The organism is Janthinobacterium sp. GW822-FHT07A03, from assembly GCF_058798815.1.
Genome location: NZ_JBXAKW010000007.1, coordinates 362938 through 419245, shown reverse-complemented (window position 1 = coordinate 419245; position 56308 = coordinate 362938). Strand labels below are relative to the sequence as shown.

The following is a 56308-nucleotide window of genomic DNA, read 5'->3' as shown; positions in this document are numbered from 1 at the left end:
GGTCGCGCGAGGTGTGCGCCAGCAAGCCGCGGAAATCGTGCACCCAGGCGGCCAGCGGCGCGGCCAGCTTGCCGCTGGCGCCGTCGGCCTGAAAGTGGCTGCCCCAGCGGGCCTGGGCGGCCGGCGCGTCGCGCAGGACGGCCCAGCGCGCCGTGGCCGCGTCGGCCAGGCTGGCGCGCATCGCGTCGCCGGCGCCGCGCGCTTGCTGCGCCGCGGCCTGCAGTTCGGCATCGCAGCGGGCATGGTCGCCACGGTCGACGGCGATCGAGGACAGCAGCCAGTGGGCGTCGGCGCAGCCGGCGCCATCGCCGTGCGCGTCGCAGGTGGCGCGCGCCGCCAGGGCGAGGCTTTCCGCGGAGTCGAGCGCGCCTTGCAGCCAGGCCAGCTCCGCCTGCACCAGTTGCAGGCGCGCGCGCGCCTGTTCCAGTGCGGCTGCTTCCAGGCCGGCCAGCGGCAGCAGCAGATGCGCCTCTTCGCTCAGTTGAATTGCCCTATTGCAATCCCGCTGGCGCAAATGCCAGGACAGCAACAGCAGCAGCGGTACGCGCCCGGCGCCGCGCAACGGCAGCAATGCGCTTTCCCACTGCGCTACGTCATGTTCGAGCGCGAACATTTCCATTCAAGCATTCTCCCCGCAAACAGTGGTGCCGGCCTGCGACCATACAGGCCATGCGTCCTCGCATTGTAAGCTGCATTCAGGGGAATTGTTCAGCGTGCAGGACAGAATCGTGCGTCCCGCACGGGCGCCACGGCAGAGCATTTACCCTGCCGTGCCACCGCCGGCTGGTGGCGCCTAGCGTGAAACCAGGCGGATGCTGGCGCTGCCGCTCACGGTGCTGGCGCTGCGCATATCGGCTGGCATGCGCAAGCCGGGCAGGAACTGGGCGTCGTCGATCACCACGCGCTCGCCCGCATTGCTGAAGACGAAGGTCGAACCCTGTTTGGTGACGAATTGGCCGGGGCCCGTGGGGTAGATTTCCACGCTGGGCTTTGCCTGCCATTCGCGGTCATCGATCAGGCGGCCAAAAAAATGGGTGTCCTGCTGGTGCACTTCCAGGCGTTGTCCATTCGACAGGCGGTATTGCTGTTCGATTTCGAAGGCTTGCTGTGCCGTGACGTGATAATAGGTGCCGGAGGTGACGCGCACGCTGTCCGTGGCTGGCGGTGCGGCGGCGGTTTGCGCCTGGGCCGTGCCGCCGGCAAGGGCGAAGAGAGCGGCGAGGAGGGGGAGTAAGCGTTTGGTATGCATGACATTCACCTTCGATCAGGATGACAGGATTGGTTAGAGTTAGATCGTGTGGTCGCTGGCAGGTTTCCGGCAGGGACTGGTGTCAAGTTAGCAAACGCGCCCGTCCAGCACCAGCGGCAGGCGACGGATGGCCGGTTTTACGCGCTGAAATGCTTAAAACGGCGGATGAACGGTTTTGGGATTAAAATCGAAAAGCGAGCTCGGCCGCAAAATTAAATTTTGCCTGCCGAGGTTTTATTGCTGCTTTGTTTGTGCTGCGGCGTATGGTCAATACAGCGTCTGCGCCGATTCGTGCAGCAGCTGGCCATACAGGGTATGGCGCATCTTGGCGATCTTGCCTTCAGACAAGGCTTGCAGGATGGCGCACTGTGGCTCGATCAGGTGGCGGCAGTTATAGAACTTGCAGCCGCCCAGGTAGGGCTGGAATTCGCGGAAGGCGCGTTCCAGCATGCCTTCGGACAGGTGGTACAGGCCGAATTCCTGGAAGCCGGGCGAATCGATGATGGAACTGTTCGCGCCCAGTTCGTCGAGCTTGTACAGCCGCGTAAAGGTCGTCGTGTGCTTGCCCGTGTCGAGCGCGGCCGAGATTTCGCGCACGGCGATGTCCGCGTCCGGCACTAGCAGGTTGATCAGCGACGACTTGCCCATGCCCGACTGGCCGATCAGGATCGACGACTGGCCCGCCAGCAGCGGTGCCAGGGTGGCCACGGCGTGCTCCGGTTCGGCGCGCGCCGACACTTCATCGACGGGATAGCCCATCGAGGAATACGGCAGCAGGCGTTCGCGGGCGCGTTCCAGCGAAGCGGTCACGTCCGTTTTATTCAGGATGATGCGCGCCTCGATGCCGGCCGCGTCGGCCGCCACCAGCGAGCGCGAGATCAGGTCGTCGGCAAAGCCCGGTTCCGTCGCCACGACGATGAACAGCTGCGTCAAATTGGCCGCCAGCAGCTTCGATTTGTACTGGTCCGAGCGGTAAAGCAGGGTCTTGCGTTCCTCGATGCGGTCGATGACGGCCTGGTCGTTGGAGGTGCGCGTCAGGTGCACGATGTCGCCCACGGCCACATTGGTTTTCTTGCCGCGGGTCACGCATTGCAGCTTGGCGCCGTCCACGTCGGCCAGGTAATGGCGGCCGTGGGCGGCGATGATGATGCCCGTCAACTTTCCTTCGCTCATGGGGCCACCTGGCTGCTCTGGTAGATGAGGTCAGCCTTGGCGGCGCAGATGAAGTCGTTTTCGGACAGGCCGCCGGCGCCCTGGTTGACCGAGTGCGTGTCGTAGCGCACGGCGCAGGTTTTGTAAGTAATGATGAGCTCCGGATGGTGGTCTTGCGTATGGGTCATATAGGCCAGGGCGTTCACGAACGCCAGGGTCTGGTAGTAATTCTTGAAGCCGAAGTCGCGGCACAGCTTGCCATTTTGCAGCGTCCACTGGGGCAGCAGGGCGTGCAGGGTGGCAATATCCGTGTCGCCCAGCGCCTGCTGGCGCGGCGTGCAGGACAGTTGGGCCAGGTCTTGCGAGGTCGATGGCGTATTCATGTCGTAGCCCCTTTCAGGTGGCGGATGCGCACGCTGGCCGGTGGGTGGCTATCGTAAAAGGCCGAGTGCAGCGGGTCGGGCGTCAGGGTCGACGCATTGTCTTCATACATTTTGACGAGCGCCGAGACCAGGTCGTCCGCCTGCGTGTGCGTGGCGGCAAAGGCGTCGGCTTCGAATTCGTGCTTGCGCGAGCTGAGCGAGGTCAACGGTCCCAGCAGGAAGGTGAAGACGGGCAAGGCCAGCATGAACAGCAGCAGGGCCAGCGCGTCCGTCGGCTGGCCAGTGAGCGCCAGAGCGACAGGGTCGACGCCCAGGCCCGCGTAAAACCAAGGCTGCGTCTTCAGGAAGCCCAGCAGCGCCAGAAAGCCCAGCGAGATGACGAACATCATGGCGATGCGCTTGACGATGTGCTTGAGCTTGAAATGCCCCAGTTCATGCGCCAGCACGGCTTCGATTTCCTGCGGCGCCAGGCGCGACAGCAGGGTGTCGAAGAAGACGATGCGCTTGTTGGCGCCAAAACCCGAGAAATACGCATTGCCGTGAGCGCTGCGCTTCGAACCGTCCATGACGAACAGGCCTTTCGAGGCGAAACCGACGCGCTGCATCAAGCCTTCGATGCGGCTTTTCAAGGATTCGTCTGCCAGCGGCGTGAATTTGTTGAACAGGGGCGCGATGACGGTGGGAAACAGCACCATCATCAGCAACTGGAAGCCGCTCCAGACGAACCACGCGTACAGCCACCACAGGCCGCCCGACTTGGCCATCAGGGTCAGCACGACCCAGATCAGCGGCAAGCCGATGGCCGCGCCCAGGCCCACGCCCTTGAGCATGTCCGTGAAGAACAGCTTGCGCGCCATGGTGTTGAAGCCGAAACGTTGTTCCAGCACAAATTGGCGGTAGTAATCGAAGGGCAGGTCGATCAGGCCGGAAATGACGGCAAAGGCGGCGATCAGGCCGATCTGGTACAGCATGGGCGAACCCGCACCCATCCATTCATTCAGGTGCAGCGCCAGCCATTGCAAGCCGCCCAGCAGGGTAAAACCGATCAGCACGGCATAGTTGACCAGCAGGGTCAGCAGGCCGAACTTGGTCTTCGCCACCGTATAGTTGGCCGCCTTCTGGTGCGCGGCCAGCGGGATTTTTTCCGCGAATTCGGGCGGGACTGCCGCGCGGTGGGCCAGCACGTGGCGAATCTGCCGCGAAGCGAGCCAGAAGCGCACGGCCAGGGTCAAAACGAGGACGGATACAAACAAAATCGAAAACGCGAGTGAATACATTCTGTGCCTGTGAGAAAATGGCTGATTATTTAGTTTGATTAGGCCAAGAGAGAATTATGTCACAAGCGACCGACTTAACTGCATCCACCCCCGCACCCGCCGTGCCCGCACGGCCAAACGAGATGAACCTGGTCTGGGTCGACATGGAAATGACGGGCCTGGAGCCCGATACCGACCGCATCATCGAGGTGGCGGTGGTGGTGACGGACATGCACTTGAACCTGCTGGCCGAAGGCCCCGTGTTCGTGATTCACCAGTCGGATGAAACCCTGAACAAGATGGATGCCTGGAACAAGGGCACGCACGGCCGTTCGGGCCTGATCGACAAGGTGAAAGCGTCGACCGTGACGGAAGCGCAGGCGGAAGCGGAACTGATCGCGTTCCTGAAGAAATACGTGCCTGCAGGCAAGTCGCCCATGTGCGGCAACACCATCGGCCAGGACCGCCGCTTCATGGTGCGCGGCATGCCGAAGCTGGAAGCGTTCTTCCACTATCGCAATGTTGATGTATCGACATTAAAAGAGCTGTGCAAGCGCTGGAAGCCGGAAATCGCCACCGGTTTCAAGAAGCACCAGAAGCACACGGCCCTGGCCGATATCCTCGAGTCGATCGAAGAATTGAAGTACTACCGCGAAAATTTCATCAAGCTATAATTTTTCGGATGTTCCAAAGGCGAGGGCGGACCACGCGCCTTCCTCGCCTTGCCACTCCAGCGCAAACGTCCCCGTTTGCCGCAAGCCCGTGATCCAGCGCACTTCGCCCGGCTGGCGGAAATATTCCACGCACTGGCCGAACGGCTGTTCCAGCCGGCACAGCACCAATCCCTCGCCCGCCACGGCACACCATTGCTCATTGATATCGATCAATGCCATGGCCGGGTCGCCATAGAATTCGCCCAGGCTGGCGTGACGCCCATCGGCGCGCGTCACCTTGGCATGTTCGTATTCGTGCTGGATACTGAATTGGGCGCTGCGCGCCATTTCCCTGCTCGTCATGCTGTCTCCACGGTAGGCCAGACGGTTTCCTGGTCGGCGCGCGCTTCGGCGATCAGCCATTCGCAGAACGCGTGCACAAGGGGCCGCGTTTCCGCCTGGGGCGAACGCAGCAGATAATAGCAGTGGGGGCCGCGCACGGCGTGCTCGAACACGCGCACCAGGCGGCCCGAGCGCAGGTCGTCGCCGATCAGGGGACTGGCGGCAATGGCCACGCCCTGGCCGCTGGCGGCCGCGTCCAGGCATAGATAGGTATGTGAAAAGCGCGCGCCGCTGTTGCCGCTATTGCCGCTGTAATGCACGCCGCAGCTGTGCAGCCAGCGCGTCCAGTCGATTTCGCCGGGCAGGTGCACTTCCGGTTCGTCGTGCAGCAGCGGATAGCGCAGCAGGTCGGCAGGCTGGCGCAGGCTGGCCGCATTGGCGCGGAAACCGGGGCTGCAGACGGCGGAAAACCATTCTTCCATCAATAAATCCACTTTCAGGCCCGGATAGCGGCCAGGACCCAGGCGGATGGCCACGTCCACGCCATCGCGCGCCAGGTCGACCGGGTGCATCGAGGCCAGCACGCGCAGTTCGATCTGCGGATAACGGTCGCGCAGGCGGCCCAGGCGCGGCATCAGCCAGCGCGAGACGAGCGAGCTGGTGGCCGTCACCGTCACCACCTTGTCGTCGCCCTGGCGCCGCGCCTGCTCGGAAACGTCGGCCAGCTGGTTGAGGATGGGCCCCAGCGAGGCTGCATAGCGCTGGCCGGCGCTGGTGAGCACCACGCCGCGCGGCAGGCGCTGGAACAGCACGATACCGAGCCACGCTTCCAGCTGTTTTACGTGATGGCCGATGGCGCCGGCAGAGACGTGCAATTCTTCGCCCGCGCGCTGGAAGCCTTCATGGCGGGCGGCGGCCTCGAAGGCGTGCAGGGCGGCGAGCGGTGGCAAGGGACGTGACATGGCAGTCTTCCAGGGAATTGAGCCTCAGTAAAATTTGGCCTATCCGTGAAGAATATTGGTTTGTTTCATTTTGCGCAAGCGAATATGATGCCGCTTATGCGTGAAACGACCCGCAATAGGATTCACGCATGCACATCTCCCGGCCTGGCTGGGCATTTATATTTACAACGTTACAACGCCTGGGAAAACCGTCGCGAGCGGCAGTGATTGTGGCTGAGAAGCGCAACCGTACTTGTACGGGGCCGCCGAGGCGGTGAGCATCGCAGGCCGCAAAGCGCGACGCGCAGAAGGTTTGCCCTGGCGTACTCAAAGAGGTTTAGTCATGTCTGATCGCCGCGCCGTTGCGCTGGTGTTGCTGTCGGCCGCCGGTTTCGGCAGTTCCGCAGTGTTTGCCAAGGCGGCCTATGCGTCCGGGGTCAACCCGTCGACCATGCTGGCCTTGCGTTTCGTCATCGCCGCCATGCTGTTGCTGCCGCTTGTGTGGCTCGGCGGCTGGCGCTTGCCGCGCGGCCGCCTGCTGGCCGGCTACATGCTGATGGGCTTGATGTACACGGCCCAGTCGCAAGGCTATTTCAATGCCCTCATGTATGCCAGCAGCGGCCTGTGCGGCATGTTGCTGTACGTGTATCCCGTGCTCGTCACCATCCTCGCGCTGGCCCTGGGCTGGGAAAAGCTGGACCGGCGCATGCTGGTGCTGATGGCGCTGGCCATTGCCGGCATGGCCATCACCCTGGGCGGCAAGCTGCAGGGCCAGCCCATCGGCATCGCCCTGGCCTTGATGGCGGCCGGCGTGTACGCCGTGTACATCCTGTTTGGCAACAGCCTGTCGAAAAGCCGCGAGAATATTCACCCATTGGCCGCTTGCGTGGTGATTCTGGGCACGGCGGGCCTGTCGAACAGCGCGATTGCCTTGTGGCAAGGCGTGTCCTTGCCGGGCACGGCGACGGGCTGGCTGGCCGTCAGCGCCATCGCCCTGTTCTCGACGGCCATCGCGATTGCCGCCTTCTTTGCCGGCGTGGCGCAGATCGGCGCGGCCAAGGCGTCGATCATTTCCACCTTTGAACCCGTCATCACGATGGCGTTCGGCGTGACCTTGCTGAAGGAATCCGTCAGCGGCACGCAATTGCTGGGCGGCGCCATGGTGCTGGCCGCCGTGGTCTTGCTGGCGCAGCGGCCCGCGCCCAAGGCGGCGGCCATGCCGGCCGTGCAGGCCAGCGCCTGATCCTGTTTTTCCCGAACTGATCGGTTGTCTCGATCGGTCTCCTTTGCGCCGCGACGGGTTTCCTGCCGCGGCGCTTTTTTTGTGCGCGCACAAATAAGACTTGATTGCGAATGATTCTCATTTATAATCGATGTCAAGATTCCCCCACCACCAGCCAGCCCATGCCAGCCAGTGTTCGCCTTGAAAGGAGACACCGTGTTGAGCACGTTCCCTATTTGCAATACCGAGCTGGTCGCCAGCGAATTTGCCCGCCTGCGCCGCGAAAAGAAGGCTCGCCACCGCGACATCGCCGAGGAACTGGGCATAGCCGAAGGCGAGCTGATCGCCGCGCATGCGGGCCTGTCGCTGGCCGATGGCGCCTTGCTGGGCGCCGAGCGCCTGCAGGCCGACTGGCCCGCCATCATCGCCGCGCTGGAACCGCTGGGCGAAGTCATGGCGCTGACGCGCAACGCTTCGTGCGTGCATGAAAAGACGGGCGTCTACCGCAAGGCCAGCCACAACAACCATGTGGGCCTGGTGCTGGGCGGCGACATCGACCTGCGCGTGTTTTACCGCCAGTGGGCGCATGGTTTTGCCGTACGCGAGATGGGCGAGCACGAGGTGCAGCGCAGCCTGCAGTTTTTCGATGCGGCCGGCCACGCCGTGCACAAGATTTTCCTCAAGCCGCAAAGCGACCTGGCCGCCTACGACGCGCTGGTGACGCGTTTTGCCGACGCGGACCAGACGGCCGGCATCGCCGTGACGGCGCCGTCGCCGCCGCCGGCCGAACTGCCCGACGCGCAGATCGACGTGGCCGGCTTTCGTGCCGCCTGGGCCGACTTGCGCGATACGCATGAATTTTTCACCGTACTGAAAAAATATGCGGTCTCGCGCCTGCAGGGGCTGCGCCTGGCCGAAGCGCGCTTCGTGCAGCAGATTGACAAATCCTGCGTGCTCGACCTGCTCAACGATGCCGCCCTCGAAAAAGTGTCCATCATGGCCTTCGTCGGCAATGCCGGCATGATCCAGATCCATTCGGGGCCCGTGCACAAGATCGCCGTGATGGGGCCATGGATCAATGTCCTCGACCAGCGCTTCAACCTGCATTTGCGCGAAGACCATATCGCCAGCGCCTGGGTGGTGAAAAAGCCCACCGTCGACGGCCTGGTGACGTCCGTGGAACTGTTCGATGCGAAGGGCGACACCATCGTCATGTTCTTCGGCGAACGCAAGCCGGGCATGCATGAATTGTGCGAATGGCGCCATATCGTCGATAGGGTAGCGCAGGAGGGCGAACTATGCGCCGCATGATCGCCGCCAGCGTGGCGCGCCGCATCGCGCTGAAAAAAATGGGGGCCGGAGCATTGGCCTTGGCCGCTCCCATGCAGGTGCTGGCGGCAGTGACCGACGCGGGCAAGCCGCTTGCCAAGGCGCGGCGCATCGTCAGCGTGGGCGGCGCCCTGACGGAAATCGTCTACGCGCTCGAGGCACAGGGCGAACTGGTGGGCGTCGATACGACCTCGCTGTATCCGGCCGTGGCGCAGCAGTTGCCGCAGGTCGGCTATGCGCGCACCTTGTCGGCCGAAGGCGTGCTGTCGCTGGCGCCCACGCAGCTGATCGCCACCGAGGAAGCGGGGCCGCAAGCGGTGCTGCGCCAGGTGCGCGACGCCGGCGTGCCGGTGGCGGTGCTCAGCGCGAACAACCAATTCGAAGGCTTGCTCGAACGGGTAAAACAGGTGGGCCAGATCACGGGCCGCGCCGACCCCGCCGCGCGCCTGGCGCAAAGCCTGCAGCAGCAGTGGAGCGGCGCCCTGGCCAAGGTGCAGCAGCGCCAGCATGCGCCCGTGCGCGTGCTGTTCATCCTCGCGCATGCGCCGAACCAGGTGATGGTGGGCGGGCGCGAGACGGGCGCCGACGCCATGCTGGCGTATGCGGGCGCCGTCAACGTGATGGGCGGGCAGGGCGGATTCGCCGGCTACAAGCCGCTCACGCCGGAAGCCGTGATCGCCGCGCGGCCCGACATCGTGCTCGTCACGGATCAGGGCTTGAAAGCTTCGGGCGGCGTGGACGGCATCCTGAAACTGCCAGGCCTGGCGCAGACGCCGGCCGGGCGCAAGCACCGCATCGTCTCGCAGGAAGCCATGCTGCTGCTGGGCTTTGGCCCGCGCATGCCGCAGGCGCTGGCGGAACTCGACGCCGCTTTTGCCAAAGCCATGGCCGCATGAACGTGGCTTCCCTGGTCTCCGCCGCGCCCTGGCGCTGGCCACGCTGGGGCGCTGGCGGGCTGCTGGCCGCGGCGCTGGCCGCTGGCTTGCTCGTCGCCGTGCAGGCGGGCGCCGTTCCTGTCGCCTTGGCCGACTGGCTGGCGCCGTTTCAGTCTGGCGACGCGGCGCTGTCCGGAGGCGCCTACGTGCTGTGGCATATCCGTTTGCCGCGCGCGCTGTTTGCCATCCTGATCGGCGCCGCGCTGGCGCTGGCCGGCGGCTTGACGCAAGGGCTGTTCCGCAATCCGCTGGCCGACCCGGGCCTGCTGGGCGTGAGCAGCGGCGCCGCCTGCGCGGGCGCGGCCACTATCGTTTTTGCGGCCAGCCGGCACGTGGCGCCCGAGCTGCGCGTGTGGCTGCTGCCCGCCGCCGCCTTTGCCGGCGCCATGCTCATCTGCGTGCTGCTCGACAGGGTGGCGCGCTGGGCCACGCCGGGTTCCATCGTCGGCCTGCTGCTGACGGGCGTGGCGCTGAACGCCATCGCGGTGGCCGTCATGGGGCTGTGCATCTACCTGGCCAGCGACGATCAATTACGCACCCTGACTTTCTGGACCCTCGGTTCGCTGTCGGCCGGCAGCTGGCGCCAGGTGGCCGCCTTGCTGCTGGTGCTGGCGGGCGCGCTGTGGGCCACGCGTTTCCTGATGCGTTCCCTGAACGCGCTGGCGCTGGGCGAGGCGCAGGCGCTGCACGTGGGCGTCGACGTGAGCCGCTTGCGCACGCAGGTCATCGTGCTGGTGGCCGTGCTGACGGGGTTTGCCGTCGCCTGGTGCGGCGGCATCGGCTTCATCGGTCTGATCGCGCCGCACCTGGTGCGCACCTGGCTGGGCGCCGACCAGCGCAAGGTGCTGCCGCTGGCGATGCTGATGGGAGGCTTGCTGCTGCTGTTGGCCGACACCCTGGCGCGCACGGTCGCCATTCCCGCGGAAGTCCCCGTCGGCATTTTTACGGCCTTGCTGGGCGGGCCATTTTTTCTGATGCTGTTGCGGCGCTTCCGCCACGGCACCGCCTGAAAGGATGCGCATGACGCCTTTATTGGAACTCGCCTTCGCCACCACGCAACTGGGCCAGCAGTATTTCGGCCCGTTCAATCTGCAGGTGGCACCCGGCGAGCGCGTCGCCATCCTCGGCCCCAGCGGCGCGGGCAAGTCGACCCTGTTGAAACTGATGGCGCGCGAACTGCAGCCGCAGGCGGGCCAGGTGGTCTTCGCCGGCCGGCCGCTGGCGCAGTGGCCGCTGGCCGAACTGGCCCTGCGCCGCGCCGTCCTGCCGCAAGGCTCGAACGTGGCCTTCGGCTTGCCGTGCGAACTGGTGATCGGCCTGGGGCGGGTGGCGCGCCTGGCCGACCCGCAGCTGGGACGGATCGTGCAGGACGCGGCCGCCCTGGCGCACGCCGCGCATCTGCTGGGGCGGCGCCTGGACACCCTGTCCGGCGGCGAGCAGGCCAGGGTGCAGCTGGCGCGCATCTTCGCGCAGATGTGGGATGTCGAAGATGGCTTGATACTCGTCGACGAACCGCTGGCGGCGCTCGATCCCGGCCTGCAGTTCGATTTGCTCGACAGCCTGCAGCAGTTCTGCGCCGCGCGCGGCCACGCCCTCGTCGCCATCCTGCACGATATCAACCACGCCTTGCTGGGCTTCGAGCGCTTGCTGCTGGTGCGTTCGGGCCAGCTGGTGGGCGATATCGCCAGCGATGCCGGCGCCGTACCCGCCCTGGCCGCGCTGTACGGCATCGCCCTGACGACGGCGACCAACGGCGACGGCGACGTGTGCGTCATCCCCGCCAGAAGCGCGGTACGCAGGGCCGCCTGAATCCACTTACCATACGTCCGCCGCGCGCGGCCGCGCCATCTGGCCGCTGCCCAGCAGCCACACCATCAGGGCGTCGGCCTGTTCGCGCGTGGCCGCCACTTCCTGCAGGATACCGAAGGCTTTCATGGCGCCGGCCGCCATCGCCTGCATCTGCACGCGTTTCTGCGCGTCCGCCTCGACCGACACGAGGCCGCGGCAAATGGCGGCCAGCGCCACCTTGTTGTGCTTGAGCCACAGGCCGCGCCGCTTGCGGTCGACGTGCGTTTCATCGCTGCGCTCCGCTTCGAACAGCAGGACGAACGGCTCGCCATGGCGCAGCAGGGCGTCCATGTCGTTTTCCCACAGCGGGGCATAGCCGTCGACGGCCGTTTCAGGGCGAAAGCGCACGATGGGAAAGTCGCTGACATCGTGGATGGAAAAATGTGCGGGATTCGGTTTCATGGCGTGCTTCCTTGCGAGGTGGTTGAAAATGCCTGCCAGCCGCCGCCCAGCGCCTTGTAGACCTGGATCAGCGACAGCGAGGCGGTGGCGCGGCTGTCGACCAGCGCCGCTTCGTTGTTCAGTAAGGTGTTTTGCACATGCAGCACGTTGAGCAAGTCCGTGCCGCCCTGGCGGTACCGCAGTTCCGCGCTGCCCAGCGCGCGCCGTCCCTGCCTGACGGCTTCATCGAGGCTGGCCTGGCGCCGGGCGTTGGCCTGGTAGCCCGAGAGCGCATCTTCCACCTCGTGCCAGGCGGCCAGCACCGTCTGGCGGTAGGCGATGGCCGCTTCCTGCTGCTGCGCCTCGCGCAATTGCAGATTGCCGCGCAGGCGGCCGCCATCGAACAGGGGCACGCTGAAGCCGGGACCGAAGGCAAAGCGTTTGGCGTCCCAGCCGATGTCGGACAGCTGCATCGCTTGCAGGCCGATGCTGCCCGAGAGGGTGATGTGCGGATAAAAATCGCCTTGCGCCACGCCGATGGCGGCCGTGGCCGCGTGCAGCTGCGCTTCGGCGCGGCGGATGTCGGGTCGGCGCTCGGCCAGTTCGCCGGGCACGCCCAGCTGCACCTGCATGGCCACGGCGGGAATATGCTTGCCCGCCGCCAGTTCGGCGTGCAGGGCTTGCGGCGGCAGCGCCAGCAAGAGGGCGAGGGCATTGCCCAGGCGCGCTTCGCGCTGCTGCAGCGGCGGCAGGCGCGCTTCGATGGTGGCCACGTGGGCCGCCGCCTCGGCTTCGTCGAGCTGCGTCGCCGCGCCTTCGCGCAGGCGGATGCGGGTCAGGTCCAGGGTATGGCGGGCGATATCGAGCAGCTGCTGCGTGATGGCCAGCGTCTGCTGCGCGCCGCGCAGCTCGATGTAGTTGCGCGCCGTCTCGGCCAGCACGGCCAGCAGCACGCCGCGCTGCGTTTCCACGGCCACGTCGACGCGCGCGTCGGCAGCTTCCACTTCGCGCCGCACGCGGCCCCACAGGTCCAGCTCCCAGGCGGCGTCAAGGTTGCTTTGCCACAGGTTGTAGGCGGATTGGCCGTTGTTGCGCGACGGGTCGCTCAAACCCTGCTCGCTGTTGCGCGCGCGGCTGTAGCTGCCATTCGCGCCCAGGGACGGGCCTTGGGCGGCGCCGATGACACCACGCGCGGCACGGCTTTGTTCCAGCCGGCTGCCGGCCGCCAGCACGTCGAGGTTGGCGCCGGCGGCGCGCTGCAGCAGGGAAGACAGGGTGGTATCGCCGAAGCTGTCCCACCAGCGCTGCTCGATGGCGGCGTCCTGCTGAGCGGCGAAACGGGCATCCTGCGCCTGGCGCCATTGCTGTCCCAGATCATGGTGCGGGCGCTGGAAGTCGCTGCCGACGCTGGCGCAGCCGGCCAGGCCCAGGGCTGTGATGCAGATCAAGGTTTTCATCGCGCGCTCACCTGTTTGATGTCTTGACGGCGCATGGCCGTATCGATGCGCACTTCGGCCGACATGCCCACGCGCAGGCGGCTGCCGTCATCCTGGCCCGGATCGAGCGCGATCCTGACGGGGATACGCTGCACCACCTTGGTGAAGTTGCCGGTGGCGTTTTCCGGCGCGATGGCGGCAAACGTCACGCCCGTGGCGGGCGCGATGCTGTGCACCGTGCCGCGCAGGAGCATGCCCGGATAGGCGTCGACGGCGATGCTGGCGCGCTGGCCCTGGCGCACGTGGGTCAGCTGGGTTTCCTGCAGGTTGGCGACGACGAAGCTGCGGTTCAGGGGCACCACGGCCATCAGGCTGGCGCCGGGCGCCACCAGGGCGCCGACGCGCACGGCGCGGCGTCCCACGATGCCGTCGATGGGGGCGCGCAGCTGCGTATGCGACAGATCAAGTTCGGCCCGCTGCAGGCTGGCGCGGGCGCGCAGCAGGGCCGCTTCGGCCGCGCCTTGCTGCGCCTGCAAAATGTCCGTCTGCTTGCGGGTGGCGACCAGGGCGGCGCGGTTTTGCGCCAGGCGCGCCCGGCTCACGTCGAAGCGCGATTGCGCCTGCTGCGCGTTTTGCACGCTGCCCGCGCCCTGGCCTGCCAGGTGCGTTGAGCGGGCCAGTTCCTGCTGCGCCAGTTTGTCTTCCGCCTGGTTGGCGTCGACCAGGGTCGTGGCTTGCTCGATTACCGATTGCTGGCGCTGCAAGGTGGCGCGGGCATTCGCCAGCTGCGCTTCGGCGCCGGCTACCTCGGCGCGGGCCGAGGCGGCGGCGGCCTGGTAGTCGCGGTCGTCGATGCGCGCCAGCAGCTGACCCGCCTTGACAGTCTGGTTGTCTTCCACCAGCACTTCCCGCACGATGCCGCCCACCTTGGGCGAGAGCACGGTGTAGTCGGCGCTGACGAAGGCGTCGTCGGTGCCTTGTTCTTCGCTGGGGGAAAACAGCAGTTGCCAGGCGCAAAAGGCGAGGGCGCAGGCCAGCAGGGCCAGTCCGAGAAGAAATGCGCGTGAGCGCAGTATGGTTGTTTGCATGGGGATGCTCTTTCTTGAAATAAAAGTCAGGCTGCGCGCGGCGGATAGACGCGCGTCGGCAGGATGGGAATGATCACAATCATGGCCAGCGCGATGGCGGCGACAATGAGGTACAGGTCGGACGAGGTCAGGGTGACGACTTGCGCATGCATGCGCTGCGCCAAACCTGGCACGTCCACGACGCCAGGCAGGTTGCCCAGGCGTTCGCTGAGCACCGTCGAATGAAAATGGTTGCGGCGCGTGATCAGGGCATCGAGCACGCCCGTGGCGACGACGGCCGCCATGCCCTTGATGGTGTTGAACCAGGCCGAGGCGAAAGGGCCATCCTGCGGTGCCAGGCCCGTGGTGGCCAGCAGCAGCAAGGGAATCACGGCCATCGGTTGCGCGAAGATCTGCACCGCCTGCAGCAGGTAAAAATGCGTGCGTATCCAGTCCGGCGACATGCGCGCACCGAGCACGCAGGAGAGGGCCAGCAGGGCCAGGCCGATGGCCAGCACCCAGCGGCAGTCGACGGCGCGGATATTGCACAGGGCGGCCACCAGCGGCAGGGCGAGCAACTGCGGCAGCGCCACCATCAGCATCACGGGCGCCGTCTGCAGCGGGCGGTAGGCGTGCACCTGCGCCAGGTAGGACGAGGGGATCAGGATCACGGCCAGCAGCACGAACAGCACGCCGCCCAGGGTCAGCAGGGCGTGGCTGAGGTTGCGCCGCGACAGCAGCTGCAGCTTGAAGAACGGCAGCGGATGCGACCATTCATTGATAAAGAACAATACCAGCAGCAATAGACCGCCGCCCAGCAGCACGCAGATCAGCGGCGAGGCGAACCACGCCAGGCGTTCGCCCTGCAGCAATCCCACCACCAGCATGCTGATGGCGGGCAGGCCCAGCAGCAGGCCGCGCCAGTCGAATTGACGGAAACGCTCGAGGCGCAGCGGGTCTTGCGGCAAGCCCCAGGACACCATCAAGAGGGCGACGATGCTGCCCGGGACGACTTGCCAGAAGGCCCATTGCCAGCCCAGGTACTCGGTCCAGAACGCGGCCAGCGGCGTGCCCAGGCTGGGACCGAAGGTGGCGCTCAGCGCATAGCCGCCCAGGCCATACAGCTTGACGTTCGGCGGCAGGAAGCGCAGCGCCACCGTCATCAGCATGGGCGGCAGGGCGCCGCCGGCCGCGCCCTGCACCACGCGCAGGGCGAGCAGCACGGAGAAATTCGGCGCGAACGGGCATAGCAGGCCAGCGGCCATGCAGACGATGATGGCGGCAGCCGTCAGCCGGCGCAGCGAGAACGTGACAGAGCACCACGGCGCGAAGGCCATGGCCGACACCGAGGCGGCCGCATACAGGGCGACGAGCCAGCTGGCGTCGTCGCGCGCGATGCCCATGGCGCCGCGGATGTCGGCCAGCGCGACCTTGGTGATGTTTTCATTCAGGCCGGACACCAGCACGGCCAGCAGCACGCCGGCCAGGCCCGTGGCCAGGCGCAGGCCGAAAACTGGCGGCGCGGGTGGCACTGGCGGTGAAGGGGGAAGCGGCGCCGTCGTCGGGACGGCGCCGGGGAGCAGTACAGCGGACAAGGGAACTCCGTGGATGAGAATCAGTCCACGCAGTATAGGTAGCCGTTAATCTTGTGAAAATTGATAATTGATGAAGTCTCGATTGCGTCTGGCGCAATGATTTTGGGTTCAGCGCTTATGCGCCCGGTGCGCTGCCGCACAGCGACTTGATCGTCGCGCGCAGCCAGCGGTGTGCGTGGTCGTGATCGAGGCGGGGGTGCCAGGCCTGGAACACGTCGACATTGTCGACGGGGATGGGCAGCTGGAAGGTGCGCAGCTTCAAGCCCAGCCGCTCGACGATGGGCAGCAGGGGCGTGGGCATCAGGGGCAGCAGCAGGCGCGAATCGGCCACGGCGAAGATGGCGGACTGAAAATTGGGCGTGATCAGCGAGACGCGGCGCATGTAGCCCCGCTCGGCCAGGACAGTATCGAAGGGGCCGCGCGCCAGGCCGCGCCGCGAGACGCTGATATGTTCGTATTCGGTAAAGCTGTCCAGGTTGATGGGGCTGTCGAAGATCGGATGGTCGCTGCGGGCGATGCCGACAAAGCCGGTGGAAAACAGGTGCTGCAGCTTGATGTCGGGCGCAAAGGCGCGCCTTGCGCTGATGTACAGGTCGATGCGGCCCGCGTGCAGGGCGTCGTTTTCCGTGGCGCCGTCGCCTTCGGGCACGAAGCGCAGCACCGTGTTCGGCGCATGGCTGGCCAGCAGGTCGCGCAGCTTGCCGCCATACGCGCCGACAAACACGTCGTTGGCGCACAGGCTGAAGGTGCGTTCCAGGGTGCGCAGGTCGATTTCGCGGCCGGACGTGAAGACGGCGTGCGCCTGCTCCACCACGCCGCGCACCTGTTCGCGCAATTCCAGCGCGCGCGGGGTGGGCGCCAGGCCGCGCCCGGAGCGCACGAAGACGGGGTCGCCGATGGCGTCGCGGATGCGCGCCAGGGTGCGGCTCATGGCCGGCGCGCTCAGGTTCATGCGCCGCGCGGCGGCCACGGCGCTGCCTTCCTCGAGCAGGATGTCGAGGGCGACGAGCAGATTCAGGTCGGGGAGTTTCATGCGGCGATTATAGCCCGGGGGCCAGCGCCAGCGCTGCGCCGGCAGGACGCCGGCGCAGCGGGGATGCTATTGCGGTATTACTCGGCTGCCGGCTCTGCGCCGCAGCATTTCTTGAACTTCTTGCCGCTGCCGCAAGGGCAGTCGTCGTTGCGGCCCACTTTCGGCTCTTCGCGCTTCATGGTTTGCACCGGTGCCTTGCGGCGCGGGACCCAGAAACGGTGGATGGCCGGCAGGTTCGCTTCCAGTTCCTGCGCCAGCTTGTGCGCCTTGACCGGGTCTTCCACCAGTTTCAGTTCTTCTTCCTTGATTTCGTCGGCGCCCAGCAGGTAGATCGGCTGCATCAGCTCGGCCACTTCGGAATCCCAGATTTCGTTCCACGAGCCTGGACGCAGTTCCATGCCGTCCCAGAAGCCCCAGCACCAGGCTTCGGCGTCGATCAGGGTCTGGCCTTCGTAGTCGTGTTCGACGAACAGCGCTTCGAATTCCTTGGGCGCCACTTCAAACGTCACCAGCACTTCGTTCATGAAGCGCATGATCAGGTTGACGATGCGCTCTTCTTCCTTGCTGTTCTTGAATTTCGGCGCATCTTCGGCATCTTCGCCCCACACGCGCGGCAACCACTCTGCCGGCATGATCGGTTCCGGACCGATGGCGACGGCCGTCAGATAGCCGTGCAGCATATCCATGGTCATGGCGTCTTCGGAGCACCGGTCCGACAACAGGAATTGGTCTAATTCGTCGAATTCTTTTTCTGATAATGGCTGTTCGAGTTGCATGGCTTGCTCTTTGTATTGAATATAAGCCGCCAGTATACGCCTTGCGGCGCTTCATCACCGAAGTGTTTGCACCGGCGGCCCGCGCGCGCCTTACAATGTCGCTTATGCACAATGAAAACCAGCCGCACGAGGACGACCGGCCCGTCCATCCCTTTTCCGCCCTGAGCCCCGATTGCGTGCTCGACGCCCTCGATAGCGTGGGCTTGCGCGGCGATGGCCGCCTGCTGGCGCTGAACAGCTATGAAAACCGCGTCTACCAGGTGGGCATCGAGGACAGCGCGCCCCTGGTGGCGAAGTTTTACCGTCCCGCGCGCTGGAGCGATGCGGCCATCCTGGAAGAGCACGCGTTCGTGTCCGACCTGGTCGAGCGCGAAATCCAGGTAGTGCCGGCGCTGGCGATCAACGGCAGCACCCTGCACCAGTACCAGGGCTTCCGCTTTGCCGTCTTCCCCCGCCACGGCGGCCGCGCGCCCGAGCTGGACGACCCGGCCACCCTGGAATGGATAGGGCGCTTCATCGGCCGTATCCACGCCGTCGGCGCGCTGTCCGCCTACAAGGAACGCCCGGCCCTCGATCACCAGACGTTCGGCGTCGAACCGCGCGAATTCTTGCTGGAGGGCAACTTCCTGCCGCCCGAACTGCTGGCCGCGTATTCCAGCGTGGCGCAGCAGGCGCTCGACGGCGTCAAGCGCTGCTACGACCGCGCGGGCGACGTGGCCGTGCTGCGCACGCATGGCGACTGCCATGGCGGCAACGTGCTGTGGACGGACGCCGGCCCCCATTTCGTCGATTTCGACGATAGCCGCATGGGCCCGGCCATCCAGGACCTGTGGATGATGCTGTCGGGCGAACGCGGCGACCAGGTGCGCCAGATGAGCGACATCCTGGCCGGCTACGAGGATTTCTGCGATTTCGACCCGCGCCAGCTGTACCTGGTCGAAGCGCTGCGCACCCTGCGCCTGATCCATTATTCGGCCTGGCTGGCGCGCCGCTGGGACGACCCCGCCTTCCCCGTCGCCTTCCCATGGTTTAACACGCAGCGCTACTGGCAGGACCGTATCCTGGAACTCAGGGAGCAGGTGGCCTTGATGGATGAGGCGCCCCTCTGGCCCATCTGAATGAGTATTTTGCCAATAAAACCGTAGCGAGCGGCAGTGATTTGTGGTCGAGAAGCGCAACTGGGCTGAAGCCCAGTGAGCATCGCCGGCCGCAAAGCGCGACGCGCAGTAGGTTTGATTGGTGAAATGATGAAAAGGGCGGTAAAACAGGCTCTTCTTGCCGCGCTGATTTGTGCATGCCTGTTCGATAATGGTGGTAATAAATTCCCATAAGCAACGGAATTCACCCGAATAAGCGAGAAATCATGCAAGCACAGCAAAATCAGCGCCAGGCCGCCTCCCTCACCGTCGCGTATTCCGCCGACGACGAGTTCGACCAGGACAGCATCGTTTCGCTGCATGATTTCAAGGACCTGGAGCGCAAGGCGGAAGCGCCAGCGCCGGTTCCAGCCGCTCCTGCCACTCCTATGTCCGAGCCGCAAGCCGAGCCGGCAGCGGAAACCGACAGCAAGGCGCCCGCCGCGGAACGCCAGAAAATGGAATTGAAGGCCATCCACGAGGCGATTGCCCGCGTGGAAGCGGAAGCGAAGGCCACCTGCGCCGCCGAAAGCCGGGCCCTGGCCGAGGCGCGCGTGCGCTCGCTGGCCGAGGACCGCGCCGCCATCGACGCCGCTGCGGCCGCCGCCGCACAGCAAAATGCGCAGGCAGCCGAGGAAGCGATCGCCGCCAACCGCGAACGCCTCGACACCATGCGCGCCGCCGCGCAGGCCAGCGTGGCCCGCCTGGAAGCCGTCAAGCAGGAGACAGCCGAACTGCGCGCGCGCGTGGAGTCCGACAATGAAATCCGCCTGGCCGCGGAACAGCGCGCCCGCGCCGAGCAGGAAAGCCGCTTGCGCGCCAGCGAGCAGGTGGCCGTGCAGTCGGAACTGGCCGAGCAGGCCGCCCGCGCCGCCGAGGAATTGCAGGTACAGACGGAGCAGGCGCGCCTGCAGGCCGTCGAGCGCGTCGCCGCCGTGCAGGCGGCCAAGGAAGAAATGGTGGGCATCGCCTCGGCCGACGCCAGAGTCGCCGTGCTGGCCCGTGAACGCGAGCGCCATGCGCACGGTGCGCGCCAGACGGCGCAGATGCTGGCCGAAGCGGAAAGCGAAGCGCTGGACTTGACGGTGCAGCGCGAGCGCGCCGACCAGATCGCGCTGGAATCGGCCTTCAACCGCGCCGCCGCCGAAGTGCGCGCCCTGGAAGAAGCGCGCGCGCTGGCGCACCTGGAACAGGAACGCGAAGCCATCGCTCTGGCGCAGGCGGAATCGGAACGCCATGCGGCGCAGTCGCTGCGTTTGCGCCTGCAGACGGAAAAGGAATTGCGCGATGCGGCCATCCACCGCGAGCGCCTGGAAATGGTCGCCGTGGCCAGCGCGCAGGCGCGCCGCGACGCCGACGTGCGCATCCTGGCCGCCACGGAGGCGCGCATCGAGGTGGATCGCCAGCTGCGCGCCGTTGCCCTGGCCCGCGTGACCGCAGAACAGGATGCGGAAATCGCCGGCCACGCCAAGCTGGAAGCGGAAACGGCGGCCCTCGAAGAAACCAAGGCCCGCGAAGCGGCCGAGCAAGCGGCCGCCGTGGCGGCCGCCCGCGAACTGGAAGAGCAGCAGCGCGCCGCCAGTCTGGCGCACGAACGCGCCGAACTGGCGCGCCAGGCGGCGGAACTGGCCGCCAGCCAGAATGAAGCCGAGCAGGCCGAGGTCGATGCCGGCAAGGCGACACTGGCTGCGCAAGCGCAGGCAGCGCAACTGGCACAGGAAAAAGCCCGCCATGCAGAGCAGCTGCTGCAGGCCGAGCAGGAGCGTCTGGCGGCCGAACAAGCCGCCATCGCCGCCTTGAAAGAAAAACTGGAAGCGGAAGCGCTGGCGTGCCACGCGGCGCAGGAGCGCATCGCCGCCGAAGGCGCGCAAGCGGAACTGCTGCGCGGCCAGCACGCCGCCGAACAGGCTTTGCGGGAAGCGTCGCAAAAGGAAGCCGACGCCATCCGTATCCTGATGGATCAGGCGCTGGTCGAAGGTGAACAGAAAGCCGCCGCCGCGCAAGCCGTGCAGGCGCAGGCGCGCCTGGCCGTGGAACTGGGACAAGTGCATAGCGAGCGCGCCCGCGTGGAAGAAGACAAGGCGCAAGCTGCCGAAGCGCTGCTGGCATCCGAGCGCGATTTCGTCGCGGCCGAGCGCGAGTCGCTGGCGCTGATTGCGCAAAAACTGGTGCAGCAGCGCCAGACCAGCAGCGCCGAAGAGCGTGCATCGCAAGCCATTGCCGGACGACTGGAAGCGGAAAAGCAGGCGACGGCGGCAGCCGAAACGCGCGCCGCCATGGAACAGCAGGCTCTCGACGCCATGCGCCAGCGCGAGCAGATGGAACTGGCCGCGCAGCAGGCCGCCGGCGAGAAGCTTGCCGCGCAGCAAGCCTTGCTGGCCAGCGCCCAGGCCCACGCCGCCCTGCAGCGCAAGGCGGCCGAGACGACGCGCGCGATGGCCGAGGCCAAGCAGCAATTGCTGGAGATGGAAACGGCGCGCGCGCAGCAGCAGGAGCGCGAACTGGCCGCCCTGCGCGCCAGCCTGGAGCAACCGCAAAGCGCGTTTTCCAGCTCCCTGACCGCCGCCCGCGCGAAAGCAGAACAGGTCAGCTCGGCCAGTTTGACGCGCGAAGTGATCGAGCGCCTGACGCAGCCGAACGAAGCTGGCGCCGTCTGGCGCTCGCGCTAGGCAGGATACCGAACCAAACCTACTGCGCGGCGCGCTTTGCGGCTGGCGATGCTCACCGGCTCGGCGCCCCCGTACTAAAGTACGGTTGCGCTTCTCAGCCACAAATCACTGCCGCTCGCTACGGTTTTGTTCGATATCGTTACTTTAGTGGAAGAGCAAGATTTTTTAGGTTTTTCCATCAGAATTTTCTCCCCACTCCCACCAAAATGACATCCGCATCGCGGTGATAATCGGTGATGACCCGGTTCCACGCCACCTGCGCCACCCAGCGGCGGTCGACGTGGTAGCGGGCCACAGCCGACAGCAAGCCTGTCAGGCGCGTGCCGTGGCCCTGGGTGTCGCGCCCGTCCCACGCCAGGTAGGGGCCGCCGCCCATGCCGAACTCCACCTTTTCATTGAGCGAGCGGATCAGCCACAGCTGGGCGGCGATGCCGCGGCGGTGCGCCAGGTCGGTGCTGCCTTCGTCGAGGGCGGTGACGGTCCAGTCCACGTATTTTCCCGCCGCGCGCCGGTATTCCAGCGTGAACGGGCGCGAGGACTCGGAGCGCAAGCTGTTGACGATGGTGTGGCCGGTCGATAAGGTCAAGGTGTCGTCGTGGGCCCAGTTCTGCAAGTGCAGTTTGGCGCCCGGCACGCCGTCATAGCGGTAGCCGGCGCCGATCAGCAGGTGCGTGGTGTTGTCCTTGCCGTCGGGCTTGATGCGGTTGAGCTGCGCTTGCGCATACCAGCGGTTGTCGAACTGCCAGCGCGCCTGCAGGCTGACGATGGAGCCCCAGCCGTGGTCATTGTCGAAATTGTGCAGGCCGTCGTCGGTCCTGGCCGTGTCGAAGAAGAAGTAGCGGCCCGCACCGGCGCCCAGCATCAGGCCCTCGTCCACCTTTTTCGTGCGCAGCCAGACCTGGCCCGCCATGCCATCGCGGTGATGGTCTTGCGGGTGCCCTTCGTTGATGTAGGACAGGCTGACGGCATTGTAGTTGCCCACCGGCTGCGTGTAGCTGACGGCGGCGACAAAGGTGCGTTCATTGGTCGCGTTGACTTTCAGGGCGCCGGCCATGCCGGAGATATCCTGTGCCTGGGCGGACAGGGTAAGCGAGGCGGCCAGCAAGGCCAGGGCGGCGGGGCGTATGCGCATGGTATTTCCGGTCGTGGTGATACACGCTAACGGTGGACAGGCTGGACGTGTTGCGTTAGCGCAAGCATCGTGTTTTTACTATGTCAATGAACAGTTACAGTCACAATTCATTGCGAGTGTACAAGAAAGTGAGAATGTGTGAGATTCGCCATCCTTGCCAGGCATTTTTTGCCGGAAGTGGATCGGTGGCTGGAGGGGGATGGCGCCGGCACGAGTATGGCTGGCCGGCGCGGGATTGCTGGACTTGCGGTCGTCTTGCTGTCTCTATTACTGGCTCAATACCACTTTATCGGCAAAATATTCCGTCTCGCCGAAGCATTGCGTGGGTACGCCCTTGTGCTGGCTGTAAGTGACGAGGATGCGCTTGCCGGCGGCAGCCGACAGCTGCTTCGCCACTTCCTCGTCGCGCACGCTGAACTGAAATTTTTCCGGGATGGTGCCCGGCAGCGCCGTCAGCAGCAATTCACCCTCCCAGGTCTTGCAGATCCAGCCCCGTTTGGAGAACTTTTGCAGGTAACCCGCCCGTTCGCCTTCCGAGTACGAGAAGCTGAGGGCCATCCACGTGTAGGCGGCCAGCAGCAGGAAGCCGGCCACGAGGAAGATGGCGAAGGCGAAGGTGACTTTTTTGGTCGTAGGGGTCATGGTAGGGTTGTCTAGGTAAAAAAATGGGGATGCTTAAAAATGTTCAGGGCAAGGCAATGCAACGCCGCCATGGACTTTTTTAAGCGTTTCCTCAGTCTTTGCGGCCGGCTTTCCAGTTGAGGCCAAAGCTGTATCGCTCGTCCATGGCCTGGTGCGCCGTGATTTTACCTTGGCCGCCGAAGTATTCCACCAATTTCGTCACCTGCAGGTTGCCGCCGTGGTTTTCCAGCATGGCGATGGCGCACATGGCGTGCTGGCTGTCGCTGTCGAGGCGCACTTCCACGGTCGGCTGGCCGGGAATCTCGATCGTCACGACGCCATCCGTGGCGGCCCAGTTCGGCACTCCTTCGTAGATGAAGGCGTAGACGAGCACGCGCTTGATCTGGTCGAAATGGGTGCCGTTGATGAAGATGTTTTCACCGCTGCTGACGCTGCCCGTGCGGTCGTCGCCCTCCAGGTGGATGTACGGCGGACGGTCGTAGGCACCCCAGCTGTTGCCCAGCGCCTGCACGGCGCTCTTGGCGCCATTGCTCATCTCGAACAGGCAGCCGATGTCGAGGTCGATGCCGCCCGAACGGCCGGCCGGCTTGTTGAACAGCTTGCCGAGGAAACCCGTATCGAGCTTCGACGCGGGCGCCTGGCCTTGCGACGCGTTCTGGTTCCAGTTCAGGTTGACGCGGATGCGGCCATAGCCGCCGCTGTCGCGCTTGTCGAGCGAAATCTTGTCGCCGCGTTTTTCCAGGCGGATCTTCGACAGCGAGATTTTATTCGCCGCCGGCGGCGCCGCTGGCGTTGGCACGGGAAACGGTGCAGGAGCCGGGGCTGATTGCGACGCCTCGCTGCCGCCGAAGTGCTTCAGCAGCGCCGCCAGGCCGCCCGCGAAACCCTGGCCCACGGCGCCGAAGCGCCAGCTGCCGTCGCGGCGATACAGTTCGCCGATGATGACGGCTTTTTCGTCCTGGAAATCATTGCCCGTGAAGGCGAAGGTGGCGGCCTGGCCCAGTGTCATGCTGGAGTTGCCCAGCGCGCGCATGCTGCCCTGTTCCGTCGCCGCCGTGAATACCAGCTTGTCGATGGCGGCGGGCAGGCGGGAAAGGTCGATCTGGAACACGGAGCGCGGGCCGTTCAGCTCCACCGTGACGGCGTTGTCCGGCGCGCTTTTCTGGTTGTAGAACACCATGTAGCGGTCGTCCGACAGCTTGCCGGCCGCATCGACGCCGAAGCAGCTGACGTCCACTTCCATCGAGCCCGAAACGATATCGAGCGTGACGGCAAACGGGCCATTCAAGCCCAGGTCAGCCAGTTTACCTTTTTGTCCGCGTGTGAAATTGGTCATGGTCGTGCAATCCCTTCGTCGCTTGAGAGTTGAGTCAATGAGGTAGTCGCCTGGTGCGCGGCGGCGTTGTCGGCCGCATGGCGGATGCCGAACAGGCGCGCCTGCTCGATGATGCGCAGGGCCCAGCTGCTGTGCGTGGCCACTTCGCACATCGATTCCTGCATGCGGAACACGGCCGGGCTGTCCGGGTCGATGATGCGCAGCGCCAGTTCGATGTCCGACTGCGCCACCTGGTAGTGGCGCTCGATCTGCGGCACCTGGTCCGGGTGGATGGCCGTCTTGGCGATCATGCCGTGCGCCATGTCCTGCGCCACTTCGGCGTCCAGCCAGCTGCCTTGCGACAGGTGCTCGAAGACGGGCGCCGTCAGCTGGAAGCCGTGCGGCTTGAAGATGGTGACCAGGCGGCCGATGACCTGGCCCAGCGGCGTCTGGTAGATGGTGCCGCTGGTGGGGCGGCGCAGGCCCAGCAGGGCTAATAAATCGTTGCCGCCGATGCGCAGGGCCAGGATGCGGCGCCGCACTTCCGGTGCCGACAGGAGGATGCGGAACTGCTTCATTTCCTCGTCGTCGAACACTTCCGCCGTTTCCAGGGTCGGCATCAAGAGGTGATGCGTGTGGCGCACCAGCTCGAAATATGTGGCGAAATTGTGGCGCGTGGATTTCGGCAGCACGAAGCCGCTCAATTTGTCGGCGCCCGGCATGGCCAGCACGCGCGCCAGCACCTCGAGATTGCGCACGCGCACGAAGCGCAGGGTATCCGATTCGTCGGCCATGTTTTGCAGCGCCAGCGACAGATTGAACAGCGCGTAACTGAGGTCGCGCTCGGCGATGGCGTCTTCGGTGCAAAGTATGACCGAGCGCAAATGGCTGAATTTGTCGCCATTGGCGATTGCCAGCAAGTCCTTGTGCGTGGTCGGCACATACATGGAGGCGCCCAGCGCCGCCTTGTGCTCACTTTGTGGGTGTAGGGAGTTGTTATCCATCGACTGCGCTCCTGATAAGGGCGACCGCCTGGTAAGGCAGCGCCGGTTCTACTGTGACGGGTATGGCTTTTTCCTGCGCCAGAAGCAGCAAATGTGCCACGTCCGGCGCATTCGTGTCGCGCACGATCAGGCGCTCGGGCACGCGGCGCAGCAGCACGCGCGTCGCTTCGCCGATGCCTGGCTTGATCAGGTTGATGTCGCTGATGCCGTATTGCTGCTGCGCGGCGGCCATGTAGGCTTGCGAGCGGGCCGCCATGGCTGGCGCGTCGCTCGCTTCGGCCAGCGGGATGCCGCTGCTGGCGGCAATCGCCATGGCGTCGGCCACCAGGCCGTCGGCGAAATCGCGCGACTGGTCGTGCTGCTCGAACTGCGCGTAGTACACGCAGCCGTGGAAGTCGTCCGGGCCAATGGCATCATTCAATACGGAGCGGCTGACCAGACCCGAAACGGTGGCATTCAAGATGCTCGACGGGATCAGGTAGTCGCCCGACGAGGCGGCGCAGGCGGCCGTGCCGGCCAGGTCGGACAGCACGAACAGCCCGCCATCGATCGCCGTGCCATTGGCCGCGTTGAAGTCGTGGACCGTCTGGCGCAGCTCGCGCGAAATCACGCCCTTGCCCGTCCAGCCGTCGACGAAGACGAGGGAGGCGTCACCGTGGCCCTGCGCCAGGATATGTTTCAAGGCATTCGCGTCGATGCCGCGGTCGCGGATGATGGAGACGGAATAATGGCTGCATGCACGCTGGAATACCTGGCGCAGCAGGTGCCCGAGGATGACGCCCACGGGCGTGCCGGCGCGCGCCAGCGACACCAGCGTGATGGGGCCAGTGCGGCGCGCCGCGATCAGGGCTGCCAGGCGCAGGCAGTCGCGCGCCATCTGCAGGCGGTTGGCCGCGAACGCGCTCTGGAACAGGGCCAGGTAGGCGGGCGAGGGCAGGGATTCCGGCGACAGCATTTCACTGTAGTGGCGCTGGCCGGACTGGATCAAGCGCTCTTTTTCGGCCAGGTCGAGAATCGGTTCGAGCGCCATCGGCGTGAGCAGAAACTCCACGTCTTCCTGGCGGTAGCTGCCGCTGAAATGCCGCGTGCTGTCGCTCATAGCGCCGCCACCGTGAGGGCCGCCAGCTGGGTGCCGTTGGGGATGATGGCGTAGTCGCAGGCGGCCATGAAGCGCGCGTCCGAGCGGCTGTCGCCCATGCCGAAGCTGACGATGGGGCCATGTTCGGCTTCCAGTTCCGCGCGCAGGTAGGCCACGGCGCGTGCCTTGTTCAGGCTCTTGGGCAGCACGGCCAGGTTGTTGCCGTTGCGGTGGATGAAGTAGTCGGCGCCTTCACCGGCGATCCACTGCTGCAGCACCTGTTCTTCGATGTCGGCCAGGCGTTCGCCGCGTGCTTCATGGTCCTTGACGACGATGTAGAACGGCGTGTTGTAATCCTCGATCAGGCGCGCGCGCGAAGGCATGCCCGTCCTGGCCTGGAAATCGTCGATGATGCGCATGGCGTCCCGCAGGCCGGGCAAGGCCGTCTGCATGTCGTTCTGCATCAGGGCCAGCCAGCCCGCGTCGAGCGCGCCGCCTGGCTGCAGCACGATGCCGCCGTAATCGAGCACGCTGTAGCTGGTAAACGGCAGGTCGACACGGCGGAAGGCGTCGCCATTCCTCGCCGTGGCGGGGATCAGGGTCATGCCGCTTTGCGCGAAATCAAAGAAGGCGCGCTGGCGCGCCGTCGTAAACGAGCAGGCGTCGCCATTTTTCAAATAGGCGGCCGCTTGCAAATCGGTCTCGCCCGGGCATTTTTTCGGGGTCTGGAACAGTGTGTCGTCCAGATCAACAAACAGGAATTTCTTCAATTTTGGTCTCTGACTGAAAGTGGAACAGGCGGCCGTTCAACTGGCCGGCGAGTTGCATGAGGGCCGGGCTGGCCGGGGTTTCATGGCAGATGAAGACGTGCTGGTACTGGCCAGGCGCCACGTTGTACAGGTAGTTGGCGATGCCTTCGCCGTAATTGTCGTCGCATTGGACGATATGGCCGACGGAGCCCCACGACAAAATGGGCGAGCGCGTGGTCGACTGCACCACCACGTTCTTGCCCAGCGCTTCGAGTTCGCGCGCCAGCAAAAACGACGGGTGCATGAATTCGCCCGTGCCCAGCACCAGCACGGAGTCGCCAGCGCCGATTTCCTGCGCCAGCTGCACCGCCAGGCCTTGCGGCGGCGCCAGGGCACGGCCCACGCCGATGCGGCCAAAGGCGGGGCTGGCGCCCCGTTCTTCGTTGGCCTCGAAGCGCTGCGCGCTGGCCGCTATCGGAGCAGGCGCAGCACCGGCCTGGAAGGCGTAATGGCCGGAGAGGGCCGCGCCGATGGTCGTGGGCAGGCCGAAACGCTCACTCAAGCCCGCGTTGGCGGCCTGGCCCATGAAATTGGTGATCACGCCCAGGTGCAGCTTTTCCAGCTGCGGATAGCGCGCGCGGCACACTTGCACCAGATTGGCGAAGGTATTGCCGGTCGACGCTTCATCGTCGATCAGCACCAGGCTGCGGGCCGTGGAAAACAGGGCGCTGGCCGCGTCGGACAGGTGCAGGAACTGGCGCGGCGCGTGGCTGTGCGATTCCTCGAACTCGAAGAAGGGCACCGTGCCCACGCGGTAGCGCGAGCTGTGCAAAAACAGCGCCTTGCAGGAAGAGCCGGGGTTGGCGCGCAGCCAGGCCTCGAACACGCCCTGGCCCAGGCCGACGGCCGTTTCCGCCATGGCGATGAAGACGACGGGGCCGGGCAGGCTGGGGGGAATCTGCGCGGCCAGGTCGTCGTGGATGGCTTGCATGGCGCGCGGCGTGACGGGCCAGTGCTTGCCCAGCACCTTGGACAGGAACAAAAAGCCCCGTTTGGCGTTGGCGCGCGCGGCAAAGCCGATCAGCCAGTCGAGCGGAAAGCGCGCCTCGTCCACCTTCAGGGTCAGTTCGCCTGTGGGCATCTGCTGCTTGACGAGGTTCATGGCAGCTCCACGGCATAGGCGGCTTCGCCCACGCGCATGCCTTCTTGTATGGCGGGCACGGTGAGCTTGTCGAAACCCTGGTCGAAACCGGCCAGCGCCAGGTAGGGCAGGTTGGGGCCGGCCGCGCAGGCCATGCCGATGCCGCCCGACATGCGCGGGTTGATCTCCAACAAAGCCAGGCCATTCGCGCCTTCGCGGAACTGGATGTTGAAGACGCCGTTCAGGCGGTAGTCGCGCGCCAGTTTGCCGCAGGCGGCCAGCAGGTCGGCGCGCAGCTCGATCAGCTGGCCGCTGCCGCCCCCATGCAGCTTCTTGCGCGGCACGGCGCAAATGAGCTTGCCCTGGTCGGCGACGCAGTCGGCGCTGTATTCGTGGCCGTCGAGGTATTCCATCAGCAGCAGGGTCTTGAACGATGCCATCTGCGCCAGGCCGTTGCGCAGCTCTTGCGCATTGATCTGGTAGGCGGCGCCGGCCAGCAGCAGCTGGGCGCTGGTGCGCTCTTCATCGAGTATGGCAAAGCCCAGCGCATACACGGATTCGGACGGCTTGATGCACAGTTTGCCGTGCAGCGGGCGCAGTTCGGCGTAGGCCGCGTCGTATTCTTCAATGGTGGTCACGGCGCGGTAGTCGGCCGGGCGCGCCATGGGCAGGTCGAGACCCTCGCAGAAGCGCGCCTTGTCATGCATCAAGGCCAGGGTCTCTTCGCTGGCCACGCTGAGCACGCGCGTGCCGATGGCGGCGAAGCGCGCGCTGGCGCTGCCGATCAGGCCCGCTTCCTTGCCGGGCCAGAAAATCGTGATGCCCCGGTCGCGGCAAAATTCCAGACACCACTCGACATAGTTGTGGCCCGTCAGGCCCGACGGTTCGACCGCGTATTCGTGCGCCGACAAAAAGGCCGCCGCGTGCGCATTCGTATTGCTGCACACGATGTGATAGCGGGGCGCACCGCCCGTGGCGGCGCTGTCGGCTTCGCGGATCAGGCGCATGGCCGTGCCGACCGAGGAAAATGTTTTGTTGAACCAGACTCTTTGCATGTACGGGGACCGGGTGGAAATAGGGGAAGCCGCGCGCAGGTGCGCGCGCGGGCAGTGTAGCCAGAAAAACTTAACCTGGCCTTATAGAGGGGAGGGAATCAGCCAGCCTTGCCGCTGGCAGTCCATTTTAAGAATGCGTCGCGGTTGCGCGAGCAGATGAATACCTTGCCCGAGCCGGAAAAGCGCAGCACGATGCCTTCGCCGCTGGTCACGCTGTTGACGATATTGCCGAGGAAGCCGCCGATGCCGCCGCCGCTGGCACCGCCGCCCGTGGTCACGGAAATCTCGTATTTCAGGCTATTGTCCCAGCACACCACGTGGGAATTGTCGATCACGACGTCCTTGCCCGGCTCGACGTCGAGCTGGAACATGGAGCCGAAGCCCGACACCACCACTTGTCCCGTGCCGGCCGTTTCCATGACGAAGAAGCCGCCCGACTGCGCGAACAGCGCGTTGCCGATGCTTTGCGTGCGCACCTTCATTTCCGTGCCCGAGGTGGCGGCGACAAAGGCGCCGTCGTTGAGCAGGTACTGGCGCGCGCCCACGTCGACCACTTCGATGGCACCCGGCAGGGTGGGCGAGAGCAGGCAATCGCCGCTGCCGCGCACCGCTTCGATATGCTGCTGGAAGAACGATTCGCCATTCGCGAAGCGGCGCATGATGGCGCTGCCCAGGCCACCCGTCATCTTGCCCTTCAAATCGAGCGCCGTTTCCATCATCACCATCGCATCGGATTCGCAGTAGATGGTTTCGCCCTGCTTCATGCTGACGTGGAGGAAGGGATCGACGTCGCCCGTGACACTAAATACTGGCATGATAAATCTCCAAAAAAAAGCCGCCTGATCTGTGCAGGCGGCAGTAATGATATGACAAAAGTGCAATTCACCCCGGAAAACCGTCGCGCGCACGCTCGATGCGCGGCGCGGCAGGTTTAACGAGCGTGAATTTAGGCGTTCACGCCGAACGAGCGGGCCAGAGGGCCCAGGCCGCCGTTGAAACCCTGGCCGATAGCCTTGAACTTCCATTCGCCGTTGTAGCGGTAGATTTCGCCAAAGATCATCGCCGTTTCCGTCGAGCTGTCTTCGGACAGGTCGTAGCGGGCGATTTCTTTTTCGCCTTCCGCGTTCAGGCAGCGGATGAAGGCTTTCGAGACCATGCCGAAGTTCTGGCGGCGCGCATCGGCGTCGTGGATGGTGACGGTGATGCTGATGCGGTCGATGTCGGCTGGCACGCGGGTCAGGTCGATTTCGATGCGCTCATCGTCGCCTTCGCCTTCGCCGGTCGTGTTATCGCCCGTGTGCACGACGGAGCCGTCGGTCGACTTCAGGTTGTTGTAGAAGATGAAGTCAGAGTCGCCACGGACTTTGCCGTCGCTTTTCAGGAGGAATGCGCTACCGTCAAGGTCGAAGGTGGCGCCGTCCGTCGAACGAGGATCCCAGCCGAGGCCGACGATGATCTTCTTCAGGTTCGGTGCTTCCTTGCTCAGGTTGACGTTGCCGCCTTTTTGCAAACTGATTGCCATGTGGTGCTCCTTTTCAGTAAATAACTCAAACATGCCTTCATGGGATGAGCGCATAAGACGCTCGTGCCATCACTCTCTCAATTGGGGGCGGAACCCCCGATTTCAAGCTTGTGCCGCGTGCCGTTTGCGATAACGCAAGGACGACCACAGCGAGACCAGGATGAAGGCCACGCCCGACAGGCCCGTGAACCACTCCGGAATATGGTACTTGACGGATGCCAGCATGATCAAGGCGAGGATGCCGATCGCATAATGGGCGCCGTGCTCGAGGTAGACGAATTCGTCCAAGGTGCCCTTGTGCACCAGGTACACCGTCATCGAGCGCACGAACATGGCGCCGATGGCGAGGCCCAGCATGATGATGACCACATCGTTGGTGATGGCGAACGCGCCGATCACGCCGTCAAAGCTGAACGAGGCGTCCAGCACTTCCAGGTACAGGAAGCCGCCGATACTGCCGCGCGCCACCGTTTTTACCAGGTCGCCATTGCCGTTCTTGGCTGGCGCGGCGCCTTCTTCGGCGTCATCCTGCAAGTCCGGTTCGCCTTCTTCCAGCAAGCCGCTGATCCAGTTTACGCCGATGTAGACGGCGATGCCGACGATGCCCGACGCGAGCACGCTGTATTTGGCTTGCGCAGGACCCATCGCCACGCAGGCAGCCACGGCGCCCATGGTGATCAGCACGGCCAGGCTTTCGGTGCCCAGCGCGTTGACTTTTTCCTCGGCCCAGCCCAGCCAGTGCAATTCCTTCTCGTCGTCGAACAGGAAGTTCAGGAACACCAGCAGCAGGAAGGCGCCGCCGAAGGCCGCCACTTGCGCGTGGTTGTCCGTCAGGTGCTTGGCATACACATCCGGCGTCGTGGTGGCCATGGTCCACACATCGACCAGGCCCAGGCCCGTGGCGACGGAAACGATGACCAGTGGAAACAGCAGCCGCATGCCGAAGACGGCTACGAGGATACCGACCGTGAGGAACAGTTTTTGCCAGAATTCATTCCAGTGACGCAAGACCGAGGCATTCACCACGGCATTGTCAAACGACAGCGACACTTCCATGACGCCCAGCACGCCCGTGATCCACAGGGCATTGATCAGGCCGGGCATGCCGCCATGGCTGTAACCCCACCAGCCCGACACCGCCATCAAGACAAAAGTGACTAAAAAGGAAATTCTGAAATGCCGCATGAGTACCCCGTTGCAAGTATGAAAGACGTTTGATTATCCGCGCCGCTGTGCGCGCCGCACTCAGTGTTGATATACGTCAATTGTTGTATATGCCATGATTTTATATTAGTTGCCGCCGGGGGCGGCGTTTTATAGACCGGCAACAGACAGTTCTGCTGGCGCGGACGATCTGCGATAATTGCGGCGCGCCCATCCGGCTGCCGCAGTTTCTTGCACACTCTCGACATATATATAAGAAGGAATACCCCGTGGATATCGCTTACCTCGTCACGCCCCTGATCACCTGGATCCTGGTCGGACCGATCAAATTCCTGATCAACAGTGTCCGCACGCGGCAATGGGCGTTCGGCCTGGTCGGCAATGGCGGCTTTCCCAGCAACCATAGCGCCGTCGTGTCCAGCATGGCCACCTTGATCGCCTTGCGCGAAGGCATCGGCCACCCCGCCTTCGGCGTGGCCGTGACCCTGGCTTTCATCGTCATCATCGACGCCAACAGCCTGCGCCAGCACGTGGGCAAGCAGGCGGCCGCCATCAACCGCCTGGCGGGGGAAGCAGCCAGCCCCGCGCACAAGACCTTGCGCGAGCGCATGGGCCATACCCTGGTGGAAATCGCCGGCGGCCTGTGCACGGGCGTGGCGATCGGTTTCCTGATCAACTACGTTTTCGGCCGCTAAGCGCCTTTCCTCCTGAAACGCAAAACCCCGCTTCAAGGCGGGGTTTTGCGTTTCAGGGCGTAAAAACTACGTTTCATCCATTGAATAAAGCATTACAGGAAACGGCCGATTGACATGCCCGGATGCGCTCATGGATACTTTGGCGCTTGTGGTTTTAATAAAAATAAATGCCTGCTATCGCCTGCAGCCCTATCCGGGCCGCCGGGACGGTCGTGGCGCTATCTATCCGGAGAAATACCCATGTTGCGCAAAACCCTGTTTGTTCTGGCAATCGCTTCTGCCTTGGCCGCCTGCGGCAAAGAGTCCAAAGATCCCGGCAAGGGCGGCAAGAATGCCAAGGAACAGGCGGGCGCCAGCGTCAATCTGCTGGTGTCCCCGGAAGACCTGCTGACCATCCAGAGCAATGCGCTGGCCTCGGGTCCCGTCATCACCGGTTCCGTGCAGCCCGAGCGCAACGCGGACTTGCGTGCCGAAGTGTCGGCCGTGGTGATCCAGGTCATGAAGGAAAACGGCGAAATCGTCAAACGGGGCGACGTGCTGGTGCGCCTGGACGAAACGGCTATCCGCGACAGCCTCAATTCGGCCGAGGAAGCCAGCCGCGCTTCGAGCCAGGTGCTGGAACAGTCCGAACGCATGTTCCAGCGCATGAAAACCCTGCGCGCCTCGGGCATGACATCGACGCAGGCGCTGGAAGACGCGGAAATCCGCCGCAACAATGCGCAAAGCGATTTGTCCGCCGCGAAGAGCCGCGCCGCCCAGGCCCGCCAGCAGCTGCAGCGCACGCTCGTGCGCGCGCCGTTCGACGGCATCGTGAGCGAGCGCAAGGTATCGAATGGCGATACGGCGCAAATCGGCAAGGAATTGATCAAGGTCATCGATCCGACCAGCATGCGCCTGGAAGGCCTGGTATCGGCCGACAAGATCGGCGTCGTCAAGGTGGGCCAGCCCGTGTTGTTCCGCATCAATGGCTATCCAGGCCAGGATTTTGCGGGCAAGGTGCGCCGCGTCGATCCAGCCGCCAACGCCGTCACGCGCCAGGTGGCCGTGCTGGTCGATTTCAACGACAAGCAACAGCCGCGCGTGGCCGGCCTGTACGCGGAAGGACGCATCGAGACGGAAACCGTCAGCGCGCTGATGATCCCCGATTCGGCTCTGGTGAAGGCGGGCGACGTCACGTACACGTGGAAAGTCAAGGACAAGGCTTTGCATAAAGTCAACTTGCGCATCGGCGCGCGCGACGTGCGCACGGGCCAGTGGGAAGTGCAAAGCGGACTGGCCAGCGGCGACACCGTGCTGCGCACGCCCGGTTCGACTTTCAAGGATGGGCAGAAAGTGGAGTTGACGGCCGGCAAAGCCGTACCCGCCGCCGCCATGGCCAGCAGCAGCGCCGTTGTTGCCGGTAAAGGAAACTAAGCCATGTTCCTTTCCGATTTCAGTATCAAGCGGCCTACCGCCACCATCGTCCTGATCCTGGCGATGATGTGCGTCGGCTTGTTGGCGCTCAAGAAACTGCGCGTCAACCAGAACCCGGACGTCGAAGTGCCGTTCATCGTCGTCAGCATTCCTTATCCTGGCGCCTCGCCCGACACGGTCGAGCGCGAAGTGGTGAACCGCCTGGAAAAGTCGCTGCAAAGCATTTCCGGCGTGACCGAGGTCAACAGCGACTCGAATGAGGGTGCGGCCAGCATCTTCCTGAAGTTTTCCTTCAATACCAATTTGATCGAAGCGTCCGACAATATCCGCAATGCGATTGCCGCCGTGCGCTACAAGTTGCCGACGGAAATGCGCGAGCCTATCCTGCAGCGCATCGACCCGGCTGCCGAACCGATCATGCAGCTGGCGCTGTCGTCGAATACGCAAAGCCATGCGGAAATTTCGCGCCTGGCCGAGGATGTGCTGTCGGACCGCTTCCGCACCGTCGACGGCGTGGCGCTGGTCAACGTGGGCGGCTCGCTGAAGCGCGAACTGTCCGTGCTGCTGCGGGCGGAAAAGTTGCGTGAATACAATGTTTCCGTCAGCGACGTCGTTACCGCCCTGCGCAACCAGAACACGAATGCGCCGGTCGGCAAGGTGCGCGGCACCCTGGACGAGAAAAGCATCCGCCTGGTGGGCCGCATCGAGTCGCCAAGCGACTTCGAGAAAGTAGTGATCAAGCGCCGCGGCGAGGAAATCGTGCGCCTGGCGCAAGTGGCCACCATCGAGGACGGTTTTGCCGAAGTCAACAGCCTGAGCATGCGCAGCGGCAAGCCCAACGTGGGCATTTCGATCACCCGCGTGCGCGACGCTTCCACCGTCAGCGTGGCCAACAAGATCCGCGACATGGTGGCGGAAATCAACAAGACCTTGCCGAAAGGCACGATCCTGCAAGTGACGCGCGACGGCGGCGAAAACGCCCAGCATAGCCTGAACAACGTGATCGAATCGCTGGTGCTGGGCGCCGTGCTGACGATTTTCGTCGTCTACGCCTTCCTGAACTCCTGGCGTTCGACCCTGATCACGGCGCTGAGCCTGCCCACGTCCGTGATTGCCGCCTTCATCGCCGTGTGGCTGTGCGGCTTTACCCTGAACTTCATGACCCTGCTGGGCTTGTCGCTGGCCATCGGCGTGCTGATCGATGACGCCATCGTGGTGCGCGAAAACATCGTGCGCCACATGCAGATGGGCAAGGACCGCCGCACGGCCGCGCTGGAAGGCACGGCCGAGATCGGCATGGCCGTGGCCGCCACGACCTTCTCGATTATCGCCGTCTTCATTCCCGTGGCCTTCATGCCGGGGATCTCCGGCGAATGGTTCCGTCCGTTCGCCTTGACGGTGACGTGCTCGGTGCTGGTCAGCCTCGGGATCTCGTTTACGCTCGACCCCATGCTGTCGGCCTACTGGGGCGACCCGGTCGAAGAGCATTCGGCACCGAAAAAGGGCATCGGCCGCGTGCTGGAGAAATTCAATCACTGGTTCGACCACCAGGCCGACCGTTATGGCCGCGTGATCGCCTGGGCCCTGCATCACCGCCGCTGGATGGCCGTGATCGCCTTCGGCAGCCTGGTGGGCGCCATTGTTCTGCACGCTACACATGGCGGCACGAGTTTCTTGCCGGCATCTGATTCCGGCAATCTGATGATCAATGTGCGCACGCCATCGTCGAGCAGCATCGAGTATTCGCGCCTGAAGCTGGAAGCGGCGGCCGTGCTGGCGCGCACCTTGCCTGAAACCAAGGATACCAACAGCTCCATCAATGCGGGCGGCGGCCGCGTGTATGTTGACATCGGCAAGCGCAACACCCGCAAGCGTTCGGCCAAGGAAATCGCCGTCGAGCTGCGCGAAAAGATGTCGCGCCTGGTGGGCGCCGAATACGTGGTGCAGGATGACTTGAGCAACGGTTCGCAAAAGCCGATCCAGGTGGAATTCACGGGCCCGGATTCGCGCAAACTGATGGAAATCACGAATGCCTACATGGACAAGCTGCGCGCCATTCCCGGCGCCGTTGACGTGGGCTTGTCGGAGCAGGATCCGAAGAACGAGCTGCAGATTGAGCTCAACCGTGGTCTGGCCAACTCGATGGGTATTTCCGTCAATGACGCAGCGCAATCGCTGCGCGTGGCGTTTGCCGGCGTGGAAGTGGGCGACTGGGTCGATCCGACGGGCGAAACGCGCGACGTGGCCGTGCGCCTGCACCCCGACGACCGCGTGGCGTCCGAGAATATCGAGCGCCTGCCGATCAGCGTGACGGGCACCTCGCAAATGGTGCCGCTCGACCAGATCGCCACCATTACCATGGGCAAGGGCCCGTCCGGCATCGAGCACAAGAATGGCAAGCGCACGATCACCGTGTCGGCCAATGCGCAGGGCCGCTCGAATGGCGAAGTGACTAGCGACGCCATGAAACTGGCCAACTCCATCGACTTCCCGCCCGGCTACGGCCTGGCGCTGGGCGGCGCCGGCCAGGACCAGCAAGAGCTGTTCACGGAAATGCTGATCGCGCTGGTGATGGGTATCGGCCTGATGTATTTGATCCTCGTCATGCAGTTCGGTTCCTTCACGGCGCCCGTGGCGGTGATGATGTCCTTGCCGCTCAGTCTGATCGGCGTGGTGGTGGCGCTGGTGATCACCAACAACACCCTCAATTTGATGAGTTTTATCGGCATCATCATGCTGATGGGCCTGGTTGCCAAGAACGCCATCCTGCTGCTGGACGCAGCGCGCAAGCGAGAAGAAGAAGGCCACGGCCGCGAGGACGCGCTGATGTATGCGGGCCGCATGCGTCTGCGCCCCATCCTGATGACGACGTTCGCGCTGATCGCCGGCATGTTCCCCGTGGCATTGGGTCTGGGCGAGGGCGGCGAGTTCTACCGTCCATTGGCGATCGCCATCATCGGCGGCACCATCACTTCGACGATTCTGACCCTGCTGGTCGTGCCGACCTTCTATGACAGCATCGAAATCGCCCGCGATGGCGCCGTGGCCAAGTTCCACCGCCGCGTCGCCCGCATGCCGGTGGCTTTCGCCATGATCCTGACCCTGATCGAGTGCGTGCTGACCCTGCTGCTGGTGCGCTTCGTCTACCGCATGCTGAAGAAGGCCGTGCTGTTCCTGATGGGACGCCGCGCGCCGAAGGCAGCGTCGGTCAGCCTGCAAAAATAAGTCAGGCAGCCTCGGCTGCGCAGCATTTGTGCCAGATCAAAGAGCCTTCTTCGGAAGGCTCTTTGACGTTTACCAGCATCTTGCGCACTGCAGCGGCACCGCATACGCCGCCGGATTTTGATGCTAGAATAATCGCGCCCGCCAGTGCTTTGGCGCGGCATTGTCGTGCGGCAAGTCCAGTATTCGAGAAGCTCAACAACGTTGTCATGATGTTGCAATGCATAGTATCGGATAAAAACAATGGTCCCCAGCCTATGGCAGCCCCTTATTGCCTTGCGCGTCAGGAGTTCCGCTCCTGCCGTTTCCCTGCGCCTTGCCATGCCGGCGGCGCTCCTGGCGTGCCTGCTTGCCGGGTGTGCCGTGGGACCCGACTTCAGGCCACCCGCTGCGCCGGAGGGCGGCGACAGCTACACGCCGGTGCCCTTGCCGGAACAAACGGCCTCGGCGCCCGGTATCGGCGGCCAGGCGCAGCGCTTCATGCCGGGCCAGGATATTCCCGCGCAGTGGTGGTCGCTGTTTCAATCGCCGGTCCTCGATCAGATGGTGCGCGAAGCCCTCGCGCGCAGCCCGGGCCTGGCATCGGCGCAAGCCGCCCTGCGCCAGGCGAATGAAAACTACCGCGCCGAGAGCGGCGAGCTGCTGTATCCCGGCGTGACTGGCCAGCTGGGTTTCAACCGCGAAAAGACCAGCCGCCTGACGGGCGCGGGGGGCGTCTTCAATTTGACGAATGCCTCCGTCAACGTGTCCTATTCGCTGGACATGTTCGGTGGCAACAAGCGCCAGCTGGAAGGCTTGCAAGCGCGAGCCGAGTATCAGCAGTATCAGCTTGAGGCGGCGTATCTGGCCCTGACGGCCAACCTGGTGACGACGGCCATACGCGAAGCGTCCCTGCGCGGCCAGTTGCAGGCGACCAGTGAAGTACTTGACGCGCAGCAAAAACAGCTGGATGTGATTGAGCAGCAACTCAAGTTCGGCGCCATTGGCCGCGCTACGGTCTTACTACAGCGCAATACGGTGGCGCAGACGCGGGCGACCTTGCCGCCGCTGGAAAAGGCCCTGGCGCAGACGCGCCACCAGCTTTCCGTGTATGCAGGCCGCCTGCCCAGCGAAGCGGGCATGCCCGAGTTCGAACTGGCATCGCTGCATTTGCCGCAGGATTTGCCCCTGTCCCTGCCGTCGGCCCTCGTGCGCCAGCGCCCCGACATCCGCGCCAGCGAGGCGCTGCTGCACCAGGCCAGCGCGCAAATCGGCGTCGCCACGGCGAACAAATATCCCCAATTCAATCTGACGGGCAATTATGGCGCGCTGGCCACCACCTTTCCCGCGCTGTTGCACGCCAGTTCCGCCGTCTGGGGCCTGGGTGCCGGGCTGGCCCAGCCGATCTTCAATGGCGGCGCGCTGGACGCCAGGCGGCGCGCCGCCATCGCCGCCTACGAGGGCGCGGCGGCCGATTACCGTGCCACCGTGCTGGGCGCCTTCCAGAATGTGGCCGACAGCTTGCGGGCCCTCGAGGCGGATGCCGCCGCCCTGAAGCAGCAGGCCGAGGTGGAGGCCCTGGCCAGCGAATCGCTGGCCTTGAGTACGCAACAATTCAAGCTGGGCGCCATCAGTTATCTCACCCTGCTGGATGTCCAGCGCACGTATCAGCAGGCCAGGGTGGGCCTGGTGCAGGCGCAGGCGGCGCGCTATGCGGATAGCGCCGCGCTGTTCCAGGCGCTGGGCGGCGGCTGGTGGAACCGGCCCGCGCTGGACAATGTTCCCGCCACGACCACCGTGCCGGTGGCGGCAGGCACGGACTGAACAGCCTGCGCCGCAAGGCCTTGCACGGTAATACGCAGCACGATGGCAGCCAGAAAGAATAACCAGGAGCGCATCCATGACGAAACGCAATAAGCGCATGCTCATCATGCTGGGGGCGGTGCTCCTGTTGATTGCCTTGCTGGCCCTGGGCTTCTTTCTGCACATCCGCCAGCTCATGGCCAGTTCGCCCAAGCCCACGCCGCAGACGGTGTCGGCGACCATCATCCGCAAGGTCGACTGGCAGCCGCATCTGTCCTCCGTGGGCACCCTGGTGGCCGTGCGTGGCGTCGACGTGACGAGCGAAATCGCCGGCCTCGTCAGGTCCATCCATTTCAAGTCCGGCCAGGAAGTGGCGGCGGGGCAACTGTTGCTGCAACTGAATGCCGATGCCGACCTGGCGCAGCTGCGCGCGCTGGAGGCCGCGGCCGAACTGGCCGCTTCCGTACTGAAGCGCGACCAGCAGCAATTTGCGGTGCAGGCGATCAGCCAGGCGCAGATCGACAGCGACCAGGCCGACTTGAAAAGCAAGCAGGCGCTGGCTGCCCAGCAGGCGGCGCTGGTGGCAAAGAAAACCATCCGCGCGCCGTTTGCGGGCAAACTTGGCATCACCACCATCAATCCGGGCCAGTACCTCAATCCAGGCGACAAGATCGTGACCCTGCAGACCATCGATCCCATCTATGTCGATTTCTATATTCCGCAAAAGCAGCTGAGCGGCCTGCAAGTGGGGCAAGCCCTGAATCTGTCCAGTGACGCCTACGCAAAAACGGCCTTTAGCGGCAAGGTCAGCGCCATCAGTTCCAAGGTCGACCCCACCACGCGCAACGTGCAGGTGGAGGCCACGGTGGCCAACCCGAAACGGCAGTTGCTGCCGGGCATGTTTGCCAATGTGCATGTGGAAGTGGGGGACAAGCAACAGTACCTGACCTTGCCGCAGACGGCGATCACCTACAACCCGTATGGTTCCACCGTCTTCGTCGTGCATCCGGCGCAGCAGGCGCCCAAGTCCGCCGCGCCGGCCGGCTCCGCCCCCGCCGCCCCGCCGCCGAAGGCGGGCGAGCTGGCGGTGCGGCAAGTGTTTGTCACCACGGGGGAAACGCGCGGCGACCAGGTGGCCGTGCTGACGGGGCTCACCGAGGGGCAGCAGGTCGTCACCAGCGGGCAGATCAAGCTCAAGAACGGCAGCCCCGTGGTCATCAGCAACGTGGTCGAGCCGGGCAACAATCCGCGGCCCACGCCGCAGGAACACTGAGGCGCCGCCATGAACTTCACCGATCTCTTTATCCGCAGGCCCGTGCTGGCGATGGTGGTGAGTTTGTTGCTGGTGGTGCTGGGGCTGCGCTCCCTGTTCAGTTTGCCCATCAACCAGTATCCGAAGACGCAGAATGCCGTCGTGACGATTTCCACCACGTATTACGGTGCCGATGCGCAGACGGTGGCCGGCTTCATCACGCAGCCGCTGGAGTCGGCCATCGCCCAGGCGCAGGGCATCGATTACCTGTCCTCGTCCAGCAGCAGCGGCGTGTCGACCATCACGGCGACCTTGCGCCTGAACTACGACGCGAACCGGGCTTTGACGGAAATCAATACCCAGGTCAGTTCCGTGCGCAACCAGCTGCCCGCCCAGGCCCAGGCGCCCGTGCTGACGGTGCAGACGGGGCAGACGACGGACGCCATGTACCTGGGCTTTTACAGCAAGACCTTGCCGACGAATAATGTGACGGACTTTCTCAGCCGCGTGGTCAAGCCCAAGCTCGATTCCATCACGGGCGTGCAGACGGCGGAACTGCTGGGCGCACGCCTGTTTGCCCTGCGCGCCTGGCTGGACGCTTCCAAGATGGCGGCGTTCGGCGTGACGGCCGCCGATGTCAGCACGGCGCTGGGCAACAATAACTATCTGGCCGCGCTCGGTTCCAGCAAGGGCCAGATGGTGACCATCCCCTTGACGGCGGGCACGGACCTGCATTCGGTGGAAGAATTCAAGAAACTCGTCGTCAAGCGCAGCGGCGACTCCATCGTGCGCCTGGAAGACCTTGCCACCGTCGTGCTGGGTTCGGAAAACTATGATTTCAACGTCGCCTTCAGCGGCGTGCGCTCCGTCTTCATCGGCATCAAGGTGGCGCCCGAAGCCAATATCCTCGACGTGGCCAAGCGCGTGCGCTCCGTCTTCCCCGATATCCAGTCCCAGCTGCCGGCCGGGCTGACGGGCGAAATCGTGTACGACTCGACTTTCTTCATCAATACCTCGATCAGGGAGGTCATCAAGACCCTGGTCGAGGCGTTGCTGATCGTCACCATCGTCATCTATCTGTTCCTGGGCAGCCTGCGGGCCGTGATCGTGCCCGTGATCGCCATGCCGCTATCGCTGATCGGCACGTTTACGGCCATGCTGGCGCTCGGCTATTCCATCAACTTGCTGACCTTGCTGGCCATCGTGCTGGCCATCGGCCTGGTGGTCGACGACGCCATCATCGTGGTGGAAAACGTGGACCGCCACATGAAGCAGGGCCAGCCGCCGCTGGAAGCCAGCCTGCTGGCGGCGCGCGAACTGGGCAGCCCGATTCTGGCCATGACGGTGGTGCTCGTCGCCGTGTACGTGCCCATCGGTTTCCAGGGAGGCCTGACGGGGGCGCTGTTCACGGAATTCGCCTTCACCCTGGCCGGTGCCGTGGCCGTGTCGGGCGTGGTGGCCCTGACCCTGTCGCCCATGATGTGTTCGCGCTTTTTCCGTCCGGAACAGGACAGCGGCCGCTTCGTGCAAGCCATCGACCGCGTCTTCGGCAAGGTGCATGACACGTATCAACGCCTGCTGCACGCGTTGCTCGATACATGGGTGGTGCTCATCGTCATGGCGGCGCTATTGATGGTGGTGCTGGGGCTGATGTTCAAGATGTCGCAGTCCGAGCTGGCGCCCGAGGAAGACCAGGGCGTCGTGCTGTCGCAGGTGGTGGGCGACCCGACGGCCACCTCGGACCAGATGCAGGTGTATGCGGAGCAAATCTACCAGGTGGCCAAGGCCATGCCCGAATACAGCCAGATGTTCCAGATCACGGGCGTGCCGACGGTCAACTCGGGTTTTGGCGGCATGCTGATGACGCCCTGGGACGCGCGCACGCGCAGCGCCCAGGAAGTGCAGCAAGACTTGCAGGCGGGCTGGAACCGGATTGCCGGCGCGCGCGTGGCCGCCTTCCAGTTTCCCGCCTTGCCCGGCTCCTCGGGCCTGCCCGTGCAATTCGTCATCGCCACCACGGAGCCGTTTGAAAACCTCGATGCCATCGCGCAGCAGGTGCTGGAGCAGGCGCGCGCGTCGGGCAAGTTCTATTTCATCGACACGGACTTGAAGATTGATAAACCGCAAGCCACCGTCGTGGTCGACCGCGACAGCGTCGCCGCGCTGGGCATGACGCAGCAGGATGTGGGGCAGGCGCTGGGCGCGGCCCTGGGCGGTGGCTACGTCAATTACTTTTCCATTGTCGGGCGTTCCTATAAAGTCATCCCGCAGGTGCTGCAGGTAGACCGCCTGAATCCGTCCGCCGTGCTGGATTTCCATATCAAGACGCCCAACGGCACGATGATACCGGCCAGTACCGTCGCGCATATCCAGTACGATGTCGTGCCCGAGTCGATCAACCGCTTCCAGCAGCTCAATTCCGTGACGCTTTCCGGCGTGTCCGGCGCCTCGCAGGGCGAGGTGCTGGCCTTCATGCGCGACGCGCTGGCCCAGGTGGCGCCCAGCGGCTACACGGCCGATTACGCAGGCCAGTCACGCCAGTTCGTGCAGGAATCGGGCGGCTTCATCGTCACCATGCTGTTTGCCGTGGTGATCGTCTTCCTGGCGCTGGCGGCGCAGTTCGAGAGTTTCCGCGACCCCGTCGTGATCCTCATTTCCGTGCCGCTGGCCCTGTTTGGCGCCACCATGTTCATCTTCCTCGGCTTTGCGTCGATCAATATCTACACAGAGGTGGGCCTGGTGACCCTGATGGGCTTGATCAGCAAGCATGGCATCCTGATCGTGGAAGTGGCGAATCAGCTGCAAAAGACGGGCAAGAGCAAGCGTGAGGCCGTCGAAGCGGCCGCCGCCGTGCGCCTGCGGCCCATCCTGATGACGACGGCGGCCATGGTGTTTGGCGTGCTGCCCCTGGTGATCGCCTCGGGCGCGGGCGCGGCCGGGCGCCACGCGATGGGGCTGGTGATTTTCACGGGCCTGTCCATCGGCACCTTGTTTACCCTGTTCGTGGTGCCGGCCATGTATCTGTTCCTGGCGGCGGACCATCAGGCGCTGAGCGCTCGGGCGGCCGGCAAGGCGGTGCCAGCCCACTGACGCGCCGTGGCAGGGAGATTGTTGCTCTGTGCAATAAAAAGAGCCTTCGTCGGAAGGCTCTTTGCTGCGTATTTTGCTGCAGGCGTGCAGCCTGGCTGGCCGTCGGGGCGGAGCGGACGCGGTTTTTAGCTGCTGCGTGGCGGCGGCGTGGTGGTTCCAGTCCCTGTGCCGGTGCCGGGCGTGGTGCCATTGCTGGGCGGGGTGGCCGGCGGCGTGGTCGTGCCGTCGGGATTGGTGGTGGTGCCCGGTGCAACGGATGGCGTGGCGGGCGTGGTGGTGTCCGGCGTGGTGGTACCGCTGGTGCCCGAGGTGCCGCTGCCGCCCGTGCCGGGCGTGGTGGCCGGCGTGGCCGGGGCGGTGGTGGTTTCGTTGTGCTTGTTGCAGCCGCCCAGCAGCGCGCACACGATGGCGGTGCCGAGGACAAGCTTGCTGGTGCTAAGGAGTGGAGCCGTCATGATTGTTCCTTTCTCGTTGGAAAGCTGTCTTGGGTAGTCATACCTTGCCAGCCGCCTGCCATGTTGCTGGCAGGCCGTCGTAGCAAGGCTGGCATCGCTTGCAAAAAATTAGAGTGGGCGGGTGCGCGCAGGTTCACTGGATTTACAAATCAACGGCTATCGGCAGCGGGCGCGGCGATCCGTTTTGATATGGCGCAAACGCGCCACGTGAACGAGAAAGAAAGGGGCCAGGACAGGACGCCCCGGCCGCGGGCAAGGGCCTTATTTGGCGGCAGGGACCTTGCTCACTTCCACTTCCCAATCCACGCCCGACTCGACGTGGTGTTTGGCGGCGAAGTCGCCCTGGCTGATGGCCACGGCCACGTCGAGCAGGCTGTTCAGGTAGACCAGCGGCTTGCCCTTGGCGACGCCGCCAAACGTGTGTTCGAACGGCGCCGTGACCTTGGCCACTTGCTTGCCCTTGTGCAAAATGCGCACTTGCAGCGGATCGTGCAGTTTCACTTGCAATTCATCGAGCAGGGATTTCGGGATATTCGTCCAGACATTGCCATATTTCACATCGAGCACGGGCACGATGCCGCGGATGGTATTGCCGTTGCGCACAGGCTTTTGATACGCGATCTTGACCACGGATTCGCTGGGTAATGGCGGGCCCACCTGTTCATACGTGATGGCGCCCGACGCCAGGCGCGCGCCCACGTACGCGTACACGTCGCGGCCGTGGAAGGTGTACGACTCGGCGGAGCCCGCCAGGCGGTTGACCTGTTCATCGATTTCGCGCAGTTCCGCCACGCCGTCGCGCTCGGCGATCAGGGTGAACAGGCCGTTATCCGGGCCCACGAAGTAGCGTCCGCCCTTGGTTTTCAGCACCACCGACTTGCGGTTGGTACCCACGCCCGGATCGATGACGGAAACAAATACCGTGCCTTGCGGCCAGTAATTGGCCGTCTGGTACAGGCGGTAGGCGCCCAGCCAGATGTCGTAGTCGGGAATCTGGTGCGTCAGGTCCGAGATAGTGAGCCTGGGATCGACGCCATAGGCGACGCCATGCATGGCGGACACGGCGCCGTCGGCCGTGCCGAAGTCCGTCATCAGCACCAGCGGCGCGGCGGCCTGGGCGCTGGACAACAGGAGGGCGCTCAGGCAGGCACCGGCGACGAGGTGGGAGATTCGTTTGATGATCATGATTTATCCTTGTCCGTGTCAGAACGTGTAGCTTAATTTAGCGTAAAAGTAGGCGCCATTGACGCCGATGGGGTTGATGAAATTGTAGGGCAGGGCGCCGCCATACGTGGCGTTGTTCGTTTCCCGCACGCGCTGCGGATAGCGGTCGAGGATATTGTTGCCGCCCACGCTCAGGGTCAGCTGCTTGCTCAGTTTTAACTGGCCTTCCAGGTCCAGCGACCAGACGGCGCCGAAGCGCTGCGCGGGGATGCCGTCAATCAAGGGCGCATCGCTGTCGTAGGAAAAATCTTTCAGCTCGCCAAAGCGCGTGGCGCGCGCCTGCACGCCCCAGCCGGCCGCCTGCCAGTCGGCACCGAGGATCAATTTGCTGGCGGGTGACGCATGTTTGATGCGGAACAAACCCGTCTCCGTCAACAGGCTCAAACTGGGATCGATATTGGCCAGCGCGGCGGAGCTTTGGCGCACCTTGTCGAGCGTCGTCTTGTTCACGTTGAGGGCCGTGTTCAGGTTCAGCTTGCCTGACGTGAATGCCAGGTCGTGATTCAGCACCACGTCCAGGCCTTTTGTGCGCGTGTCGAGCAGGTTGGCCAGGTAAGCCACGGACTGGATGTCGCTGCGGCCATTGGCGGTCAGGTAGGCCGTGACGGCGTCGCTTTGCAAGTCGCTCGAGCGCGTGATGCGGTCGCGGATGCGGATCACGTAGGCGTCCACCGTCACGCTGGTGGCGGCCGCCGGTTTCCAGGCCAGGCCCAGGGACAGGTTGGTCGACTTTTCCGGTTTCAGCGCTTGCGCGCCGAAGCTGCGCGCCAGCGGGTCGCTGGCCGGCAGCAGGGCCGCTGTTTGCAGGGCCGTGCCATCGGCGTTGAAGTTCAAGGTGGCGAAGCGGAAACCCGTCTGCACGAGGGCCGGCGCGCGGAAGCTGTTCGACAGCGAAGCGCGCACGAGGAAGTTGTCCGTCACCTTGTAGCGGCTGGAGAGTTTACCCGTGCTGGCGCTGCCGAAGTCGCTGTAGCGGGAATGGCGGGCGGCGGCGCCCACCAGCAGGCGCGGCGTGAGATCGCTTTCCACGTCCGCATACATGGAGCGGATCTGCCGGCTGCCGTCATAGGCGTCCGATGGGCGCAGTCCGGGACCGGCCTGCGCGCCCGGCGGCGCATCGGTGAAGCTGCCGGCCGCATACGAAGCGGGGTCGCCAGCCGAGCTTTGGTAGGTTTCGCGCATCCATTCGGCGCCCACGGCCACGTTCAATGGGGCGCGCAAGCCGATGTCGAGGCTGCGCGTGGCATCGAGGTTCAGGGCGTTCTGGCGGAAGTCGAAACCGGCCAGATTGAAACGCGTGGGGCTGGCCGCGCCCAGCGAGGCGTTGACGGAGTGGCTCACGCCGTAGTCAAAGCGGTCGCTGCCGTGGCGTGCGCTGGCGTCCCAGTTCCACTCGCCCGCGCTGCCGCGCACGCCGGCAACGATGCTGAGGTCGCGCTTGTCGCCGTTGGTGACGGGGCGGTAGCCGTGCGGATACAGGGCCGGTACATTCGACGGGTCGCCCGGATAGCGGAAGTAGGCGCTGCCGTCCGATGTGCGTTCGTTGAGGGTGGCAAACGAGTACAGGTCGAGGCCGTTGGCCAGGGTGAGCTGGGTGTTGTAGAACAGGTAGTTGTTGCGCTGGCGCGAGTCGCCGGACTTGAACACCACCTTGCCGTCGAGCGTCTGGTCGGCCGGCGTGAAGTTGTAGGACGTCCAGCCCGCGTCGCTGGGGCCGGCCCGTTCCGTGGGCGAGCGCCGCCGGGTTTCCGCGCCGAAGCGGAAGAATCCCGCCTCGCCCAGCGGCACGCCATAGTCGGCGTTGACGATGACGGTCTGGCCATCCGTCAGGGTTTGATCGGTGGGGTCGAAATGCGTGTGGTTGGTGCCGTAGCTGACGGAAGCGGCGCCGCCCGTGCGGGCTTTTTTCAGCACGATGTTGATGACGCCCGCCACGGCGTCGCTGCCGTACTGGGCGCCCGCGCCGTCGCGCAGGATTTCGATGTGGTCGATGGCGTTCGGCGGAATGGCGTTGATGTCCACCGGCACGGTGCCGGCAAAGCTGCTTTCCGTGTCGAGCACGGCGCTTGTGTGGCGGCGCTTGCCGTTGATCAGCACCAGCACCTGGTCGGGCGCCAGGCCCCGCAACTGGATGCCGCGCACGGAGTCCGACGCGCCGCTCGATTCGATGCGGGGGAAGTTGATCGAGGGCGACAGGTTTTGCAGGGCCGCGCCCACGTCGCCCGTCGACAGCGCATTGCTCACTTCGCGCGCGCCGAAGCGGTCGATGGGCACGCTGCTGTCGAACACGGTGCGGTTGCGCGCGCGCGAACCGACGACGGTGACCTGGTCGATGCTGGCGCTCGCTGGCGTGGCGGCACCGGTGGCCGTGTCCTCAGCCTGGGCCCAGGCGGGCGCGGCGCCCAGCATGGCGCAGGCCAGCACGATGGCGCGCAGCGGCGTGGCGGGAAGGGAGGGGGAGGCGTATGAATGGCGCGGATGCAAGGCGGTGTCCTTTAAACTTAGTCATCTGGAAACAGTTGAATGAGCTTAAGGGAGACCGTTGCCCAGGCTAACGATTCTTTCTGGATATGCTTATGCTGTTGTTTCCATGCCGCGCAGCTCAGGGCGCCAGCTCAGGGCGCCAGATTACGCAGCAGGGCGGGAATCTCGGCCGGGATTTCGCGCGCCAGGTAGCCGAGGATGCCGAAGCGCAGGGCCAGCTGTTCGCCCGCCAGCGCATGCACGGCGATGCCCCAGGCGCACGCCTGCTCCAGCGGGGCGCCGCGCGCGGCCAGGCCCGAGATGATGCCGGCCAGGGTGTCGCCGGAACCGGAAATGGCCAGGCCGATATTGCCGCCCGCGTGCGTCCAGGTAGTGCCATCGGGTGTGGCGATGACGGTCAGCGCGCCCTTCAGGGCGACGATGGCATGCCAGCGCCGCGCCGCGTCCACGGCGCAGGCATGCGGGTCGGCCAGCACGGCGTCTTTCGACAGGCCCATCAGCTGGGCCAGCTCGCCCGCGTGCGGCGTCAGCAGCACGGGCTGGTCGAAGCGGAAGTTGGCGGGCTGGCGCACGACCTGCATGGCGCAGGCGTCGAGGATCAGCCGGCTGCCGGCAAACAGGGGCAGCAGGTGGCGCATCAGCTCGCAGCTGGCGGCCGTGTCGCACATGCCTGGCCCGACGAGCACGGCATCGACCTTGCCGGCCAGCGGCGCCAGCTGGTGCCGCGCCTCGTGGCGGAAGCCGCCCTGCACCGTTTCATCGAGGCCGATGACCCGCGCCTCGGGCATGGCGACGGCCACTTGCGCCGCCACCGACGCGCCCGTCGCCAGGGTCAGCTTGCCCGCGCCGGCGCGCAGGGCGGCTGTGGCCGCCAGCACAATGGCGCCCGGCATTTCCTCGGAGCCGGCGACGATCAGCAGATGGCCGCGCACTTCCTTGTCGCCGTCGGGCTGGGGCATGGGCAGGGGCCAGGAGCGCAGCAGGGAAGGCGTGATGTCGATGGCGTCCATGGATGACCTCCGAAGGATCAGGATTTCGGCGCGGCCGGCATGTCGGGCTGGGCCGTGACGGGTGTGCCGGCCGCCTCCAGCGGCGCGACGAAGTTGCACAGGTCCAGCTGCAGCTTGCCGTGCCTGCCCAGGGCGGGGTTGAACGCATACGAGGTGACGCCGCAGTTGGGCACGTCGGCGGCCTTGTCGATGGCCAGGATGGCTTGCTCGTCGCAGCGCTCGAGCAGGTAGCGGAAGCAGTTGACGATGACCTGGTGGCCGACGATCAGCACCCGTTCGCCCCGGTATTCGCGGGTGATGGTGTCGAGCACGCTGCGCAGGCGCAGGATGACGTCGCACCAGCTTTCGCCGCCCGGCGGGCGGAAATAGAACTTGCCGACGTGCTGGCGCTGTTCGTGCAATTCCGGATATTTGCTGGCGATGCCGTGCACGGTCAGGCGGTCGAGGATGCCGAATTCCTTTTCGCGCAGGCGCTCGTCGGCCACCACGGCGCTCAAGCTGTCCGCATCGATGCGCGCCAGCACGGCTTGCGCCGTCTGCTGCGCCCGTACGTAGGGCGAGTACAGCACGACGGTCGGTTGTTGTTCAGGGGGAAGGGTGGCGAACCAGTCGCCGAGGGCTTGCGCCTGGCGCGCGCCCAGGTCGGAGAGGGGAACGTCGACATCGCGCTCGGCGATGGCGATCAACAGCTGTTTTTCCGCTTCGGCGGCATCGCGCGCCACGTTGCCGGCACTTTGGCCGTGACGCACGATCCAGATTTGCTGCGGCCATTTCTGCTCCATCGCCTCGCGCCTTCCTCTGTATTGATTGCGATCCAATATAGACGAAAGCGGCAAGGCGCGGCGCGCCGCTGGTGTGGCTGGACGCGCTTAAGAACGCTTAACAAAACCGTAGCGAGCGGAAGCGAGGCTCGGCGCCCCCGTTGGCTTGAGAAGCGGAACTGTGCGAAGGTACGGGGGCGCCGAGCCAGTGAGCATCGGAAACCGCAACCCGCGACGCGCAGTAGGTTTGGTTATGCGTTCTAGGCGGCGTGTTCCGCTTCGTCCAGGTCAGGCGCGTCGTCGCTGTTGTAGACGGCCAGGTCGGTTTCGCCCATGACGCGGCTGGTGACGGTGCCGGCCGTGATCGAGCCGCTCACGTTCAGGGCCGTGCGGCCCATGTCGATCAGCGGTTCGACGGAGATCAGCAAGCCGGCCAGCGCGACGGGCAAGTCCATTGCCGACAGCACGATCAGGGCGGCAAACGTGGCGCCGCCGCCCACGCCTGCCACGCCGACGGAACCGATGGTGATGATGGCCAGCAGCGGCAGCAGGAAGCTGAGCGTAAATGGATCGACGCCGACGGTGGGGGCGATCATGACGGCCAGCATGGCGGGATAGATGCCGGCGCAGCCGTTCTGGCCGATGGTCGAACCGAACGAGGCGGCGAAGTTGGCGATGCCTTCCGGCGTGCCCAGGCGCTGGGTTTGCGTCTGTACGCTCATCGGGATCGAGCCGGCGCTCGTGCGCGAGGTGAAGGCGAAGGCCAGCACGGGGAAGACTTTCTTGACGAAGCGCAAGGGGTTCAGGCCCACGCCGGCGATGATGGCTAGGTGCACGAGGAACATCAATATCAGCGCGCTGTACGAGGCGACGACGAAGTTGATCAATTTCAAGATGTCCGTGTAGCTCGACGACGCCACCACTTCAAACATCAGCGCGAACACGCCGTACGGCGTCAGGCGCAGCACCAGCGTGACCATGCGCATGACGATGGCGTGCGCCACTTTCATGAAGTGCTCGAAGGACGCGAAGATTTCCGGCTTCTTGGCGGCGATGCCCGTGGCCGAGATGCCGATGAAGATGGAGAACACCACCACGGCGATGGTCGAGGTCTTGCGCGCGCCCGTCATGTCGAGGAAGGGGTTGGTCGGCACGAAGCTGACCAGCAGTTTCGGCAGCGACAGGGCTTTTGCCGTTTCCAGCGAACCTTGCAGCTGCACGCCGCGCGCCACTTCGGCGGCGCTCGACGTCAGGCCCACGGCCGTCAGGCCGAACAGCTTGGCCATCAAAATGCCCAGCGCGGCGGCGATTGTGGTGGTAATCAGCAGGGTGCCGATGGTCAGCGCGCTGATCTTGCCCAGGGAACTCGCGTCCTTGAGCTTTAAAATGGCGGAAATGATGGACACCATGATCAGCGGCATGATGATCATCTGCAGCAGTTTGACGTAGCCGCTGCCGACGATGTCGATGTATTCATTGGTGCCCGCGATGACGGGCGAGCCGGCGCCATAGATGGCCTGCACGGCCGCGCCCAGCAGCACGCCCAGGCCCAGGCCGGTGAAGACGCGCACGGTAAACGTCGCGTGCTTGCGTTGCTGGTGGAACATGAAAGCGAAGACGATCAGCGCAACGAGCAGGTTCAGAATGATGTTAATTGCCATGTAGGGGCCTTATCTTGGTTTTATTCGAGACTGCAGAGAGCACTTTACTACAAGTCATTGCTGCCCCAGCCTGGGGCGAAAGGGCAAGCACTGTACAGTACTATGGGGGCGTTTTGCGCAATACCGCTGCGAATATTACGCTATATAAATATGCTCTACAGGCATAAGTCTTTCGGATGATTGTGAAATTGGCTATTTCGTGCCAGCATGGTTTTCCCGTTTGCTAATATGCGTGCGTTATTTTAATAAGGAAAAAGATGAATGCTTTAACGGAAGTACAAGTGCTCGATGCGGAGGAGCGCTTGCGCCTGGCCATGATGGCGTCCGACGTGGCCGTGTTGAACGATTTGCTGGCCGACGATTTGCTGTTTACGAATCATCTGGGCCATTTGCTGAGCAAGCATGCGGACCTGGCCGCGCACGAGCAGCGCCTGCTGACCATCACCGACTTGCGCGCCTCCGAGCGCCATGTGCGCATCAACGGCCACGTGGCCGTGGTCTCCGTGCGCATGCAGCTGACGGGCAGCTACCACGGCGTGGAAACGCATGGCGACTTCCGTTTTACGCGCGTCTGGGCGCAGGACGCAGCCGGCGCGCTGCAAGTGATCGCCGCCCATTCCGGCGTCGTGGCTTGAGGAGCAAGATTTAGTGGATCATCGTTCCAAAGGGCAGCTGTTTGAAGCTGTCATCGCCGCCGGCCCGGCCACCCTGGCCATCACGGCCGGCTATCCCTTGCTGTTGTACAACCTGGTGCGCACCTGGGCCGACGCCCCCGGCGCCAACGCGCTGGCCGCGCTGCTGCTGACGGGCGGCCTGTGGGCCTTGCTGGAATTCTGGCGCATCGCGCTGGCGACGGTGGCGCGCAAGGCCTATGCCTTCAACTGGCGCTTCTGGCTGGCCATCGCGAGTTTTCTTGCCTGCTTCGTGCGTTTCGTGCCGGACATGCCTGCCGGACTGATGCTGCTGTTGCTGGTGCTGCCGGCGCTGGCGTGGACGCATTTCATCTTGCTGCAGATCAAGCGGCCGGGCAGGACTTGATTGCTGGAAGTGTCGTAGCGGGAGCGATATATCATTATTGAAATCCGAAAACTGGGCGAGCAATTCCACGCGATAGCGTCGGAATCCGACTTTTTCATGGCGACTTATTCAGATGCCGTCAAACTGCGCGCGGCGCGAACGCTGATCAGCAAAGGGCCGTTGTGTAACGTCAGGCCATTCGAAGCGCAAAGGGCCGGTTTTAAGCCGGGAAAAGCGCTAAAGTCGCTGCCCGCGAAGTTGAAAGACACTCATGTCTACTATCTCGATGGGGAGGGAAGGGTCATCCTGGTGGAAAGCTATGGCGGATCTGCCGCTGTCATCAACAGGAGTTTCTATTTTCATGAGCGCGGCGAGCTTAAAAGCGTGCACTTCAATGCCAGCGGGAGCTTGAGGAATGTCATGCTCAGTTTTCTTGACGGGGCACGCATCGCGCAGGACATTAATTTCGGAAAATTTGGAGAAGCTAGTTACGATTACCTGTATGAAGACGATCTCCTCCAGTCCATCAAGGTCTGCCAGAAAGAGCATGGCCAGGAAAACCATACCGAATATCAGATTCTATTCGGCTATATAGACGGACAGATGGACAATATTTCCCACGTGTTTCCGAATGGATATCTGGAGCAGCGCTATCCATGACGATGGTGCTTGTTAAGGCAAGGCCATGAAAAAATGCATGTAGCATCTGTATTATTGTGGAACAGATGTGGTGGACGCCAATGAGGCGTGGATGAGCGGGCATGTCGGTGCGGGCATCTGTACAGACTGCGGAAATCATATGCCCGGGAATGAAGGCGATATCGCCGTGGTGGTGGATCAGCGCATTCCTGTACCAGCAGATAGGTTTTCAATGGGACGGTTATCGCCGTCCATCATGTCCGCCAGACTGCGGAAATTGCTGCCGGAGCGCATAAACGAATTCTTGCGCTTCGGCGACATCTATCTCGGTGATCCTGCGAGGAAGATGGAGAGTCACTTCGCATTTGTTGGCCAAGCGCCATGGGTTCTGCTCTTTGGTGATCAGCCAGCAGTCATGTCCTGCGCGTCCAGCCACTGTATCCGCCCATTGCCCGCCTCATGCAGATGGGCGAGCAGGGCGGTGGCCGCCGTTTCAGGCAGGCTGAAGTCGAACAACACGTCTGCGCCGTGTTCCACGTTCAGCAAGGTGGCGCCGGCGCCGTCGAGTTCGCGGCGCAGCATGCCCTCCATCGCATACGGCACCGTGCAGCGCAGGGTTCGCTGGCGCACGATGGCCGTCTTTTCCGCCTGCAATAACGCTTGCGCCACGCTGTCCGTGTAGGCGCGCACCAGGCCGCCCGCGCCGAGCTTGATCCCGCCGAAGTAGCGCACGACGGTGGCCAGCACGCCTTCGAGGTCCTGGTGGCGCAGCACGTCGAGCATGGGCCTCCCGGCCGTGCCGCTCGGTTCGCCATCGTCGACGGCCGCCGACTGCCCGCCCGCCAGCAGCGCCCAGCACACATGGCAGGCGCCCGGATGCTGCGCCTTCAAGTCATTGACCACCTGCTGCGCGCTGGCGCGGTCCGTCATCGGCTGCACGCAACCGATGAAGCGGCTTTTCTTGATGATCAGTTCGCTGTGGACGGGGGCGGCAATGGTAAACGGCATGGCAGGTGCGAAGGCGGGCAAAGCAGCATGATAGAGGAAATGCGCGCCGGGGACGAGTCAGCCCGCTCACGCGGCCGCGACGGCCACCAGTTCGCGCAGCGCCGCATCGCGCACCTGCAGGATCTCGAACAGTCCCAGTGCATGCAGGGCGGGCAAGGCGTCGACAATGTCGCGCTCGGCGATGGCCTTGTCCTCGACGCTGCTGGCGTCGTCCAGCCACAGCCGGGCATTGGCCAGAAAAGCGCCTACCGTGCCCTTGCGCACGGTGACGCCATTGAACTGGCCCTGGTTTTGTTGATCCGGTAAGACGTCTTCTGCACGCATGGTGAACTCCTGAGGGTTGGAAAGACTTCACTGTATGATGGCCGGATTGTCTTGCCTGCGTTGTTTATGTCATTCGATACGTCAAATCCGCCAATCTTGCCGCCAGTACCGCTGCTGCGCGCCATGCGCATTGTCCAGCCGCAGGAAAGGGTGACGGGGGCGCACCGCCATGCCAGCGGCCAGCTGTTCGGCGCCATGCGAGGCTTGCTCTCCGTTGCCGCCGACAGCGGCCAGTGGGTGGTGCCGGCCAGCCACTGCGTGTGGGTGCCGCCCCATCATATGCACGCGCTGCGTTCGCACGGTCCGTTTGCGGGCTGGAGCGTGTACGTGGACGAGGCCAGCTGCGCCGGCTTGCCGGCCGCGCCTTGCGTGATGCGGGTCTCTGGCTTGCTGCGCGAGGCGGTGGGCCGTGCCAGCGTCTGGGACGAGGGCGCGCTGGACGCGCGGCAAGCCCGGGTGGCGGGCGTGATCCTCGACGAAATCGCCGCCGCGCCGCACGAATCCTTCGGCTTGCCCCTGCCCACGGACCCGCGCCTGCTGCGCGTGGCGCGCGCCGTGCTTGACGACCTGGCCGACGAGCGTGGCGTGGAAGCGCTGGCCGCCTGGGCCGGCGTCTCGCCGCGCACCCTGGCGCGCCGATTCACGATCGAGACGGGCTTTACCCCGTCCGCCTGGCGCCAGCGCGCCCGCATCCTGCGCGCCCTGGAACGATTGGCCGCCGGCCAGCCCGTCACGACGATTGCGCTGGACCTGGGCTACGACAACGTCAGCGCCTTCATCGCCATGTTCAAGCGGGTGATGGGGGTGACGCCGGGGAGGTATGGGGAGGGGATAGAATAGTTGGCGTGGAAAACAAAAACGCCAACTGTTAAAGGTTGGCGTTTTTTTGCTACCGAATACTATATTAGTAGGCAGAGCAGGGTTCGAGTCTGTGACGAAAGGATTGAATTCTTGCACCAAAACCGGGATGTAGCCGTATAAAAAGTAATCCTCAACGAAGAGGTATTCCATATTTTTATATTGGTTCTTGTAAGAGTCAATTATTTTAAGTTATTTGAGAATTGCGAAGGAATAGAGTCTTATGGCAATTTTACGCATAGACCAGAGTTTGGTCCCGGTGGCAGTCCTAATGCCGTGTCAACGCCGACGTTAGTGCGAAGGTCATTCAAGAGGGCTTCTGCTGACATGGGCTGACCGATCATTCCCTCGGACGCGGAACGAGCATTGCTCACCTCCTTTGCCCTGTACACGATGAGCTCGGGGATTTTCTCTTCCATGGCCCGAAGACAAAGAGCTCGCATATAAAAACGATTAAACTCACCCTCCGCCAACATTTCGTGGGCGTTACTTCGCATGATTGGCGGTTTTGAGTAGCCGCCAGATGCAAGTTTGCGTGGCTTCTCATGGGATTTCAGGCACGCTAATAGTGATTCAGCAAGAGTGGAATCGTCCCCGTTTCTGGCTGCGTCGAGAAGAAGTGTTGGATAGTTTGCGCAACCTTCTTCAGTAAGATTGTCACTGAAGTACAGCGTTTCGGCTTGCAGGTCACTATTAATCTCTGACGTCATAAACGTACGTGTCCGTACGTCCAAGTGGTGATGTTCGAGCGGCATTATTTTTCTCCAATTTTTACGTAGTCTCTGTTTACTAAAAATTCGAATCACCAATTCATCATATATGACAGTTCCAAAAAACCCATTTTGAATAAAATTTCCACTTGAAGCATACTATTTATAATTGTGGAGATGTTTACGGTTTGATGGATGATTTTTAAATGAAATTGACGGAGGAAATGCTGTGTCGAATTGATGCTTTAAAGAGAATACTCCTTAGATTTCGCTCAATCTACATACTTTGTAACGCTGAGGATAAAAGGATGTGGGTTGGTCAGGCTCCACTGATAAAAGAAGGAAAAGAGAGTGCTTAAGATTGTAGGGGGAATGGGGTCTGCGGGTGCTGGTAGTGGGTAAAACTGTTCTAGACAAGAATATACCTTGCTGGAATATGCTCAAAAGGCTAGGGAGCGTATAACAAAAAAGCCAACCGCGAACGGTTGGCTTCTCTGA

General features: G+C 64.0%; 52 protein-coding genes (1 of these 52 cut by a window edge). 18 read left to right on the top strand and 34 right to left on the bottom strand.

All coding sequences use genetic code 11. The features are described from left to right. The 5 genes from AC1RJW_RS21715 to AC1RJW_RS21695 form a co-directional block, all read right to left on the bottom strand. A protein-coding gene (locus AC1RJW_RS21715; protein WP_493046794.1) for an ATP-binding protein crosses the window boundary here: on the bottom strand, positions 1 to 619 show its beginning. 2237 nt of this gene lie to the left of the window's left edge; only the first 619 of its 2856 coding nucleotides appear in the window; it begins with the start codon at positions 617 to 619; its stop codon lies beyond the left edge, outside the window. A gap of 174 nt (positions 620 to 793) precedes the next feature. Further along, on the bottom strand, positions 794 to 1249 hold the full coding sequence (locus AC1RJW_RS21710) for a hypothetical protein (RefSeq protein WP_493046793.1): 456 nt from the start codon (positions 1247 to 1249) through the stop codon (positions 794 to 796). A 267-nt stretch (positions 1250 to 1516) separates the two neighbouring features. Continuing rightward, complete coding sequence (gene rsgA / locus AC1RJW_RS21705; RefSeq protein WP_099665016.1) at positions 1517 to 2422, bottom strand: ribosome small subunit-dependent GTPase A; 906 nt, start codon at positions 2420 to 2422, stop codon at positions 1517 to 1519. Beyond that, positions 2419 to 2784 carry a 4a-hydroxytetrahydrobiopterin dehydratase gene (locus AC1RJW_RS21700; protein WP_493046792.1) on the bottom strand — a complete coding sequence of 122 codons (366 nt, stop codon included), beginning with the start codon at positions 2782 to 2784 and terminating at the stop codon, positions 2419 to 2421. Before AC1RJW_RS21700 ends, rsgA begins: the two co-directional genes overlap by 4 nt. Further along, positions 2781 to 4061 (bottom strand): M48 family metallopeptidase, encoded by a 1281-nt coding sequence (locus tag AC1RJW_RS21695; RefSeq protein WP_493046791.1) that lies wholly within the window; start codon positions 4059 to 4061, stop codon positions 2781 to 2783. The genes AC1RJW_RS21700 and AC1RJW_RS21695 overlap by 4 nt, the downstream gene beginning before the upstream one ends. Positions 4062 to 4117: 56 nt before the next feature. Here AC1RJW_RS21695 and orn point away from each other — a divergent pair, with 56 nt between their 5' ends. Further along, positions 4118 to 4714 carry an oligoribonuclease gene (gene orn / locus AC1RJW_RS21690; protein WP_493046790.1) on the top strand — a complete coding sequence of 199 codons (597 nt, stop codon included), beginning with the start codon at positions 4118 to 4120 and terminating at the stop codon, positions 4712 to 4714. Here orn and AC1RJW_RS21685 read toward each other — a convergent pair. Both AC1RJW_RS21685 and gcvA read right to left on the bottom strand, forming a co-directional pair. Then, a complete protein-coding gene (locus AC1RJW_RS21685; RefSeq protein WP_493046789.1) occupies positions 4709 to 5056 on the bottom strand; it encodes a hypothetical protein in 348 nt (115 codons plus the stop codon). The genes orn and AC1RJW_RS21685 overlap by 6 nt on opposite strands. Then, positions 5053 to 5997: a transcriptional regulator GcvA gene (gene gcvA / locus AC1RJW_RS21680; protein ID WP_070220093.1), complete on the bottom strand. Its 945-nt coding sequence runs from the start codon at positions 5995 to 5997 to the stop codon at positions 5053 to 5055. The genes AC1RJW_RS21685 and gcvA overlap by 4 nt, the downstream gene beginning before the upstream one ends. Before the next feature lie 322 nt (positions 5998 to 6319). Here gcvA and AC1RJW_RS21675 point away from each other — a divergent pair, with 322 nt between their 5' ends. From AC1RJW_RS21675 to AC1RJW_RS21655, 5 genes are all read left to right on the top strand, one after another. Further along, complete coding sequence (locus AC1RJW_RS21675; protein WP_230505821.1) at positions 6320 to 7219, top strand: DMT family transporter; 900 nt, start codon at positions 6320 to 6322, stop codon at positions 7217 to 7219. 198 nt (positions 7220 to 7417) lie between these two features. Continuing rightward, positions 7418 to 8509, top strand: coding sequence for a hemin-degrading factor (locus AC1RJW_RS21670; RefSeq protein ID WP_493046823.1), 1092 nt, complete (start codon positions 7418 to 7420; stop codon positions 8507 to 8509). Next, positions 8497 to 9423, top strand: a complete 927-nt coding sequence (locus AC1RJW_RS21665; protein ID WP_493046788.1) for a heme/hemin ABC transporter substrate-binding protein — start codon at positions 8497 to 8499, stop codon at positions 9421 to 9423. The genes AC1RJW_RS21670 and AC1RJW_RS21665 overlap by 13 nt, the downstream gene beginning before the upstream one ends. After that, positions 9420 to 10472, top strand: coding sequence for a FecCD family ABC transporter permease (locus AC1RJW_RS21660; RefSeq protein WP_493046787.1), 1053 nt, complete (start codon positions 9420 to 9422; stop codon positions 10470 to 10472). Before AC1RJW_RS21665 ends, AC1RJW_RS21660 begins: the two co-directional genes overlap by 4 nt. Before the next feature lie 10 nt (positions 10473 to 10482). Continuing rightward, positions 10483 to 11271, top strand: coding sequence for an ATP-binding cassette domain-containing protein (locus tag AC1RJW_RS21655; RefSeq protein WP_493046785.1), 789 nt, complete (start codon positions 10483 to 10485; stop codon positions 11269 to 11271). A gap of 6 nt (positions 11272 to 11277) precedes the next feature. On the opposite strand, the gene AC1RJW_RS21650 is transcribed toward AC1RJW_RS21655, so the two are convergent. From AC1RJW_RS21650 to AC1RJW_RS21625, 6 genes are all read right to left on the bottom strand, one after another. After that, a complete protein-coding gene (locus tag AC1RJW_RS21650; protein WP_493046784.1) occupies positions 11278 to 11712 on the bottom strand; it encodes a hypothetical protein in 435 nt (144 codons plus the stop codon). Continuing rightward, positions 11709 to 13148 (bottom strand): efflux transporter outer membrane subunit, encoded by a 1440-nt coding sequence (locus AC1RJW_RS21645; RefSeq protein WP_493046783.1) that lies wholly within the window; start codon positions 13146 to 13148, stop codon positions 11709 to 11711. The genes AC1RJW_RS21650 and AC1RJW_RS21645 overlap by 4 nt, the downstream gene beginning before the upstream one ends. Then, on the bottom strand, positions 13145 to 14215 hold the full coding sequence (locus AC1RJW_RS21640; RefSeq protein WP_493046782.1) for an HlyD family secretion protein: 1071 nt from the start codon (positions 14213 to 14215) through the stop codon (positions 13145 to 13147). Before AC1RJW_RS21640 ends, AC1RJW_RS21645 begins: the two co-directional genes overlap by 4 nt. A gap of 26 nt (positions 14216 to 14241) precedes the next feature. Continuing rightward, complete coding sequence (locus tag AC1RJW_RS21635; RefSeq protein WP_493046781.1) at positions 14242 to 15789, bottom strand: MFS transporter; 1548 nt, start codon at positions 15787 to 15789, stop codon at positions 14242 to 14244. Between the two features lie 115 nt (positions 15790 to 15904). Then, positions 15905 to 16822, bottom strand: coding sequence for a LysR family transcriptional regulator (locus tag AC1RJW_RS21630; protein ID WP_493046780.1), 918 nt, complete (start codon positions 16820 to 16822; stop codon positions 15905 to 15907). Positions 16823 to 16899: 77 nt separating this feature from the next. Beyond that, complete coding sequence (locus tag AC1RJW_RS21625) at positions 16900 to 17598, bottom strand: UPF0149 family protein (RefSeq protein ID WP_077401213.1); 699 nt, start codon at positions 17596 to 17598, stop codon at positions 16900 to 16902. Between the two features lie 104 nt (positions 17599 to 17702). Here AC1RJW_RS21625 and AC1RJW_RS21620 point away from each other — a divergent pair, with 104 nt between their 5' ends. Together AC1RJW_RS21620 and AC1RJW_RS21615 are read left to right on the top strand one after the other, a co-directional pair. After that, the gene (locus tag AC1RJW_RS21620; RefSeq protein WP_493046779.1) at positions 17703 to 18716 is read left to right on the top strand and encodes a serine/threonine protein kinase; all 1014 of its coding nucleotides are present in this window, start codon (positions 17703 to 17705) and stop codon (positions 18714 to 18716) included. A 245-nt stretch (positions 18717 to 18961) separates the two neighbouring features. Next, positions 18962 to 21403: a hypothetical protein gene (locus tag AC1RJW_RS21615; RefSeq protein WP_493046778.1), complete on the top strand. Its 2442-nt coding sequence runs from the start codon at positions 18962 to 18964 to the stop codon at positions 21401 to 21403. Positions 21404 to 21581: 178 nt separating this feature from the next. Here the strand turns inward: AC1RJW_RS21615 and AC1RJW_RS21610 are convergent, their stop codons facing one another. From AC1RJW_RS21610 to AC1RJW_RS21560, 11 genes are all read right to left on the bottom strand, one after another. Beyond that, positions 21582 to 22535 carry a hypothetical protein gene (locus AC1RJW_RS21610; protein ID WP_493046777.1) on the bottom strand — a complete coding sequence of 318 codons (954 nt, stop codon included), beginning with the start codon at positions 22533 to 22535 and terminating at the stop codon, positions 21582 to 21584. A 267-nt stretch (positions 22536 to 22802) separates the two neighbouring features. Beyond that, positions 22803 to 23177 carry a DUF8785 domain-containing protein gene (locus AC1RJW_RS21605; protein ID WP_070224711.1) on the bottom strand — a complete coding sequence of 125 codons (375 nt, stop codon included), beginning with the start codon at positions 23175 to 23177 and terminating at the stop codon, positions 22803 to 22805. 91 nt (positions 23178 to 23268) lie between these two features. Next, on the bottom strand, positions 23269 to 24513 hold the full coding sequence (locus AC1RJW_RS21600) for a TerD family protein (RefSeq protein ID WP_493046776.1): 1245 nt from the start codon (positions 24511 to 24513) through the stop codon (positions 23269 to 23271). After that, a complete protein-coding gene (locus AC1RJW_RS21595) occupies positions 24510 to 25496 on the bottom strand; it encodes an HpcH/HpaI aldolase/citrate lyase family protein (protein WP_493046775.1) in 987 nt (328 codons plus the stop codon). Before AC1RJW_RS21595 ends, AC1RJW_RS21600 begins: the two co-directional genes overlap by 4 nt. Further along, positions 25489 to 26595 carry a cysteine protease StiP family protein gene (locus AC1RJW_RS21590; protein WP_493046774.1) on the bottom strand — a complete coding sequence of 369 codons (1107 nt, stop codon included), beginning with the start codon at positions 26593 to 26595 and terminating at the stop codon, positions 25489 to 25491. Before AC1RJW_RS21590 ends, AC1RJW_RS21595 begins: the two co-directional genes overlap by 8 nt. Then, complete coding sequence (locus AC1RJW_RS21585) at positions 26592 to 27344, bottom strand: HAD family hydrolase (protein ID WP_493046773.1); 753 nt, start codon at positions 27342 to 27344, stop codon at positions 26592 to 26594. The genes AC1RJW_RS21590 and AC1RJW_RS21585 overlap by 4 nt, the downstream gene beginning before the upstream one ends. Further along, a complete protein-coding gene (locus AC1RJW_RS21580) occupies positions 27322 to 28485 on the bottom strand; it encodes a phosphoribosyltransferase domain-containing protein (protein WP_493046772.1) in 1164 nt (387 codons plus the stop codon). Before AC1RJW_RS21580 ends, AC1RJW_RS21585 begins: the two co-directional genes overlap by 23 nt. Beyond that, positions 28482 to 29519 carry an ATP-grasp domain-containing protein gene (locus AC1RJW_RS21575; protein ID WP_493046771.1) on the bottom strand — a complete coding sequence of 346 codons (1038 nt, stop codon included), beginning with the start codon at positions 29517 to 29519 and terminating at the stop codon, positions 28482 to 28484. The genes AC1RJW_RS21580 and AC1RJW_RS21575 overlap by 4 nt, the downstream gene beginning before the upstream one ends. A 98-nt stretch (positions 29520 to 29617) precedes the next feature. Beyond that, on the bottom strand, positions 29618 to 30334 hold the full coding sequence (locus AC1RJW_RS21570) for a TIGR00266 family protein (protein ID WP_035826041.1): 717 nt from the start codon (positions 30332 to 30334) through the stop codon (positions 29618 to 29620). 131 nt (positions 30335 to 30465) lie between these two features. Beyond that, a complete protein-coding gene (locus tag AC1RJW_RS21565; RefSeq protein WP_046682304.1) occupies positions 30466 to 31041 on the bottom strand; it encodes a TerD family protein in 576 nt (191 codons plus the stop codon). A 102-nt stretch (positions 31042 to 31143) separates the two neighbouring features. Then, complete coding sequence (locus tag AC1RJW_RS21560; RefSeq protein ID WP_493046770.1) at positions 31144 to 32226, bottom strand: DUF475 domain-containing protein; 1083 nt, start codon at positions 32224 to 32226, stop codon at positions 31144 to 31146. Positions 32227 to 32474: 248 nt separating this feature from the next. Between AC1RJW_RS21560 and AC1RJW_RS21555 the strand changes: the two genes are divergently transcribed. From AC1RJW_RS21555 to AC1RJW_RS21545, 3 genes are all read left to right on the top strand, one after another. Continuing rightward, positions 32475 to 32900, top strand: coding sequence for a divergent PAP2 family protein (locus AC1RJW_RS21555; RefSeq protein WP_493046769.1), 426 nt, complete (start codon positions 32475 to 32477; stop codon positions 32898 to 32900). A gap of 240 nt (positions 32901 to 33140) precedes the next feature. Beyond that, a complete protein-coding gene (locus AC1RJW_RS21550; RefSeq protein ID WP_493046768.1) occupies positions 33141 to 34313 on the top strand; it encodes an efflux RND transporter periplasmic adaptor subunit in 1173 nt (390 codons plus the stop codon). Between the two features lie 3 nt (positions 34314 to 34316). Further along, a complete protein-coding gene (locus AC1RJW_RS21545) occupies positions 34317 to 37538 on the top strand; it encodes an efflux RND transporter permease subunit (RefSeq protein ID WP_493046767.1) in 3222 nt (1073 codons plus the stop codon). A 1-nt stretch (position 37539) separates the two neighbouring features. On the opposite strand, the gene AC1RJW_RS21540 is transcribed toward AC1RJW_RS21545, so the two are convergent. Continuing rightward, positions 37540 to 37746, bottom strand: coding sequence for a hypothetical protein (locus AC1RJW_RS21540; protein ID WP_493046766.1), 207 nt, complete (start codon positions 37744 to 37746; stop codon positions 37540 to 37542). A 110-nt stretch (positions 37747 to 37856) separates the two neighbouring features. Here AC1RJW_RS21540 and AC1RJW_RS21535 point away from each other — a divergent pair, with 110 nt between their 5' ends. The 3 genes from AC1RJW_RS21535 to AC1RJW_RS21525 all read left to right on the top strand — a co-directional run bounded on the left by AC1RJW_RS21535 (position 37857) and on the right by AC1RJW_RS21525 (position 43659). Continuing rightward, entirely contained in the window at positions 37857 to 39338 is a 1482-nt protein-coding gene (locus tag AC1RJW_RS21535) for an efflux transporter outer membrane subunit (protein ID WP_493046765.1), read from the top strand. 76 nt (positions 39339 to 39414) lie between these two features. Continuing rightward, positions 39415 to 40590, top strand: a complete 1176-nt coding sequence (locus tag AC1RJW_RS21530) for an efflux RND transporter periplasmic adaptor subunit (RefSeq protein WP_493046764.1) — start codon at positions 39415 to 39417, stop codon at positions 40588 to 40590. Between the two features lie 9 nt (positions 40591 to 40599). Continuing rightward, a complete protein-coding gene (locus AC1RJW_RS21525; RefSeq protein ID WP_493046762.1) occupies positions 40600 to 43659 on the top strand; it encodes an efflux RND transporter permease subunit in 3060 nt (1019 codons plus the stop codon). Between the two features lie 125 nt (positions 43660 to 43784). On the opposite strand, the gene AC1RJW_RS21520 is transcribed toward AC1RJW_RS21525, so the two are convergent. The 6 genes from AC1RJW_RS21520 to AC1RJW_RS21495 form a co-directional block, all read right to left on the bottom strand. Then, positions 43785 to 44114 carry a hypothetical protein gene (locus AC1RJW_RS21520; RefSeq protein ID WP_493046761.1) on the bottom strand — a complete coding sequence of 110 codons (330 nt, stop codon included), beginning with the start codon at positions 44112 to 44114 and terminating at the stop codon, positions 43785 to 43787. Positions 44115 to 44375: 261 nt separating this feature from the next. Next, entirely contained in the window at positions 44376 to 45299 is a 924-nt protein-coding gene (locus tag AC1RJW_RS21515) for an SAM hydrolase/SAM-dependent halogenase family protein (protein WP_493046760.1), read from the bottom strand. Positions 45300 to 45317: 18 nt separating this feature from the next. Further along, the gene (locus AC1RJW_RS21510; protein ID WP_493046759.1) at positions 45318 to 47822 is read right to left on the bottom strand and encodes a TonB-dependent receptor plug domain-containing protein; all 2505 of its coding nucleotides are present in this window, start codon (positions 47820 to 47822) and stop codon (positions 45318 to 45320) included. Positions 47823 to 47953: 131 nt separating this feature from the next. Then, the gene (locus AC1RJW_RS21505) at positions 47954 to 48832 is read right to left on the bottom strand and encodes an NAD(P)H-hydrate dehydratase (protein WP_493046758.1); all 879 of its coding nucleotides are present in this window, start codon (positions 48830 to 48832) and stop codon (positions 47954 to 47956) included. A gap of 17 nt (positions 48833 to 48849) precedes the next feature. Then, positions 48850 to 49614, bottom strand: coding sequence for a histidine phosphatase family protein (locus AC1RJW_RS21500; protein ID WP_493046757.1), 765 nt, complete (start codon positions 49612 to 49614; stop codon positions 48850 to 48852). Positions 49615 to 49853: 239 nt separating this feature from the next. Then, on the bottom strand, positions 49854 to 51254 hold the full coding sequence (locus AC1RJW_RS21495) for an L-cystine transporter (RefSeq protein ID WP_493046756.1): 1401 nt from the start codon (positions 51252 to 51254) through the stop codon (positions 49854 to 49856). Between the two features lie 257 nt (positions 51255 to 51511). Here AC1RJW_RS21495 and AC1RJW_RS21490 point away from each other — a divergent pair, with 257 nt between their 5' ends. From AC1RJW_RS21490 to AC1RJW_RS21480, 3 genes are all read left to right on the top strand, one after another. After that, entirely contained in the window at positions 51512 to 51889 is a 378-nt protein-coding gene (locus AC1RJW_RS21490) for a nuclear transport factor 2 family protein (protein WP_493046755.1), read from the top strand. 13 nt (positions 51890 to 51902) lie between these two features. Next, positions 51903 to 52292, top strand: a complete 390-nt coding sequence (locus AC1RJW_RS21485) for a hypothetical protein (protein ID WP_493046754.1) — start codon at positions 51903 to 51905, stop codon at positions 52290 to 52292. 96 nt (positions 52293 to 52388) lie between these two features. Further along, positions 52389 to 52931 carry a hypothetical protein gene (locus tag AC1RJW_RS21480; protein ID WP_493046753.1) on the top strand — a complete coding sequence of 181 codons (543 nt, stop codon included), beginning with the start codon at positions 52389 to 52391 and terminating at the stop codon, positions 52929 to 52931. 381 nt (positions 52932 to 53312) lie between these two features. On the opposite strand, the gene AC1RJW_RS21475 is transcribed toward AC1RJW_RS21480, so the two are convergent. Next, complete coding sequence (locus AC1RJW_RS21475) at positions 53313 to 53918, bottom strand: IMPACT family protein (RefSeq protein ID WP_493046752.1); 606 nt, start codon at positions 53916 to 53918, stop codon at positions 53313 to 53315. A 66-nt stretch (positions 53919 to 53984) separates the two neighbouring features. Continuing rightward, positions 53985 to 54242, bottom strand: coding sequence for a hypothetical protein (locus AC1RJW_RS21470; protein WP_070290669.1), 258 nt, complete (start codon positions 54240 to 54242; stop codon positions 53985 to 53987). Between the two features lie 123 nt (positions 54243 to 54365). On the opposite strand from AC1RJW_RS21470, the gene AC1RJW_RS21465 reads away from it, so the two are divergent. Then, positions 54366 to 55082: an AraC family transcriptional regulator gene (locus tag AC1RJW_RS21465; RefSeq protein WP_493046822.1), complete on the top strand. Its 717-nt coding sequence runs from the start codon at positions 54366 to 54368 to the stop codon at positions 55080 to 55082. A gap of 239 nt (positions 55083 to 55321) precedes the next feature. On the opposite strand, the gene AC1RJW_RS21460 is transcribed toward AC1RJW_RS21465, so the two are convergent. Beyond that, complete coding sequence (locus AC1RJW_RS21460) at positions 55322 to 55855, bottom strand: hypothetical protein (RefSeq protein ID WP_493046751.1); 534 nt, start codon at positions 55853 to 55855, stop codon at positions 55322 to 55324. Positions 55856 to 56308 lie beyond the last annotated feature (453 nt).

Excerpts from the sequence above, each read along its gene's own strand:
- AC1RJW_RS21575 (WP_493046771.1), bottom strand. The coding sequence starts at position 29,519 with ATGCAAAGAGTCTGGTTCAACAAAACATTTTCCTCGGTCGGCACGGCC.
- AC1RJW_RS21605 (WP_070224711.1), bottom strand. The coding sequence starts at position 23,177 with ATGACCCCTACGACCAAAAAAGTCACCTTCGCCTTCGCCATCTTCCTC.
- AC1RJW_RS21535 (WP_493046765.1), top strand. The coding sequence starts at position 37,857 with ATGCCGGCGGCGCTCCTGGCGTGCCTGCTTGCCGGGTGTGCCGTGGGA.
- AC1RJW_RS21580 (WP_493046772.1), bottom strand. The coding sequence starts at position 28,485 with ATGAACCTCGTCAAGCAGCAGATGCCCACAGGCGAACTGACCCTGAAG.
- AC1RJW_RS21645 (WP_493046783.1), bottom strand. The coding sequence starts at position 13,148 with ATGAAAACCTTGATCTGCATCACAGCCCTGGGCCTGGCCGGCTGCGCC.
- AC1RJW_RS21590 (WP_493046774.1), bottom strand. The coding sequence starts at position 26,595 with ATGAGCGACAGCACGCGGCATTTCAGCGGCAGCTACCGCCAGGAAGAC.
- AC1RJW_RS21515 (WP_493046760.1), bottom strand. The coding sequence starts at position 45,299 with ATGATCATCAAACGAATCTCCCACCTCGTCGCCGGTGCCTGCCTGAGC.
- AC1RJW_RS21640 (WP_493046782.1), bottom strand. The coding sequence starts at position 14,215 with ATGCAAACAACCATACTGCGCTCACGCGCATTTCTTCTCGGACTGGCC.
- AC1RJW_RS21560 (WP_493046770.1), bottom strand. The coding sequence starts at position 32,226 with ATGCGGCATTTCAGAATTTCCTTTTTAGTCACTTTTGTCTTGATGGCG.
- AC1RJW_RS21665 (WP_493046788.1), top strand. The coding sequence starts at position 8,497 with ATGCGCCGCATGATCGCCGCCAGCGTGGCGCGCCGCATCGCGCTGAAA.
- AC1RJW_RS21470 (WP_070290669.1), bottom strand. The coding sequence starts at position 54,242 with ATGCGTGCAGAAGACGTCTTACCGGATCAACAAAACCAGGGCCAGTTC.
- AC1RJW_RS21685 (WP_493046789.1), bottom strand. The coding sequence starts at position 5,056 with ATGACGAGCAGGGAAATGGCGCGCAGCGCCCAATTCAGTATCCAGCAC.
- AC1RJW_RS21615 (WP_493046778.1), top strand. The coding sequence starts at position 18,962 with ATGCAAGCACAGCAAAATCAGCGCCAGGCCGCCTCCCTCACCGTCGCG.
- AC1RJW_RS21595 (WP_493046775.1), bottom strand. The coding sequence starts at position 25,496 with ATGGATAACAACTCCCTACACCCACAAAGTGAGCACAAGGCGGCGCTG.
- AC1RJW_RS21655 (WP_493046785.1), top strand. The coding sequence starts at position 10,483 with ATGACGCCTTTATTGGAACTCGCCTTCGCCACCACGCAACTGGGCCAG.
- AC1RJW_RS21660 (WP_493046787.1), top strand. The coding sequence starts at position 9,420 with ATGAACGTGGCTTCCCTGGTCTCCGCCGCGCCCTGGCGCTGGCCACGC.
- AC1RJW_RS21710 (WP_493046793.1), bottom strand. The coding sequence starts at position 1,249 with ATGCATACCAAACGCTTACTCCCCCTCCTCGCCGCTCTCTTCGCCCTT.
- AC1RJW_RS21610 (WP_493046777.1), bottom strand. The coding sequence starts at position 22,535 with ATGCGCATACGCCCCGCCGCCCTGGCCTTGCTGGCCGCCTCGCTTACC.
- AC1RJW_RS21695 (WP_493046791.1), bottom strand. The coding sequence starts at position 4,061 with ATGTATTCACTCGCGTTTTCGATTTTGTTTGTATCCGTCCTCGTTTTG.
- AC1RJW_RS21620 (WP_493046779.1), top strand. The coding sequence starts at position 17,703 with ATGCACAATGAAAACCAGCCGCACGAGGACGACCGGCCCGTCCATCCC.
- AC1RJW_RS21465 (WP_493046822.1), top strand. The coding sequence starts at position 54,366 with ATGCGCATTGTCCAGCCGCAGGAAAGGGTGACGGGGGCGCACCGCCAT.
- AC1RJW_RS21700 (WP_493046792.1), bottom strand. The coding sequence starts at position 2,784 with ATGAATACGCCATCGACCTCGCAAGACCTGGCCCAACTGTCCTGCACG.
- AC1RJW_RS21625 (WP_077401213.1), bottom strand. The coding sequence starts at position 17,598 with ATGCAACTCGAACAGCCATTATCAGAAAAAGAATTCGACGAATTAGAC.
- AC1RJW_RS21570 (WP_035826041.1), bottom strand. The coding sequence starts at position 30,334 with ATGCCAGTATTTAGTGTCACGGGCGACGTCGATCCCTTCCTCCACGTC.
- AC1RJW_RS21525 (WP_493046762.1), top strand. The coding sequence starts at position 40,600 with ATGAACTTCACCGATCTCTTTATCCGCAGGCCCGTGCTGGCGATGGTG.
- rsgA (WP_099665016.1), bottom strand. The coding sequence starts at position 2,422 with ATGAGCGAAGGAAAGTTGACGGGCATCATCATCGCCGCCCACGGCCGC.
- AC1RJW_RS21490 (WP_493046755.1), top strand. The coding sequence starts at position 51,512 with ATGAATGCTTTAACGGAAGTACAAGTGCTCGATGCGGAGGAGCGCTTG.
- AC1RJW_RS21630 (WP_493046780.1), bottom strand. The coding sequence starts at position 16,822 with ATGAAACTCCCCGACCTGAATCTGCTCGTCGCCCTCGACATCCTGCTC.
- AC1RJW_RS21675 (WP_230505821.1), top strand. The coding sequence starts at position 6,320 with ATGTCTGATCGCCGCGCCGTTGCGCTGGTGTTGCTGTCGGCCGCCGGT.
- AC1RJW_RS21500 (WP_493046757.1), bottom strand. The coding sequence starts at position 49,614 with ATGGAGCAGAAATGGCCGCAGCAAATCTGGATCGTGCGTCACGGCCAA.
- AC1RJW_RS21545 (WP_493046767.1), top strand. The coding sequence starts at position 34,317 with ATGTTCCTTTCCGATTTCAGTATCAAGCGGCCTACCGCCACCATCGTC.
- AC1RJW_RS21460 (WP_493046751.1), bottom strand. The coding sequence starts at position 55,855 with ATGCCGCTCGAACATCACCACTTGGACGTACGGACACGTACGTTTATG.
- AC1RJW_RS21530 (WP_493046764.1), top strand. The coding sequence starts at position 39,415 with ATGACGAAACGCAATAAGCGCATGCTCATCATGCTGGGGGCGGTGCTC.
- orn (WP_493046790.1), top strand. The coding sequence starts at position 4,118 with ATGTCACAAGCGACCGACTTAACTGCATCCACCCCCGCACCCGCCGTG.
- gcvA (WP_070220093.1), bottom strand. The coding sequence starts at position 5,997 with ATGTCACGTCCCTTGCCACCGCTCGCCGCCCTGCACGCCTTCGAGGCC.
- AC1RJW_RS21520 (WP_493046761.1), bottom strand. The coding sequence starts at position 44,114 with ATGACGGCTCCACTCCTTAGCACCAGCAAGCTTGTCCTCGGCACCGCC.
- AC1RJW_RS21475 (WP_493046752.1), bottom strand. The coding sequence starts at position 53,918 with ATGCCGTTTACCATTGCCGCCCCCGTCCACAGCGAACTGATCATCAAG.
- AC1RJW_RS21550 (WP_493046768.1), top strand. The coding sequence starts at position 33,141 with ATGTTGCGCAAAACCCTGTTTGTTCTGGCAATCGCTTCTGCCTTGGCC.
- AC1RJW_RS21650 (WP_493046784.1), bottom strand. The coding sequence starts at position 11,712 with ATGAAACCGAATCCCGCACATTTTTCCATCCACGATGTCAGCGACTTT.
- AC1RJW_RS21540 (WP_493046766.1), bottom strand. The coding sequence starts at position 37,746 with ATGACAACGTTGTTGAGCTTCTCGAATACTGGACTTGCCGCACGACAA.
- AC1RJW_RS21505 (WP_493046758.1), bottom strand. The coding sequence starts at position 48,832 with ATGGACGCCATCGACATCACGCCTTCCCTGCTGCGCTCCTGGCCCCTG.
- AC1RJW_RS21565 (WP_046682304.1), bottom strand. The coding sequence starts at position 31,041 with ATGGCAATCAGTTTGCAAAAAGGCGGCAACGTCAACCTGAGCAAGGAA.
- AC1RJW_RS21480 (WP_493046753.1), top strand. The coding sequence starts at position 52,389 with ATGGCGACTTATTCAGATGCCGTCAAACTGCGCGCGGCGCGAACGCTG.
- AC1RJW_RS21600 (WP_493046776.1), bottom strand. The coding sequence starts at position 24,513 with ATGACCAATTTCACACGCGGACAAAAAGGTAAACTGGCTGACCTGGGC.
- AC1RJW_RS21495 (WP_493046756.1), bottom strand. The coding sequence starts at position 51,254 with ATGGCAATTAACATCATTCTGAACCTGCTCGTTGCGCTGATCGTCTTC.